Below are 57,671 nucleotides of genomic sequence, written 5' to 3'. Positions count from 1 at the left end.
ATGGTCCAACCAACATAATAGAGCCTCTTAAGCCCCTACCATCTTGCTTAAACTGATCAGATTGTAAATATTCTAAGTTAATATCATCGGCTTTAAAACTATAAGAGCCTTTGCCTTTCTTTTGAATTTTTACACCTAAGTCTTCTAAGAGTGCTATAAGTTTATTGACATCAACAATATCTGGAATGTTGTTAATTGTTACTTTTTCGTCTGTAAGTAGTACTGCGCAAAGTATTTGAAGTGCTTCGTTCTTTGCTCCTTGAGGTGTTATTTCACCAGATAACTGATGCCCTCCTTCGATTTTGAATGTCCCCATCTAGAGAAGTGGAAATTTAATAGCGTTTTTTACCGCGGTTATTATTATTTCTTTGATTTTTCTTTCCTGAATTATTCGAGCGCGGTGTTTTCGCAACTCGATTTTTAAGGAACTGTCCGCTATCTGTCAAACTTACGCCTTCAGCAGCTAAATCTATGCGACCATCACTTAAATCGAATAAATGTTTAAAAATAGCTGAATCGTCAACTACATCTTTATTCCAATTTAAGTAGCATTTTTTCATGTGATTGGCAATCGCATATTCCAAACCAGAACGCTTATCACCTTTCTCCCACTCTACGGCAACATCAACCATACGTTTAATGTTATTACCGTAAAAACGATATTTAGGAAAGTTTTGAGGATACTCTAAAGCCTCTGGTCTTTTTCTCAATATCTCTTTTGAGGTAATTGGAAAAGGAGAATCTACATCCAACTTAAAATCAGCCATTATAAATAACTGATCCCAAAGTTTATGTTGAAAATCAGGCACATCGCGTAAATGGGGTTGTATATTTCCCATTACACTAATGATTGCTTGCGCTACTTTATTTCTTTCTTCACGGTCTTCAATTGATATTGCATGGTTCACCATTTTTTGAAAATGACGACCATACTCTGGTATAATCAAATGTTCACGCTCGGTATTATATTCTAGGTTTTCTACTAATTGCAAATTGAAAATTTTAGCTTAATATGTTTGAGAAGTATTCTTATAACGATGCCAAATTAATAAAATTATAGATGAAATGCTATTTTACAAGGATATTACGCCCTCTATCTCACCTACTTTTTTATATTTTTCTATAACAGCATCAGGGCTATTCAAGTTTACTGTGATAGAAACACTGGTATATTTACCATTTTTAGATTCTTTTAAATTGATAACCGCACCCGTATTATCAAAAATGGTATTTATTTTATCAATTTTATCTGTATGCGTCTCTACAATAAATTTATACAAATAGTCAGAAGGCCATTTTGAGGTTTCTGTTAATTGCTCCTTTAATTTCTTATAGAATTCAACTGGGTTATTTTCGTCCATCACTAGTATTTTATGCAAAGATAAGTGTAATGAGCCAGTTTTTTAATACTGTTGGTTTATGTACTTTTGCCGAACTAAATTATGAGTTTGAAAAGCAAGAGAATTGTTGTAACAGGAGGTCCGGGAACAGGAAAAACGGTATTGATATCATCACTTGAAGAAAATGGATACCATTGTTTTCATGAGGTTATTAGAACGATGACTTTAGATGCCTTGGGCGATGTATCTTTAGATGACAAACTAGTAAATCCAATTGATTTTGTTAAAGATTCAAAAAGTTTTAATGACGAATTAATTAGTGCCCGTTTACAACATTTCATCAATGGACAAAACATACATAAAGATCATTTATTCTATGATCGCGGGTTACCAGATGTTATAGCTTATATGGATTATTTTGGGCAACCTTCAGAAGAACGTTATGCAAGCTTATGTTTAAAACACAGGTATGACGAGGTATTGATCTTACCACCTTGGAAAGAAATTTATGTGCAGGATAATGAACGAATGGAAAATTTTGAACAAGCTTGTGGCATTCACGATAAGCTTGAAAAAACGTATATTGACCTTGGGTATACGCCAATAGAAGTTCCATTTGGCACTATAGAAAATCGTATGCAATTTGTAGTAGATTTTATAAATAAAACGGGTGAATAATACACCAAAAGAAATTTTATCAAAATATTGGGGTTTTGACAGCTTTAGAGGCTCTCAAGAAGAAATCATCAATGCCATTTCTAATGGTCAAGATGTTTTAGGTTTATTACCCACAGGAGGTGGTAAATCTCTATGCTTTCAATTACCAGCATTAATGAAAGAGGGGATTTGTATTGTTATATCTCCGCTAGTAGCCCTAATAGAAAATCAAGTCGACAATCTTCAAAAACTAGGCATTAAAGCGATAGGTCTAAAAGGCGGACTCAAATTTGCTGAAGTAGATAAGCTCTTAGATAATTGTATTTACGGCAGTTATAAGTTTTTGTATTTGTCGCCAGAGCGCTTACAACAAGAACTGGTACAAGAACGTATTAAGGCAATGAACGTTTCTATGTTCGTTATAGATGAGGCACATTGTATTTCTCAATGGGGTCACGATTTTAGACCTGCTTATTTAAGCTGTTCTATTTTACGTGAACTACACCCTACCCCGCCAATGGTTGCTTTAACGGCAACTGCAACAAAAAGAGTTAGCGATGACATTATTTCGTCATTAGACCTCAATTATCCTTTTGTAGTAAAAGATTCATTTTTTAGAAAAAACATAGGATTCGGTGTCCTACTGACCGAGGATAAAAATGGTCGTTTAAAACAATACTGTCAGCAAATAAAACACAGCGCTATAGTTTATGTTAGAAGTAGAAGAAAGGCAGAAGAACTATCTAAGTTTTTAGTGAAGAATAATGTCAAGGCAACATTCTATCATGGCGGTGTTGATCAAAAAATGAAAACAGAACGGCTTAATCTTTGGTTAGAAGATAAAGTTCAAGTTATGGTCGCCACCAATGCTTTTGGTATGGGTATAGACAAACCAGATGTTGAATTAGTAGTACATTATCAAATACCAGATAGTTTAGAAAACTACTTTCAAGAAGCAGGTAGAACAGGTAGAAACGGAGACTTTGCAAAAGCAATTTTACTTACCAATACAACCGACAAGGTGTTAGTAAAAAAACAATTTATCGACATTTTACCAGATGTAGCCTACGTGAAAATGATTTATAAAAAATTAAATACATTTTTTCAAATTGGCTACGGAGAGTTTACCGAAACAAAGTTTCATCTAAATTTCAACGAATTCTGTAGCATTTATAAACTGAATACATTTTTAACCTATAATGCATTACAGCTACTAGACAGAAACTCGGTATTATCACTATCTGAAAATTTCTCGAAAAAAATTACTATCAAGTTCATAACAGATAAGGATACACTATATAGGTACATTGACAAAAACTCAAAACTTGCCGATTTCATAAAAGTAGTTCTACGCACCTACGGCGGTCTTTTTGAATTCGACACACAAATTAACATGTACTTATTATCCAAAAAAACAGCTATATCAGAATCGTTATTACACCAGAATTTTGAGCAACTGGCAAAAGATGAAATTATTGAATACACCAGTGTTTCAAGTGATTTAGAGATGTTGTTCTTGGTACCACGAGATGATGACCGTACTATTAATATGTTCGCAAGGAATATTGAAGAGCAAAATCAGCTCAAAATTGAGAAGGTAACAAAGATGCTGAACTACATTGAAAATGACACTGTTTGTAGAAGTATTCAGTTATTAGAATATTTCGGGGAGGTTCAAGAAAAAGAATGCGGGATATGCGATGTATGCATCAGTCAGAAATTAGGCAATACAGATGTTGTACACGCGAAAATAAAAATCATTCAACTCTTAAAGCAGAAAACTGCAAGTTCGCGAGAATTAGAAAAACGTTTAAATATTAATCAAGACATTGTTATTGCAGCCTTAAAAGAACTATTAGAAGACAATTACGTAACATTAAACACTATAAACGAATACCAACTATTATAATATGGAAGCATTGAGAATTGTATTTATGGGTACTCCTGATTTTGCTGTAGGCATTTTAGATATGCTTGTAAAAAAGGAATATAATATAGTGGGTGTAATTACGGCACCAGACAGACCAGCTGGTAGAGGCAGAAAACTAAATGAATCAGCAGTTAAAAAATACGCTGTTGAAAATGAGCTTACTGTATTACAACCGACCAACTTAAAAGATATCGGTTTTTTAAGCACCCTAAAATCATTAAATGCCAATTTACAAATAGTAGTAGCCTTTAGAATGCTACCAAAGCTTGTTTGGGATATGCCAGAATATGGGACGTTTAATCTACATGCTTCTCTTCTACCTCAGTACCGTGGAGCAGCACCTATTAATTGGGCTATTATAAATGGTGAGACAAAAACCGGAGTTACTACATTCTTTATTGACGAAAAGATAGATACAGGTGCTATTATAATGCAAACCGAAACTAGCATTAAAAAAACTGATGATGCCGAAGACCTACATGACAGACTAATGCACTTAGGAGCCGAAACTGTGGTAAAAACCGTTGCACGAATTCAAAAAGGAAATTTTGAAACTACAAAACAGACAAATTCAGACGATTTAAAAGATGCGCACAAACTATTTAAAGAAACATGTGAAATAGATTGGAGCAAGTCTAAAGAAGATATATACAACTTTATAAGAGGATTGAGTCCGTACCCAGCAGCATGGACAACTTTGACAAACGGAGACCAAACTATAATTACAAAGATATACAAGACACATATAGAAGTCAAAGAACATGAACTAACAACCGGAACTCTGATTTTTACTAAAAAAGAGATGAAAGTTGCCATACACGGTGGTTACTTAAATCTCGATGAAATACAACTTCAAGGCAAGAAAAGAATGCTCGTAAGAGATCTCTTAAACGGCCTTAATTTAGAAAAAAATGCAAAAATGGGGTGAACCCCCGTCGTTATTGGGCTGCGAGAAACGTAAAAAAAAACCTACTTTATCAACAAACTCGCTGAGTTATCAACAAAATAGGGGATTTCCCCTTGTTTTACTTGTGTTGCTCAGAAATCCATATAAATTTGTTAATAGGTATAAATTATTTAATCACAATTAATTATCACATTATGAACAAAACAGAATTGATCGATGCAATGGCAGCAGACGCTGGCATCACAAAAGCTGCGGCTAAAAAGTCATTGGAATCTTTCTTGGGAAATGTTGAAAATTCTCTTAAAAAAGGAGATAGAATTTCTTTAGTAGGTTTCGGTTCTTGGTCCGTATCTAAAAGAAATGCAAGAGAAGGTAGAAATCCATCAACTGGAAAAACTATCCAAATCGCTGCTAAAAATGTAGTTAAGTTTAAAGCAGGTGCTGATTTAGGCAAAGCTGTAAACTAGTTTTACACTGATAAATTTATTAAAAGCGCCTTTATTGGCGCTTTTTTTATTTCTATGTTTTTGCATTTAGACGGATTTGTCTTACATTAGGTATATAATCATCGCAAATTAATGATCGTATTAAAGCCAACCAAAGGAAAATTACTAATTGCAGAACCTTCTTTAACAGGAGATGTTTCTTTCAATAGATCTGTTGTGCTTTTGGCAGAACATAGCAATGAAGGCTCTGTTGGTTTTATTTTGAATAAGCCATTAGAGTATCTAATAAATGATTTGGTTACCGAAATTGAAATACCTTTTCAAGTATATAACGGTGGCCCTGTAGAACAAGACAATCTTTACTTTATTCATAAAGTACCACACTTAATAGATAACAGTGTAGAGATTTCTGATGGTATTTACTGGGGTGGTGATTTTGAAACTACCGTGGAACTCATCAATAAAGAAATTATTTCTGAAGATGATATTCGATTTTTTCTTGGCTATTCTGGCTGGTCTTCTTTGCAACTAGATGAAGAACTGACTTCAAAATCATGGATTGTTGTTGAAAACGAACATGAAAGTAGAATTATTCAAAAAGCCGCAAAAGCAATTTGGAAAGAAAATATGATTCAATTAGGTGGTGACTATCTACTTTGGTCAAATGCTCCAGAAAACCCGAGTCTCAACTAAACACTAGCGGTTAAAGACATTCTAGCCGCAGCATTCAATTTACCTATTAAGTTTTTTGCAGTCGTATTTACAAAATCTTTCTTTCTATACTTCGTTATAGAGATAATACCTTCAATATTATTAACAATGAATAATTCATCTGCTTTTTGAAGCTCAAAAGGCGATATACTATCCTCAGAAAATTCGAAATCATTTACTTTTGAAACAATATCAATAAGTTTCTTTCTTAGAATACTATTAATGCAACCATCTGTTACAGGTGCTGTTTTAATCTGATTACCTTTTACTACAAACAAATTGCCATTTAGAGCCTCTATAACTTGCTTTCTTTCGTTGAGCAACAAACAATCTTGATAATCATTTTCTTGTGCGTAAATCGCTCCTACGACATTTAAAACTTTATTGTTAGTATCTAAGTTAGACAACATACTAGAATTTTTGTAGAAATCTTTAAAAAGCTCTACTTCGTATGCACCCTCGTTAAGAATAAAAAATGGGTTTGTTAACGTGTTACTTGTAATGAAATATGAAATACTATTATCAGATTTAGAAAAATCGGTCTGACTATTTCTGAAAACCGTAAATTTTATTTGTTTTGCTTCTTTTAAATCGTTCTCAGATAGACTTTTTAGAATTTCTTCTTCCATAAACTCCATAGTAAAGTTCATAGGTATCTCCATTCTTAAAATTCTCATAGAAGACATTAAGCGTAAATAATGATCTTCTAAAAATATAATATCACCATTTAAAACACGTAACTCTTCAAAAACGGCATCACCAAGCTGCACTCCCCTATTCTTTTCGTTTAAAAAAGAAGTATTATCCTCAAGAAGTTCACCATTAAAATTGAACATAAAAAAAGCCTTAAAAAATTAAGGCTCAAAGATACTGTAAATAAGGGTATTTTTAGGATGATCCCAATACCTGTTTTAAATCTGACACTTGGTTCGTCCAAAGCATTTTAGACTCCTCAATTTCATCATCTTCTGCAAAATCAGTTATAAACAATGAAACATCTTTAGTTATTTCATCTACAATTATTTTCATTTCAAAAAAGCTATCATCTTCTGCTTCATCCCAAGCAAAACGTACAAACTCGTCTGATTTTCTTTTTAACAGCTTAGCTTCTTCTTCAGCTCCGTCCCAAATAAATGTAAATTTCTCTCCTCTAGAATTCACATTATCTGCAAACCATTCTGACAGTCCAGAAGGTGTTGCCAGGTATTGGTATAACATCTGTGGTGAAGACTGTATTACAAACTCTATTTCAAATTTTATTTTATCGCTCATGTTCATGCTACTTTATTGCGAGCAATATATATATTTCTAAATGATAAAAAAATAAATGTGAGGTATTATTTTTTATATAATTTTTTGTTGAAGAACAAATAAATTACCACTATATTTGCAGCCGTTAAAAAATAATATGGCGAGGTAGCTCAGTTGGTTAGAGCGTCGGATTCATAACCCGGAGGTCGGGGGATCGTGCCCCCCTCTCGCTACAGATTAAAAGGCACATTATAAACGGTTTAGCGAAAGCTAGACCGTTTTTTTATACTTAAATTTTACATAAAAGAACAATTGAACACGAAAGTGAACACGATTTGTCTACTTAACTAACTTTAATTTCTAAGCTGCTAACCCAAATTAGTAATTTGAAACTTATAAGTTTTGGTAACAACCTTTACTAAAATTACAGTTACTTCATTTTTTTAGGTCTTTTAACCGGATATATGAACTTAAAAAAATAACGGACAGGAACTATCTAGAAAAGTATTAAAATTATTAACCTTTACAGAAATAATTAATTGATTTTAATATTTGAATTCATATTTCTCAGAATACTAACTACACTCTTAACAGCTAAAAAACTTGTCTTTGGATTAGCCGTACTCGGTTTATTCTCCGTTCGCGTATAGATTTTTCCAAAATCGCCCTCACAAGTTATCTCATGCATATTACTAGTTGTGTTTGGATCTGCAACTATTTCAATTTTTAATTCTTCACATTTAGATGCAAAATAGATACTAGCAGCAACATTAATATTTTTAGGAAATTGTTTTACGGCTTCACTTACTTCACCTTCCCAAATAGTCTGAGGCGTTTTTATCGATGATAATTCGATTTTTGAGGTTTCAAAAAACGGAGCTCCCTCTAAACTTTTAGGATGCTTTGTTGTCTTTATCTTAATTGAAGTAATTTCATCATTTACAGCTTTTATAGCATCTAGCCCTGCAATTGCTCCTACCGGTAAAATAAAATTACATTTTTTGAACTTATCTAATCTTGCTTTGTTTTGATAAAGTCCACCCGTACTGATAATAATAATTTTTTTACCGATACGGTTTATTTCGTCAAACTTCAACAGTTGCGTTACAACTTCTTTAGTAGCACATTCAATAATAATATCTACATCATTGATTAGATCAGAAGTAATTTCTTCTTTAAATACTACAGGTTGATTTGCAAAATCGGTATTCTCTTTATCAATTTGTGTTCTAGTTATAATATATTTCAATTCAAAACTAGGCTCATTAACAACCCATTTCGCAAGATACTTACCAATATTTCCAAAACCTATTATAGCTATTTTCATTCTGTAGACGTTATTATTTTAAGTAAAAGTTTAATTAAGAATACGATAATGATTTCATAGTTCACATTTAAACTACATTTTAAGTCACCATTCGCAAACCGACTAAAATATTCAATATTAAACAGTTGTGCTTAAATCCCAAACCAACGGAAGTACAATATAAACTACTACTGTAAGTATTAAAATAGAGATAATATTTAGCCAGAAACCTTTTTTGACCATATCCTGCATTTCAAGATAACCTGAGCCAAAAACCACTGCATTTGGCGGCGTAGCCACAGGTAACATAAAAGCACAGGATGCAGCTAATGTTGCAGCGATCATTAAATAGTAAGGATGAACTCCTAGTACTGGTGCCAATGACACTAGAACAGGCAGTAGAATTGCTGTTGTAGCTATATTAGAAGTTATCTCTGTTAAGAAATTCACTATCGTAATCAATATCAACAATAATAAAAAGAAAGGTAACACCTGTAAGGCAGATAGTTTATTTCCAATCCATAGTGCCAATCCGCTACTGTCAAATCCTAGTGCCAATGTTAAGCCTCCTCCGAATAATAATAAAATACCCCAAGGTAATTTAACCGCATCTTCCCATTCCATCAATTTTTTGCCTTTTTGACGCGTAGGTATTAAGAATAGAACAATTACCGTACAGATGGCGATTATGGTATCGTCCATAGCAGGAATAAAACGTTGTATTAGAAACGAACGTGCTATCCATGCAAAACCCGTAGCTGCAAAAACAACCAACACCAGTTTTTCTTCATAGCCTAATTTACCAAGTTCTTTAAGTCTTAAAGCTATTTCTTTACGACCACCCGGAAATTCTTTTTGTTTAAATGTAAAAGCGAATCTAGTTAAGTAGTACCAACATAAAAACAACAGCAGTATGGCAATAGGAAAACCTAAAACAAACCATTCTGAAAATGTAATCTCTTTACCAAAGGTTGATTGCACTACTCCTGCTAAAACCAAATTTGTTGGTGTGCCAATTAATGTAGCTATACCGCCAATAGATGCGCTATATGCAATTGCCAACATTAATGCTTTTCCAAAAATTTTATTTTCATTTTTCTCTGTTTCAGGGTTATCGTTGAGTTGATAAACTATAGCCATTGCAATGGGTAAAATAATTACGGCAGCTGCTGTATTGGAAATCCACATGCTTAAAAAGGCAGTTGCAAGCATAAATCCAAGAATAATATTGATCACATTGGTACCTATAAGATTAATAATTGTCAATGCTATTCTTCTATGCAAGTTCCATTTTTCAATAGCAATGGCAAGAATAAACCCTCCCATATATAAAAAGATATATTTATGACCGTAGGACATAGCGGTTTCAGACAAACTCAATCCTCCTGTTAGTGGAAACAAAATTAAAGGTAGCAATGCGGTAACATAAATAGGAATAGCCTCTGTTATCCACCAAATAGCCACCCAAGCTACAGATGCTAAAACGGCATTAGCAGTCTCAGAAAGGTCATCTGGCTTGAAAAAGAAAAGAATGTAAAAGAAAACCAATGGTCCTAAAACCCTACCTATATTTTGTTTTGAAAAATGCATAGTTATTTTTTTAAGATAAAGTCAACCCCTGCCATAGAATGGATTTTAGTAGTGTCAAATATTGGAGTTTCTAAATCATCTTGAAATATCATTAAAGGAAACTCCGTACAACCCAAAACCACTCCCTCTGCTCCTTCTTTAACTGAGTTCTGTATTACTTTCAACACATATGCTTTTGAAGATTCAACGATGTTACCATAGGTAAGTTCTTCAATAATAATTCTATGAAGTTCGTCTATCACTTCTTGCTCTTGTGGAACTAAAACATCGATGCCATTATCCTCAATCCTTTTGGTTATAAAGTTTTCTTTCATACTATATTTAGTTCCCAAAAAGAGTACTTTTTTCAACTCTTGTTTATGAATGGCACTAGCAGTGGCATCTGCAATATGTATAACAGGAATGTCTAATTTTTCTTGAACGGCATCATACACTTTATGTGGTGTATTGGCACAAAAAAGAACAGATTCTGCTCCTGCCTTGTTAAGATTTAAACCGGCATTGACCAACATATGTGCTATAGAGTCCCATTTATTCTCCACTTGAAATCGATGCACTTCAGCTTGGTTCAAGGTATACACCAATAAAGGCGGATTTGTATTATTTCCATAATGCGTATTTACAGTTTCATTTATAGCCCTGTAATACTCTATCGTTGAATGCCAAGAAGTTCCTCCTATTAGTCCTAAAACATTCATTCCCAAGTTGTTTTTAATTGGTATTTCAGATTGAGAATTTTTATTATTTTCAACCTTAGCATCATTACAGCAAACCAACACCAAGGCAATTGAGAAGTAGAAATATCTTTTCATAGAGAATTTTTTATTTACCGATTAACTATTAATTACCATCACCCAGCAATGTTATCCATTGTTCTTTGTACCCTAGATTTCGCACTCCATTAGAGTGTGCTCTTTTTCCTTGTGGCACCTCTAAGTCAAAGGCATGAACATGACTATCGGGAATTTCCATTGCTTTATACGTTTCGATAATTACATTAGCTGTAGGTTCTTTAACATGATAGGTTCCGTAATATCTTTCAAGTGGTGTTTTACTATTTTTGAAATACCAGTTGGCTATTTTATTTTTTGCTGAATAATCCCATCCGCCAGAAAAATCAATTACCCTATGTACCAAATGAGTTTTTGCTATAAATGCAGACATTCCACCACCTTGAGATTGACCTGCAAGGGCAATTTCATTCCAATTAGGCTCTCCATTCTCTAGATAGCGTTCCCAATTACCAGGTTTATCATTCTCGATGAGGTATACTAACAGTTTAGTAAGTCTATTAACAATGGCATCATACGGCATGTCTTCAATTAAGGTAAATTTAGTATCGCCATATACTCTTCTATTTCTAAAATCTTCAGCACAATCAGCGTTTTTTATTAGATTGTCACCTTTACAAATTCGTGCAATTGCAGGTGTATTGATATAGGATAAATTAATAACCGAATAGCCTTGTTCTACAGCGGTACTGAACAAATGCATAGGTCCTTTTAAAGCAATACCATTGGTACCGGGAATAAAGAGCAGTAATTTTCCTTTTGTGTTATTGGTATTGTAAGCAATAAAATGCGGAGTATTGGCAGTTGTTATTCTTGAATCGGTTTTTGAAGGTTCTATTTTTAAAACCTTGGTTGACTCAGGAAACATAGTTACGTCTTGTGCCTTTATACATACAACATATAAAAAACTTAAAACTGAAACAACGACTCTTATATTTATCATGTGATACTATTTTTAATCTTCAATTAGTTCATTCCATCTATCTATAAATTTTACACTTGCAGCAATTTGCCGTTCAATGTTTCTAGCTCCTCTTTCTAACGTAGCATCTTTTGGATCCAACTCGCCCCAAACACCGGTACTAGTCATTTCTTTAGTAGAGGTTTTCTTTCCGGTTTCCACTGCTTTTAAGCCCTCAGAAAGAAATAATAATTTAGCAATTGGTTCCTCTTTTATAACATCCGGTAGCATTTTAGCCAAATGATTAGGAAGCGTTAATTTGGTTGCAGTAGCCTTTTCTTGTTGTACCAAACTAGGCATTAAGAATAATGAGTCTGATGTTTCACCAGTACCTGCATGACGATCTAGTTTCGTTATATTGATAGGTGCAGCTTCTTTTAAAAACGGCTTAGTAACCACGGCATAATCAACCGCAACTGCAGCTGTTTTTTGATTTATCTGATCAACCAAAAATGTAGTTATAGCCGTATTACCGCCATGAGAATTCATAAATACGAAGCGTTTAAAACCATGCTTTATCAAACTCTCTACGGTCTCCATATGTACCTTTACAATTACTTCAGCACTTAACGTTATTGAGCCAGCAAATGCCATGTGATATGGAGATTGACCTGCCATTAAAACTGGCGCTACCAGAATATCTCGTTCTTGTGCAATTAGTTTGCAAAGCTCTACGCCGTTTATAAAATCTGTACCTATGGGTAAATGACTGGAATGTTGCTCTAAAGCCCCTATGGGTATGATAACCATATCTGACTTTTTCAGAAAAGCTTCCACTTCTGGTACCGTCATATGAGGTAAATAATTTTTAATCTTAGCCTCTTTCCAAAGAGGATTAGTTTTGGTGGTACTTGTCATATAAATAGCATTGAATGCAAGCGGTAATTCTTTTATAATTACAGTCGCTTTATTTAATTAATATGGTTTCTAAATGAACGGGAATGATAACGTTGGCATCTGGTATTAAGGCTTTCACTTCTTCTATAAAAGGCAGTACCTTTTTCTTGATCGGATCTTCTTGAGAAAAACCATAGGGTATTCTAAAATTATCCCAATGTGCAGGAATTATAGTCTTTGGGTATCCGGTTAGTTCTAAGAGCCTTTCTGTGTATTTATATACTTCCAATCGAGAAAGATTTATTCCCGGTATCAGAACGTCAGGTTTGAGTCCGGCTACTTCTCTTTCTATAAAATTCATTGACCCTGAAGTAAGTATTTTATGCGAATCGACACGCAATAGAAACATTAAAGAGCCACCCTCTACAAATTCTCCTACTTTTAAAGGAATAGTTAACTTGTCCGGATGAGAATATGTTCTTGAATCAAAATAACACTTATCCCCTAATGCCGAATGAATAGAGGGAATCACCCTAACAGAAAAATCATCGAATTGATAATCTTCTCCACCCTTTACGGTAATCAATTGCTTTTGCGGTATACCATAAGCCTTTAGAATTGTAGCTGTAGTTTCCGTTCCAATAACAACAGCACCCGTCTTTTTAGCAATGTATGGCACATCTGCCAGGTGATCAGTGTGTGAATGATGCACCAAAATATAATCTGCTTTAGTAATTACTTTATTAATTGCAACGGTATCCGATTCGTAGATGTCGTCACTATTGAAAACTTTACGTTCATCTCCTTCGCCATAAAATCGTGGATTTCCTTTTAATTTAAGTCTAGATATATAAGGGTCTACCAGTACAGTAAGACTATCATTTGAAATTTCCCAGCCTGCCACACCTAGATATTTCATTTTCAGTTCTTGACTCAATAAATTTTGAGCGCTTATTAGAATGCAACAAAAACAGATATACTTTATAAAAGTTGTTTTTAACTTGACCATATAATTATCTCAATTTTATATTTCTACTATACACTATATCTCTACAGCATTTGTCCTAGATGTTATGATAATACCAAAAATTAATTTTGGTGAAATTTTAGCCTAGTCTCTAGTAGTTTTAAAATCGGCAGCTTCCCATAAAGGTTCACTTTCATAGTAATTACCATTAGTCATCACTGCGGAAACTGACCTTAAATTGGAAATATCCGTTAAAGGATTTTTGTCTAAAATTGCAATATCAGCCTCTTTACCAATTTCTAATGTTCCTGTTTCATCTCCCTTACCCATTACAGTTGCTGGGATTATGGTTGCTGTTTGAATTGCTTCGAAAGGAGTTAACCCACCATATTTCTGGTATGTTTCCAATTCTAAAAAATGTCCGAATCCTGGCGCAAAATTATCTGTACCAGCAACTACAGGAATTCCGGCTTTAAAAAACTTTCCAATAACTTCAGCTGATTTAATAATATTTTGTTTGGACAATTCAGCACGCTTTTCATTTGCTCCAGTTCTAAACCTTTTGCTTTCAAAAAGCTCATATGCCATTCTACCAGCATCTGGCTCTAATGTCTCCATTGGCTCTCCTTTCGGCAACGTTCGAATAACACCTAAGCCAAGCGTAGGATCTAACACCGTACCATGTTTTAAATAAAAGGCAATCGCTTCATTTATTTGTGCATCTGTAATATCATTTTTTGCCATATAAAAAGCTCCCAAGTCAGATACTTTTTGATCAGGAAACAATACTGCCAATATTCTATTAGAATGGCTCAACATATCCATACCGCTTTCAACTGCCTTATTAGTACTATTTACCAAAGCTGGTACATGACCTGTTACCGTCATACCTACTTTATGAGCCTCATCTGATAATACTTTCAAAATTTCAGGTTCAATAGAGGTATAAATCTTAATTTGCTCGTATCCGTTTTTGTGATATAGTGATACAACTTCTTTAGCTTCTTCTACCGATCGCGCTCTAATAATTCCGTTTCCTTTTGGACCAGGTCCGTCGGTCATACCTGCCAATAATATATCTGGACCCGTAGCACCATTCTTAGTTATAGCATCTCTAAAAGCCGTAGCAAACTCTAGCTCATTGCCATTATCCCTAATAGTGGTTACACCACCTGCCAAATAAGCTGGACCCCATTGTACTTGATTAGAATGCGCATGCATATCCCACATACCGGGCATTAAGGTTTTACCTGATACATCTATAATTTTAGCATTATCAGGAATTGTAATTTCGGAAAAACTACCTATTGATGTTATACGACCATTTTCTATTATAACAGTCATATTTTTTTGTGTAGCATCTTTTAAACCATCAACAACATCGCCACCTACCAAAGCAGTAATTTGTGATTGTTCTCCTTTTAAGCTTTTAGTGTAACCAGAAAGTTGCGCCATTTGTTCCTCCACATTTCCTTTAATAAAATATGGCTTAGCTTCTTCATATCCTTTTTTGATCAACTCTCTAATTTGAGTATTGGCCTTAACAACAGCAACCAAGTTCTTAGACTTGTCTAGCCATATCGTTCTACCGCCCCAATTGATTCCTTCAACAACATAACGATCAAGTGCAACATCTTTACCGGCAATCTGAACAATATCTTCTCCTTTATGCTTCAAAGAAACTTCTCCTCTAGGTAAGGTCGGTAACGCAGTAGTACCGTTTTGCTTAAAGTAATAATGATATAGCATCATTTCAATACCAGCAGGAATGTTACTGTTCACTGTAAAAAATGCTTCTTTTTTATTTGAGGTAACCATATCAAAATGCTTTTCCCAAATGGAGATTTTATCTCCGTTTACTTCCATCTTAATGATATTGGTAGTATCATTATTAGAAATACGTCTACTGAAATAAGAAATTGGTTCTAGGTCTGTTGTCAAGTATAATTTTGACTCTACTCCACTAATTCTTCCTCGTTCATTTTCTCCTTGAATAGAGGTTACTATAATAGTGTCATTCTTTGTAGAAACGTTATAGGTCTCTTCTCCTATTTGAGACTGCCTACGATAAACAAAGAATTTACCCTCATCTTCGAAATTTTCCCATTTAGAGGTTTTAGAAGTTTCAGAAGAGCATGCTGTAAGCAATGCTAAAAAACCACAGATGATTAAATATTTTACTTTCATATTATTGTGTTAGTTGTGTTCTTGTATTATTATCAAATCTTAATTTTTTATGGAAATTCAGGAGTAAATCTATTGAAGTAATATCGGTTTATCTCGTCTGAGTTACTTTCAATAATATCTAACTTGTCATCTCCATTTAAATCAAAAACAGTAATATCATAAGTATTAAAATCTTCATTTGCCAAGGTTATTTTCTCCCAAATTTTTCCGTCATTAGAATTAATAAAAACTGAATTAGAACCTCTGACATTAGCTATGATAATATCCATATCTCCATCCTTGTCCAAATCACCTAAAGCTATAGAATAAGATTTATCATCACTAGGATCAAATGCTATCTTACGTTGGTAGGTCTGCTTTTTATCCCCAAAATAAATAACATTAGACTCTCCGATATTCGCAGTTACAATATCTAAGAATCCGTCTTTATCTATATCAGCAATAGCTACAGAACGGGTAATATCATTACCTGTGCCATATGGCACTTTCTTGGTAAACTGTAAATTACCTTCATTCAAATACACAAAATTTGGTTGATCATCTCTATTCGCAAGGATAAGATCAAGGTTACCATCACCGTTCATATCAGCAACTTCCACATCGATTGTCGAATCTTCCTTATTTCCAAAACCTATTGACTTAGAAAAAGTTCCATCACCGTTATTCAGGCAAATCTCATTCTCTTTACCTCTATTGGTTATTAGAATATCTTTATCGCCGTCTTGGTCAATATCTGCAACTACTATATTTCTTGTTGGTGCATACGCCACCCCAAAACTTGAAGCTCTTGTAAAGTCACCTTTGCCATCGTTTAGAAATATGTAATTTGGTGCCATGTCGTTACCTACGGCTATATCTAAATCTCCATCGCCATCAAAATCGGCAAGTTCTGTAGAATAGGTTGTTTCACTCTCTAATCCTAAGCTTTTTGAAACTGTAAATACCCCTCTACCATTATTAACGAATATTCTGTTTTGTCCTGGCCAGTGACGACCGTTGGCTACTAAAATATCTGCATCGCCGTCATTATCGATATCTCCAACACCTACAGATGCTGTTCTCTCTTTATGCGTACCCAATATTAATCTACCACTGGTAAAAAACTCCAACGATTGCCCATTGACGGTGTATAAAAAAAGGGAAAAAAGAAAAATTAATTTTACTTTCATTTTATATTTATTTAAAGTGTTTGATACCCATTTTGTTATAAAGCTCTTCGGCGAAATAAAGATGTCCTCCCTTTATCGTCCACTCTACTCTTCTTATATCACTTATATTTTCTAAAGGATTACCATCAACAAGAATAAGGTCTGCTTTTTTACCTACTTCAATCGACCCTAAAGAATCTGAAACACCCGTTATCTTAGCAGAATTAATTGTAGCCATCTTTATTACTTCTGCAGCAGGTATACCTGCCTTTTCATATAACTCCAACTCTCTATGATATAAAAAACCTGGTAAACCATCTGTACCCGGTACTATAGACACACCTCGTTTGTACATGTCGTTCAACGCATTAAGCATATTCGTATAACTATCTTTATACAAAGCAACCTTTTCACCAGCTTTAGGTAGGCCTCCACTATAGAAAGCGCGCTGTTCTATTAACGGTAGTCTATTCATTATTTTGCTATATGTTGGGCTGGGTTCTCCTTTTTGAGAAACAAACATATTCTCAAAAATGGCCATCGTAGGATCTACTAGAATATCTTTAGATTTTAATAATGACACAAAATCTAGATATTCCTTTGATTTTAAATCTATATCAACCCCATGATTCGCAACCATGGTAAATCTCAATGGTGTTCTGGTATCTATAGTATCTGACATGAAATTCAAAAACAACATATTCATATGCTGAATTTCATTATAACCTTGGTTGATAGCTTGTGAGGCTGTCATATAAGCAGGTATATGACCACTTACACGCATACCTAACTCATGCGCTTTAGCGGCTAAAGGTTTTACCCACTCTGGCCTTATTGAACTGTATAATTTAATTTGATCATAATCTAAATCTTTATAAGATTGAATTTCAGCCAAACCTTCTTCTAAATTATCAACTACATTTCTTTGGTTCGCAAAAGGTCCAGATCCATCTATAATACCACAAAAAGTGACAATATTAGGACCTATAATCTCATTCTTATCGAACTGTTCACTTAATTGATTCAATTGCTTATTATTCGCTAGATCCCTAACTGAGGTTACACCACCCGCTAAATGTAAAAGCCCCCTAAATTTTGTGTTGTGCGTATGCATATCGAACATACCAGGCAAAAGCGTTTTTCCTGTACCATCAATAACCTGAGCAGTTCCATTTAAAATTTTCCCCTTAGATGGTTTTATAGACTGGATAACCGTTCCGTCTATAAAAACATCTTGATTGTATACAATAGTCCCTTCAGGAGAAAAGACATTCACATTTTTAATAATGGTCTTATCAATTTGATGGGAAAGCTCTTTTGATATTTTAATCAGATAATTATCCTCATATGTATCCTGCAAAGATTTTAGTTCTTTTCTAAACTCTTTGAAATCTTCTCTAATGATATGAAGGTTACCAGAAATACTGGCTATCATTACATTCTTTTGAATCCATAAATACGTCGGGTTCATATCTAAACCTTTGACCATTAAAAGGTTTATTGGTGTACTATCAGAAAGAGTTATTGAAAAATCATCAACCAACTCTACTTTACCCTCAGGATATAGATTAATTTTTTTATCCTCAGACTTTAGTAAAAGTTGCGCAAGAATTTCATAGACAGCAGGTGAACCGTCATGTCTAAAATATAGTTGGTTACCATTAAAATCACCTTTATCTTCACTCATGGGGTTTTTCCATGAAGCAGTACTACCTGTAACTATAAAGCTTTCGCTAATAGAATCTTTTAGATAATTCACACCTATAATAGAATCTGACACTATGAAATTTTGATTATTCAGAGTAATTTTCTCTGTAACCTCTGGTCCACGACCTCTATCTGTATAGGTGTAATAAAAATTAAAACTATTATCGCCAGTACTCCATTTTTCATATGTACCTGCAAGGTTTTCACGAAATACCACATCGTAAATCGTTTTAATTTCGGTTTTTGCTGTGTGATTATCTTTGCACGAAAAGAGTATTCCAAAAATAAGGATGATATAAATACTACTATTATTCATAAATGTGTATTTTGATTCCTAGGTTAGGATAAATATTTTCAAATCTCTGTTTTATGGTTTTAGAACTTCCTTGTTGAAGCGAATCCAGTTTTGACCTAATATTTTTTCTATATCTCCGGTACTATAACCTCTTTTGTCAAGGATCTTTGCGACCTGCAAATATCTATCAGGTTTATCTAGTTCAGGAATCCATGGTGGCCATTGTACTTTGTATGAAGGTTTAAATCTAGTTAGTCTTGGCACATACCAATTTTCTCTTGTTGCACCCGTAGCTTCTAGACCTTGTATAGCAAAATCTGCAGCTACACCTACATGGTCAATTCCACCTATTTTAACTGCGTGATCTATATGGTCTACATACGTTTCTAATGTTGTATCCGTCCCTAAGTTAGGTCCGATCATATACCCCAGACATATGATACCTATAATACCCCCTTTATCTGCCATAGCCTTTATCTGCTCATCGGTTTTGGAACGTGGGTGATTCTTGTGCAATGCCTCGCACATAGAGTGATTTATGGAAACCGGAGATTTACTAAATTCTATACCATCGTTGGTTGTTTGCTTACCACAATGAGAAAGGTCTATAATAATACCCAATTCATTCATTCGTTCTACAACTTCAACGCCATAGTCAGATAACCCTACATTGGTTCTTTCGGTACTCCCATCTCCAATTAAGTTACGAGAGTTGTATGTAAGTTGCATCCATCTCATACCAGCCTCATAAAGGGTATCTAAATTTTTTATAGTGCCTTCTAACATTCTAGAACTTTGAAAACCTAACATTACGGCCACTTTATCTTCTTTTTTGGCAGTAACAATATCATTGGCACTTTTGGTCAACAATAATCTATCTGGATTATTACTGATAATTTGTTTCCATTCTTCTATACTCTTTAGAGATTTTTCAAGTTTCCCAGAATCTAAAGAAGCATTAAAACCGGTATAACCAGATTCAGCCAAAGCTTTAAAAGAATCTTCATTCCAATTACGAGAAATGACCAGACCATCATAGACGACAGCTTTTTTAAACAGTTTCTCTATTCCTTTTTCCCCAAGAGTCTGTAATAATTGCTTACTTGAATCTGCAGGTATAGATTCTAAAATATTATTTAACGAATAAGCTGCTTGAGCAGGAAACAATGCTCCTAACGAAAGTAATTTCGCAAGATTTCTACGTTGTGTATCCATATATTTCTTGATTTTTAAAGTGAAAAAAATCCAATATTTTTATGCTGTAAAAAAGTACACATTGAGAGAAACGAAGTCTCTCAATGTGTTCAAAAACTAACAAACAAATTAGTTTACTAATTAATACCCAGGATTTTGTTCAATGTTAGGATTAACATCTGTCTCATCTTGAGGTATTGGCATTATTACCGTATCTGCACCATAAGGAATTAAACAGATTTGTGCCGTACAGTTTGTTCTTACAATATCCATTTTATTACGCATTAAATCCCATAGTCGTTGACCTTCAAAAGCCAACTCTAATCTGCGTTCCAAGAAAATAGCATCGCTAAGAGCATCGCCAGAATCTGAATTATCCGGCTCGTCTGCAATGGCACGTTGGCGTACCATGTCTAAATCATCTTGCGCACCAGCTATATCAGTACCTATTTCCGCTCTAGCTTCTGCACGTATCAAATACATTTCTGCCAGTCTAACAACCTTTACATTATCAAAACCATTGATATCTGGATATTTGATCATCCTATTTGGTGCAAATTCACCAGTTAATAAAGTATCTACTTCAAAAGTGCTTAAACGAGCATCATTCTCAGGGTAAAGATCAGCTACATCATTTGAAGGAAGATAATCACCAAAACCTGCTTGTAGATAAAGACCTGCAATACCATTACCTCCAACATTATCTGTTTCGGTCATCGATATTTCAAAAATAGACTCAGAGCTATTATCCGTAGTCCATAAATCATAATAATTATCATTGGAAATTAAACTATAATCACCTGATTCTATAACACTTGAAGACATTGCTTCTGCATTCGGCCAATCTTCTTGAAAAAGATAAACTTTTGCTAATAATGCCCTAATAGATGTAGGTGACAAAGTATTTGAATTACCACTTCTAGAGTTGTCATTCATAAAAGAAATACCGGTAGTCATATCAGAAATAATTTGTTCATATACTTCTGCTACGGTACTTCTTGATGGTTCATTATCCAAATCGAAATTTAACACAATAGGGACTCCTGGATGACTAGCACCTGTAGTAAATTTATATTGCTGAGCAAACATGCGTACTAAATCAAAATACATCAAACCCCTTAGCGCATAAGCTTCACCGATGATATGGTTTTGATCATCTAAAATGGCATCTGCCAAAATCGTTTCTGAATTGATGATGGCATTAGCAGCGTTAATTCCTTCATAAGCACTACCCCAAAGCGCTTGTGCCTGTCCATCAGATACTCTTTGAATATGTTCGGCATAATCTACAACTCTGTTTGCTTGACCATTTTGTTTTACGTCATCAGCCAAAACATCAGGAATCATAATCATGTAACGCCCATAATATTCTGAACCAGACAATTTATTATATATGCCGGTAATAGAAGATTCATAACCATCAAGGTCCAATAAGGCCTCGGTATCCGAAACAGATTGTTGCGGAGTTAGTTCTAAATAAGATTCTGAACAAGATAATACGAGTCCAGCCAATATCGTTAATATAAATATTTTATATGTTTTCATGTTTTTCATCTTTTAAAGTTGAATATCTAAACCAATGGATACAGTTTTCACCGCCGGCGTCTGTCCTGTGTAACTACCATTAATACCTTGTTCTGGATCGATGTACAGAATATCCTCTTTCACAAAGGTTAGGATATTAGTTCCTCTAGCATACAATCGCATAGAATTCAAACCTAATAGCGAAGTAATCTTTTCTGTAAAATTATAGGCAACCGTTAAATCTCTTAATCGAATATAACTACCATCATATAACCATCTAGTTTGGTTTCCTTCATTACTACCATTACGACCACCCCAAACAAACTGAGGTACTAAAGCATCTGTTGAACCAGGTTGCCATCTGTTATCATAAATAAAGTCAGCTGTACTTCTTGGCGTAAGTCTTCCGTCTCCTAATGTACCTCTTGCTCTAGAATCAAAAATATAATTACCCGAAGAATAGATAAAATTGGCACTAAGGCTTAAATCTTTGTAAGTGAACATGGTATTAAATCCTCCAAAAAAGTCTGGTGTAGCAGACTTATCGTCTAAAAAGCGTTCTGCATCACTGATATCATTCGTTATCGTTGTTTTTGAAGCATCTGTATACCATTGTGGATCACCATTTTCTTGGTTCACTCCAGCCCAGCTATATAAATAGAAAGATTGAAAATCTTCACCTTCTTGTCTTCTATACGCACCGTCTGTAAAATCGTCTGTAAGTTCTGTGATTTCATTCTTTAGAAATGTGGTATTAAACCCAACATTCCAACTAAAGTCTTCTTTGTCGATGATATCTGCATTCATTGAGATTTCCAATCCTGAGTTTTTCATTTCACCAAAGTTTTGGGTCAACGAAGAGAATCCTGAAGTCAAGGTAATAGGCACATTTAAAATTAGGTCTGAAGAAATACGTTCAAAATATTCAACTGTACCGCTAATTTTTGAGAATAGACCAAAATCTACACCTACGTTAAAATTCTGCTGACTCTCCCAAGTAAGATCAGGATTAGCAATTTGGCTTGGACTACCACCTGGATTACCGTCATAATCTTGACCAAAAACGTAAAGCCCTTGTGAAGGGAAATTACCAATGGCAGCATTACCTGTTACACCCCAAGAACTTCTAACTTTAAGTAAATCTAAAAAGGAAACATCCTGTAAAAAAGATTCTCTACTAGCAACCCAACTACCACCAAAAGAATAAAAGGTACCCCATCTATTATCAGCACCAAATCTAGAAGACCCGTCTCTTCTTAAACTACCTGAAAGAAAATATTTTCCATCGTAGTTATAATTTAACCTAGAAAAGGCAGAAACAAAGGTATACTCCGATTTTGACCCACTAATGGCAAACTCTGCCGATGCACTATTTAATGTTCTTAAACTTTGGTTAGGAAATTGCGTTCCTGAAGCACTAAAAGACTCATTAACAGTTTCTTGAGCTTCAAAACCTGCTAAAACATTAAAATTATGGTTATCGCCTAAAGCAAAATTATAATCTGCTGTTTGCGTACCTACAAAGGTTCTAAGTGACGTATTAGCCTCGTAACCAATACCCCCAGAATTTCTTCCGCCACCATATCTTGGATTTTGATATTGCGATTCGGTTAACGTAAGAAGGTCAAAGTTTAATTGTGAACGAAATGTCAAATTTTTCACTGGTTTAATAGAAACCGCAAAATTATCGATAACTCTAAACTGTTTATTTTCCCAAAGGTCATCACCACTTAAAGAACCTACTGGGTTAGCACCTCCCAAAGGAAAATAGTTGGCATGTTCTCCATTAAATCTTCCTTCTTCATCATAAATAGGAATTAATGGCGATAGTTCCAAAGAGTTTTTAAAGGGATTATTGAAAGACCCGCCATCAAAAAAGGTATTAGTAGTACTGTTAGAAACCGATATGTTATTGGAAATTGTTAAATAATCTGTTGCTTTAAACTCTATATTACTTCTAGCACTCAACCTTTTGAAACCAGATCCTATAATATAGTTCTCTTGGTCATAATACCCCCCTGAGAAAAAGTACTTTAAATTGTCGGTACCACCACTAGCACTTAAATCATAACTTTGAGTTATTCCCGTTCTAGTAATTGCATCTAACCAATTGGTATCAGTAGGTTCTCCAGTTGAAGGATCAATCAATTGTTGAAAAGTAGCATCAAATCTAGCTTGCGCTTCCGCTGCTGTATCTCCACCATTAACATAACCTTCAAGAAAAAGTTCTGTATACTCTGCAGCATTCAATGGTTTTAAAATCTTATTGTATGCTTGTGAATTAAAGCCTGTTAATGTTTTTAAGGTAATGTTAGCCTTACCAGACTTTCCTGATTTTGTAGTAATTAGAATAACACCATTTGCTCCTCTAGACCCATAAATTGCAGTTGAAGATGCATCTTTTAATACTGAAATAGATTCAATATCATTTGGGTTAATCGACGCCATAACATTGGTACTACTTCCTCCATTATCTATGGTACCAATACTACCATTTTGTATTGGAATACCATCTATAACATACAATGGCTCACTAGAAGCTGATATAGAACCTATACCCCTTATTCTAACTTGTGTATTTCCACCTGGAGCACCATCTACCGCACTTGCCTGCAAACCTGCAGTACTACCTCTTAATGCTTGCTCGAAACTAGAAACAGGTGCTTGTTCAAAAGTTTCACTTTTTACTACTCCTACAGAACCTGTTAAAGATTCTTTTGTTTGCGTACCATAGGCCACAACAACTACTTCATCTAAAGAAGCTACATCTTCTTGAAGTACAACGTTAACTGTTGTTCTATCGTTAATAGAGACTTCTTTAGTAAGCATACCTATATAAGAAAAGACCAAAACGGTACCGTTAGCCATATCAACAGTATAATTACCATCAAAGTCTGATTGGGTACCTACGGTAGTTCCTTTAATTAAAACATTTACCCCTGGCAACGGTTGTCCACCAGCATCGGTAATTGTTCCGCTAATTGTAGTTTGAAAAACTGTTTTAGAACTTAAAGAATAATCTATTGTTGAGCTTAGAGGTGATTTTTTTACAACTACCTGATTTCCAATTATTTTATAACTCAAATCGGTATTAGAAAAAGCTTTTTCTAAAACGGTATTCATTTTAGCATTTTTCAGCTTTAACGAAATTTTCTTACTTGTATTTAAAACATTGTCCTTGTAAAAAAAAACATATTCACTTGATTTTTGAATTTCTTCGAAAAATTCTTCGACAGAGATATTCTTTACGTCTATCTCTATTTTATTTTGAGCAAATACAGAGTTAGCGTAAACAGATGATAGTCCTATACCGATAAATAGTAGAAATATTCTCATAATCGTTAGAATTGCGACTGGTATGATATTTTTCATATTTTTGTGTTGGTTATTTAATGTTGCTGTAAAACAGCAATATTGATATTAATTGCCGGAAGATGCGGGAACATCTTCTGGCTTTTTTATTTATTGCTACTTCAAAAAAAATTATTCAGTTTTATTTCATTGGCGAAAAGATTATTTGATTATTATTTTATTATCAGTTTTTGAAAATTCCATATTAGTACTTTCTCTTATGCTGTTTATCACAGAAAGTATATCTTCATTCAAATCAAGATAGCCAGAGAAAGTTTCTGTAGCCAATTTTTCATTTTGTATGGCTATTTCTACATTATAGTATCGTGATATTCTTTTCATTATAAATTTCATATCGTTATTCTTGAATATGAGAAAGCCATCTTTCCATGAAAAGTAATTATCAACATCAACTTTCTCAGAAACAATACTTTTGGTGTTTTTGTCATAACTAGCTTTAGTACCAGGAGAAATCTTCATCTTATCTGAATGAGTAGAAGCTGTCTTCATATTTTGATAACTTATTTGAACACTACCACTTTTAAGGATGGTATTCGTTGAGTTTTCATCTGGATAATTTGTGACGCCAAAAACAGTACCTAATACTTCTACCACCTGTGTATCTGAAATAACATAAAAGGGTTTCTTTTTGTTATGGGTTACCTCAAAAATTGCTTCACCCTCTATATATACTTCTCTTTTATCTCCATGAAAGGCAATAGGGTATACTAATTTAGAACCTGAGTTCAACCATACTTTACTTCCATCAGAAAGGGTCAATGTTGATCGTTTACCGTAAGGAACGCTTAATGTATTGAAAACAACCTTTTCTGAATCAGCAATATTCTGATTAAAAGTTTGACCATTACCTATGGTCACATTTTTACCGCTTTTAGAATAATTAATAGCAGCAACGTCTTCTTTAATTTTTAAATCGTTGCCTTTACCCAAAGTAAGAACTACTTCATTTGAAGTTGGGTTATTATTTTCAATGGTTGAAGAATTAACAAAGTCAGTTATTGAATTTGTTTCTGAAGTCATGTTGTTGTAATAAAACCCAAGGCTTATACAACCAATAAAACATGCTGCAGCTAAACTTTTATACCATACATTTCTATTTCTTCTTTTATCCTTTTTAATAGTATTAAAAATTCGTTTTTTCAAATCCGTATTTTCCTCATCGGTAATCGATGAAAAATTTACATTATTCGGATTTATTTTTTCCATAGTTAAATATTAATTATTGGTTAGGCTTTTAAACCTATCAAAGCACTCTAAAATAATAAGCAAGGAATTCTAAATTTATAGACAATTTAATTTAACAAACTACCTTAATGCCTTCAAAGCCCTATATATTATAGTTCTAGCTGTTTGCACTGACACATCCATTATTTCAGAAATTTCTTCATAACTGCGATCTTGATTAAACCTTAAAAACAAACCTTTTCTTTGTTTTTTGGTTAACGAATCTAAGGCTGCTGCCAAAATCATACGTTTTTCGGTTACAAGTTCTTTTTGAATAATTTCTTCTTCATAAGAAGTAGTATAATTTCTTGTCTGTTGGTCTAATGAATATTGGTATTCATCTGTAATAGATACCGTTTTAGTAGTATACTTTCTATTAATCTTTCTCTTTAAGCATTTAAATAAATAGAACTTCACATTATCGGTCATTGATAAATTCTCGCGGTATTTGTATAAATCAACAAAAAGATCGTGAATACAATCCATTACATAAGTTCGATCTTTTATACAATTTATACCATAGCTAAATAAACAGTCTATATATATGTTGTATAAATCGCCAAGAGCAGACTCATCACCATCTATTAACTTTTTCCAAACATGGGTTTCTGTATTCTTAACAACAAAAACCTTTTTCTTATTTGCGCCCGACTCTTTATCTTCTTCATCTTGCACACCAAAATCAGAATTTACGGCTAAACCAAGTTTACTATGTTTTTGCATGAAATAAAGAATTTAGTGGATTCATCAACAATCCCTTTCTATTCTAAGTAATATATTTAAGTTTTATAGACATAATTGAGAATTATTTAATAAATTTTACAATTCTTTCAATTTTAGACTATGAATATTTGATTATTCTTAGTAGAAGCACCTCTAAAAATGCTTTCTCATAATAATAAATTAACATTTAATTTACACGTTTGGTTTTTGCCTAATTAGCATTCTAAAATTTAATGGTGTTTTAGTTTAGTTTAAATGTTTGAAATACAAATAGAGCTAAAATTTATCTAAATAGATAAATTAATTCTTTTAGATTAGTGTTTATCATATATGTAATTGTACACATATCCGTACGTTGGCAAACATTAAAACAGAGAATAATGAAAAAATTTATGGTTGTTGAAAAATTCAAACCTAATTGCCTTGAGAAAAATAATGAATTATGGAATAAGAAAGGACGAATGCTTCCTGAGGGTCTTTACTATTTAAATTCTTGGGTTAATAAAGAACAGAGTATTTGTTTCCAACTTATGGAAACAAATAACCCTGAATTATTTGATGAATGGACGAATAATTGGAAAGAATATACAGATTTTGAAATCTTCCCAATAGATTAAGTGCCTTTACAAAATAATTGAAATGAACAAAGCTAACCATGCGTCTGAATTTAAAATCATTGAAAAATTAGCAAAAGAGATTTTGCACTAAGTTTATGACCCAATAATTCCTGCTGAACATACCGATTATTTTTTGACGGAATTCTAATCGAAAAATGCAATTAAAAATCAAATTAATAATGAGCATTTCAGTTATCTTCTCTTAAATTTAAACGGTAGAAATGTTAGATATTTATGTATTCAAAAACTAAATAAAAAACTGATTTTGAGTAAAATTTATATTTTGGAATCGTTTCGTGGACTAAAAATCGGAATAATAGCATTGGAATATGTTAACGGATTTGCAAGGGATAACGGAATTGAAAAAATTGTTAATCAACAAAACCAAAATACGATTGACATTTATCTAAAAAACGGATTTAAAATTATGGAATCTATTATAAACTCGTTCCCGAATGGACATTCTATTGAGGATTATCAATGTTGTCGAAGTCTGAAGCTTCACCGTATAAAGTAACCTTAATTCTCTCTTTTGTTCTTTCTAGTTATATCAACAATTTACTGAGAATCAAACTTAAGATGTATAAAAGTAATAGCGGTTTGGGTTTTAATCCAAACCGCTATTATTTTTAATTAAGTATATTGTTGTCCGAAAGCAAATGAGTTTTAATCCGCTACTAATCTTATACTAAACGTTGGCATCAATTATGAAAAATAGTGTCCAACACCTGATATTCTTAGTGTTATTTGTGGCTTCGTTTGTCACATACGGACAAAGGAAAAAACCAAAATATACTTTCAAAATAGACGAAGTTGCTGCGGAATTTGAAGCTCAACTTGCTGAAAAAAAGATAGACACTGTAATGCAGGCTTACTATCTTTTTGATAATGGACGAGGTCACGATTCCACCAAACTATTTTTTTGGACGGAGGAAGCAAAAAGCTATGTTAAAGCAATAAAAAATGATAATAAAAACAGTGTTAAAGAATTTGACCGTAAAGAATGTTCAGAATTCTCCAAAATACTGGTTTACTATTTTGAAAAAATAAAAGACATTTCAAGTCCTATTTCAAAACCTACTTTATCAATTTCACACAGCTACGGCTATTTCATTAAATTAGAAATTAACAAAACGGTATTCAAAACATATCTTAGAAATGAGCGACTATTCGATAATGACCACGCCCTAGCAAAATGGATAAGTATGATTGCAGAAGTTGCTAAACCCTACATTACGGAAGAATAGAAACAAAAAAATCGTATCTCTAAAAGCATTTCGTCTATTTCAATTCTATAACAACTAACTGCGCATTACAAATTCAGAGTAAGCCCAAAACTAACATTAGAAGATTGATTATCGTCTAGTTCAAAATTGAAATTGATTATGGCACGTTATCTCATAGCATTTAACTTTTATAATAATATTTCTACAACTTAATTTATAAAATATCACAGTTGAAAAGAGGATTACAAAAATAACAGTACTTATTAAAAATATAAATAGTAAATCATCTTGTTAACACATATTTCTTGACATTTTATTTAAAAAAGACCAAAAAACCTTTCTTTTTGGCAAGTAATGAAATTAATTTATAAACTTAAATACTTGTTGATTTGCGTATTTATGCTATATTGAAAATTAGTTAGACAATATTTATGCAAATAATTTTTATTCTACTAAACCAATAACTACAGTTCCTACTTTATATAATGACGCAAAAAAAAATGACCATTAAAGATATTGCCAAGCTAGCTGGTGTATCTAAAGGTACTGTAGACAGAGTATTACATAAAAGAGGAAAAGTCTCTAAAGAAGCACTAGAGAAAGTAGAGAAAATTTTAAAAGAAATTGAATATCAACCAAACCCAATTGCCAGGAACCTAAAAGAAAATAAGGTTTATAAAATTTCTATTTTAATACCAGATTACGAAATAGATATTTTTTGGAAACCAGCTCATGAAGGTATCAAAGAAGCCGAGAAAGAATTTGGACCATTTGGCGTACTAGTAGAGAAGTTTATATACAACCCGTTTCAAAAAGAAGATTTTCATCAAAAATCTATTGAAGCTATAAGTGTTTTTCCTAATCTACTTTTAATAACTCCCCTATTTGAAAAAGAATCTTTTTTAATAAGTAAAACGTGTAAAAAGAAAAATATAAAAGTTGCTCTCTTCAACAATCATATTAAATCTAAAAATGCTGAAAGTTATGTTGGACAAGATTTAATTCAGAGTGGTAAAATCGCAGCAGATTTAATTTATAAAACCTCAAAATTAAATTGTGATATTGGCATTGTTCATATTAACTTAGAACCACACCTACTCTTAAAAGAACAAGGTTTTAAAAATTACTTTTCAGAGAAAAATAGTAATATTCGCATTTTAGAATCTACAAACTTTAATACGAACAACCAAACCAAATTCGTTAATGACATTACCATATATTTAAAAGCACATCCCAAATTAGGTGCTTTATTTATTACGAACTCTCATGTTCATGAAGTTGCAGAAATTGTTTCAAAAATTAATAAAGACTGTGCTATTATTGGTTATGATTTAATCCCTAAAAATGTCACATACTTAAAAAAGGGTAAAATTAACTTTCTTATTCACCAAAGACCAAAAGAACAGGCATATCTAAGCATTAGCTACTATGCCGAATATTTCTTATTTGGCAAAAAGGTTCCTCTTAGCAATCTGCTTCCAATAGATATTATTACCAGCGAAAATGTAGATTATTATTTATAAATAACTAATTTTTAAGGAATATTCAGCTTTTCAGCATAAAAAAACATAATCTAAAAATTATAGTGTGTTCGAGCACATTTTAACGTTAATCTACTAGGACATTAGATTATTAAGTTTACATTCACATAACTTTAAAAGAATATTTAGAACCAAAATCTTTTTAAATTTAACATTATGATGAAAAAAATTTTTATGTTCTTCGTACTAATTATATGGGCTTATCCCGTTTTAGCACAAGACAAAATGGTGACTGGTGTTGTCACCGATGCTAACGACGGAGTGCCTCTACCAGGAGTAAATGTATTGGTACAAGGAACTACGAATGGTACACAAACCGATTTTGATGGTAACTACACTATCAGCGCTTCTGAAGGTGATGTATTAGTCTTTTCTTATATCGGCACAAAAACACAAAACATTACCGTAGGCACTTCCAGTGCTATAAACGTTACCATGTCAGAAGATGCTAGTCAACTAGACGAAGTTGTTGTAACAGCATTAGGTATTAAGAGACAAAAAAAATCTTTAACTTATGCTACACAAGGTGTTGATACTAAAAGTATTGATGAGGCACGACCACAACAAGATTTGGTAAATAGCTTACAAGGTAAAGTAGCTGGTTTATCCATACAAACTTCTGGTAGTGGTGTCAGTGGATCATCTAAAGTAGTTTTAAGAGGTAACCGTTCTATTGCAGGTAGTAGCCAAGCATTATATATTGTTGATGGTGTTCCATTAGGAGGAGATATTTCCAACTTAAGTCCAGATGATATTGCTTCTATTAACGTTTTAAAAGGTGCCAACGCAGCTGCATTATATGGTGCAAGAGCAAATAACGGTGCTATTTTAATTACTACAAAAACAGGAACTAGCGATGTTACTACTATTGATTTTAGTACTACATTAACAGCAGATACCGGTAATATTATGTTTGACTATCAAAATGATTATGGTCAAGGAAGTGCAGGTATTTTTAACTCAACATCTACAGGTTCTTGGGGACCCAGATTTGATGGTTCTTCTGTGGCAAACTGGTCTCCTAGTCCAGGTATATCACAAAGCTTACCATATACATCACAGTCAAACAATGTTAATGACTTTATGCAAACAGGTGTAAATATTGCCAATAACATTTCTATTAGAACGGGTAACGAGAAAGTTAGAACATTCTTCGGGTATACCAATGAAAATAGAGAAGGTATTGTTGCTGGTAATGAATTGGCAAGACATAATGTTACCTTGAAAATAGATAACAAAATGTACGATGATAAAATTGAACTTAGTGCAAAGGTAAATTACATTAGAACAGAAACAGATAACATATTAGATACTGGCGAAGCTTTCACAAACCCATGGAGACATGCATACAGGTTACCACGAAACATACGTACTTCAGATGCAGAGGTATTTGAATATATTGCAACAGATGGTAATGTTTTACAAAACTACTGGAAACCTGGTGATAATGGTGGTGCAAATCCATATTGGACTTTAAACCGTAACCTAAACGAAAGTGTTAATAATAGAGTTATTGGTTATGCTTCTTTAAAATATAATTTTAATGAAAAGCTTAGCTTAATGGTTCGTACTGCTGTAGATAACAGTACAACTTTTAGAGAGGATAGAGATTATAACGATTCTTATATAGTTGCAGATAATGGAGATTATGAAACAAGGAATAGTATTTCTATTGAATGGAATTCAGATTTCTTATTAAGCTATAATGAAGAGATTAACGACGATTTCAATTTCAACATAAACTTAGGTGGCAATAGCCGAATGGCAGAAAACAAATATGTTTTCACAGATAACCAAGGTTTAAATGCACCGAATATTTTTGCTATAAGTAACGCATTGACTTTAACAGCTGAGCAAGATTTCAATAAAGAAAAAGTTAACTCTCTTTACGCCTTTGGTCAGGTTGGCTTTAAAGATGCTTTATTTTTAGACTTAACATATAGAAGTGACTGGAGTTCTACATTACCTTTTGACAACAATAGGTTCGATTATTACTCTGCTGGTTTAAGTGCTGTTATTTCTGATATGTTTACAATGCCAGAGCCTATTTCATTCTTAAAACTAAGAGGTTCTTATGCAGAAGTTGGTAACGATACTAACCCTTATGCTATTTTCCGTACTGCAAATACAGTAGCCGGTGGTTTTGTACAACTAGAGGCTTCTCAACCAAATACAGGTTTAAAACCAGAACGTACACAATCATTAGAATTTGGTGTTGATGCGCGTTTTTTCAACAACCGTTTAGGTTTAGACTTCACATATTACAAGAGTAATAGTATAGACCAACTATTCCCGGTAAGTGTAGATCCAGCGTTTGGATTTAGTACTAGCTTCGTAAATGGTGGTGATATACAAAACAAAGGTATTGAAGCCATATTAACAGGTACACCAGTTCAAACCAATGATTTTAGCTGGAATGTTTCTGTAAACTTCAGTAAAAATGATAGTGAAGTATTACGTTTAGCTAATAATCTAGAATCTTTGGTTCTAGAAGCAGGCAACCCTTTCTTTAGACAGTTCGAATTAAATGTTGGCGACCCATGGGGTAACATGTATTCTAGAGGTTTTGTACGAGATGACGAAGGTAGAGTTCTAGTAAATGATGATGGAACGCCACAAGTAACAGATGGTAAAGATATATTAATTGGTAACTATAACCCAGATTGGCTAGGTGGTATTAGTAACTCTTTCCGTTACAAAAATCTTAGTTTAAGTTTCTTAATTGATATTCGCCAAGGTGGAGTTGTTGGATCACTTACTAATGCAATTTTAGCTTCAGACGGTGCTTTACAAGCAACTACAATAGGTCGTGACGGTACTTTGGTATTTGGTGATAATGTTTTTGGAAATTTAGAAGTAGTTAAATCAGATGGTTCAACTAACGATATCCAGACAGATGCAGAAACATTCTGGACTGCAATTGGTGGTAGAAACGCACCAGTAGGTGAAGCATTTGTTGAAGATGCATCAAACATTAGAATGAGAGAAATTACTTTAGGGTATTCCTTACCTTCTACACTAATAGATAAAACTCCTTTTAGAAATATAAAACTAACATTGGTTGGCAGAAACCTTTTCTTTATTTCTAATAATGCGAGTGTAGACCCAGAGGTTATTACAGACCCTTCTCTAGCCAGTTCTGATGGTTACGAATCTTTTTCACCACCTACAACGAGAAGTTTAGGTCTTAATCTAAAGTTCGGATTTTAAAAAATTGTACATCTAAAATATGAAAATCATGAAAAATATAAGTTTATTCTTTGGTATAGTCTTGCTCTTAGCTAGCTGTACCGATGATTTTGAAGAAACGAATACGGACCCATTATCATTTGCTATTCCAGCTATTGAAGACAGTGAATTATTACAGGGGCAGGCATTTGCACAAGCACAATATACCAGTATGATGGGACTTCATTGGAGGTTTCAAATATCGCAGAATCTATTTTCTGATATTTGGTGTCAATACTTTGCAACAACCGCATCTGGTTTTGATTCTGATCGTTATGTACAAGTAGGTAACTGGGCAGATTTAGCATGGAGTTCTTTCTACGAAGAGTCTTTACCTCAAATTATTTTGGTAGAAGATGCAACTGAAACAACAGGTAATGCCGTAGGTAATGCCATGATAAAAATATGGAAAGTAAATGCTTTTCATAGGATTACGGATTACTGGGGTCCAATCCCTTACTCAGAAGTTGGTAATACTGATTTGGAAGCTATCCCATATGATTCTCAAGAAGATATTTATAGAAGCTTCTTCGTAACCTTAGATGAAGCAGTAGCGCAGCTAAATGCAAACTTAGACCAAGTAGCTTTTACAAGTGGTGACCGTACATATGGTGGTGATCCTGCAAAATGGTTGACATTCGCTAATAGCCTTCGCCTTCGTTTGGCATTAAGAGTTAAATATGTAGATCCTGTATTAGCGCAAACAGAAGCAGAAAAAGCTGTTAATGCCGGTGTATTTCTTTCTAACGATGACAATGCGTATGTATCTGTTGATGAAATAAACAGAAATCCATTAGAAACCATTACAGATTGGGGAGAATTTAGAATGAGCGCTACCATGGAAAGTATCTTAGAAGGATATGAAGATCCACGTTTACCTCAATATTTTGCTCCAGCCGTGGACGGTGATAGTGATGGTGATGGTAGTGGTTACGAAGGTTTATTAAATGGGCAAACCAAAGTTTCTCTAGAAACTAGTAAAAATGCTAGCCACTCTGACCTTTCTTCTTTATACAAAGATACAGCCCTAGGCGGTGTTAACCCTCCTATTGAAGTTTTAACTGCTGCTGAAGTGTATTTTTTACGTGCAGAAGGTGCTCTAGAAGGATGGGCAATGGGCGGTAGCGCAGAAGAGCTTTATGCTTTAGGAATTACAACTTCTATGGAGCAAAGAGAAGTTGGTGATGCAACATCTATTGCTGAATATGTTGCTAGTACTAATACACCTATAGCTTTTGAAGTAGGAGCAGAACCAGTAGCAGATATTCCTGTTGCTTTCGGTGCAGATGCAGAAATGCAATTAGAACAAATTATCACACAAAAATGGTTAGCTCTTTACCCAAACGGATGGGAAGCTTGGGCAGAACTTAGAAGAACTGGCTACCCAAAACAATATGCTCGTGTACAATCTGAAAATTCAGATGTTGCTGCAGATGAAATTATGAGAAGAATGGTATATGTTTCTTCTCAATTTGATACAAATTTCGAATCAGTATCTACAGCAATTAACGGGACAGAGCTTAATGGAGCTGACAATAACAACACCAAACTTTGGTGGGATAAAAAATAATATTCCTCGATTTATTTTTTTTAAAAGCACCAACTTAGACATTGGTGCTTTTTTTTACCATTTTTTTCAAACTATCTTAGAAGTGCTCATTAAATTATCATATCAATGTATAGGTTATATTCTTTCTTAATTATTCTCATGTTAGTCCTTTCCTGTTCCACACAAGAGGAAAAACTTTTTACGAAATTAGGAGCTAATGAAACAGGAATAAAGTTTAAGAATATACTAAAAGAAACAGAAGCATTTAATGTTTTAGAATATGGTTATTTATATAATGGTGGCGGCGTATCAGTTGGCGATTTAAATAATGATGGTTTACCAGATATTTACTTTACCGGTAATATGGTAGGTAGTAGATTGTATATAAATAAAGGAAATTTTGAATTTGATGAAATAGCAGAAAAAGCAGGTGTATTTGCAGAAGGTCTTTGGAATACTGGCACTACAATGGCCGATGTAAATGGCGACGGATTGCTAGACATATATGTGTGTAGGTCTGCCGCCCCTAGCCCTAAAATGCGTAAAAATTTGTTATTTATAAATAATGGCGATTTAACCTTTACAGAAAGTGCATCCAAATATGGTTTAGCAAATTCAGGCTATTCTACACAGGCTTCATTTTTTGATTATGATAAGGATGGAGACTTAGATGTTTATATACTTAATCATTCCACACAAGAATATGCTGGTTTTGGTCAAATTACCCCTTCATTAAAAAACAAAAAAAACCCTGCTTATTCCGATAAATTGTATCGTAATGATAATGGCAAATTTAAAGACGTGAGCTCAGACGCTGGTTTAGTCTCTAACATCTTAGGTTTCGGTTTAGGTTTAGCCATTTCTGACATTAATAATGACGGCTGGCCAGATATTTATGTATCCAACGATTATAACGAACAAGACTACCTTTATATTAATAATAAAAATGGTTCGTTTACTGAAAGTCTTGAGAAATATATTGGGCATACTTCTTTATTTTCTATGGGCTCGGACATAGCAGATATCAATAATGATGGATATATGGATATCATTACACTGGATATGCTGCCAGAAGGTAATTACCGCCAAAAAATGGTTTCTGGTCCAGATAATTATGACAAATACCAACTGCTAGTCAACTCAGGTTTTTACAACCAAACGATGCGTAATATGCTTCAACTAAATAACAATGGAGAATCGTTTTCAGAAATAGGTCAATTTTCTGGTATATCAAATACAGATTGGAGCTGGGCTTCTCTTTTTGCAGATTTAGATAATGACGGTTATAAAGATGTTTTTATTACCAATGGATACAAAAGAGATTACACCAACATGGACTTCATCAACTTTGCTGTCCAAGAAAAATTAAAAGAGAATAAAACAGGAAAGCAAACGGCTATCATGGAGTTATTGGAAATCTCTCCTGCTACAATAGAAGAAAATTACACTTATCATAACAATGGTGATCTTACTTTTTCGAAAGTAAATTCAGAATGGGGATTAGATAAAAAATCACTCTCTAATGGAGCTGCATATGCAGATTTAGACAATGATGGTGATTTAGATTTAATAGTTAATAACATAGAGGAAGAAGCTTTTATTTATCGAAATAATAGCGAAAAATTAAAAGAGCACAACTATTTAAGAATACGATTAAAAGGTGAAGGTTTAAATACATTTGGTATTGGTTCAAGAATATCTGTAACCACTAAAACTCAAGTTTTAACCCAAGAAGTAATGCCTACAAGAGGTTACCAATCTTCTGTAGATAATACGGTTGTCTTTGGTTTAGGAAAAAATGATACTATACAGGAGCTAACTATTACTTGGCCAGATTTTAAAGAACAAAATCTGCAGAATATACCTAGTAACCAAACCATTATATTACGACAAATTGATGCACAAAAATCCACTACAATTATAGAAACTGATACTACAAGGTATTTTGTTGACATATCCATAGATAGTCTTATTCCTTTCAAACATCAAGAAAACAATTTTGTAGATTTTAAAACAGAACAATTATTACTACATAAACTATCTACTCAAGGCCCTAAAATGGCAAAAGGAGATGTTAATGGTGATGGTCTAGATGACTTGTTTATAGCTGGAGCCAAAGGACAAACAGGACAAGTATTAATACAGCATAAAAATGGTGAATTTAATATTGCTCTAACCGATTTAATAGACGACACTACATCAGAAGATACAAATGCACTCTTTTTCGATGCTGACAATGATAAAGACTTAGATTTATATGTAGTCAGTGGCGGGAATGAATTTGAAAAGAATGCTACAGAATTACAAGATAGACTGTACCAAAATAACGGTAAAGGAAAATTTACCAAATTGAGCAACATGCTACCAGACATGAAAACAAGCGGTTCCGTAGTTCGAGCAAGCGATTTTGATAATGATGGAGATTTAGACTTGTTCGTTGGTGGAAGGTTAGTCCCTGGTGAATATCCAACAGCTCCAAAAAGCTATATATTACAGAATGATGGAAAAGGCCGTTTTACAGATATTACAACGTCTGTAAATGAAAACTTAGAGCATATAGGGATGATTACAGATGCACTATGGAGCGATTTTAGTGGAGATGGCATTGACGATTTAATCGTAGTAGGTGAATTTATGGCAATTCGTTTATTCAAAAATAATGATGGTAAGCTAACCGAAATCAAAAACTCCACATTAAATAATACAAAGGGATGGTGGAATACTATTAAGTCTGGGGATTTTGACAATGATGGCGATACAGATTATATCGTCGGTAATTTTGGTTTAAACTCCCAATTAAAAGCTACTGAAGCAGAGCCTGTGCAATTGTATGTCAAGGATTTTGATAAAAACGGTTCACTAGACCCTATATTAACGTCGTTCATACAAGGGGAAAGTTATCCTGTTTTCTCGAGGGATGATTTAATTGGTCAACTCAGCTATTTAAAAGGAAAATACATTAATTACTCAGACTACGCGGACCAAAAAATTTCAGATATTTTCACAGCAGAGGAATTAAAGAACACAAATATATTAGAAGCCAATTACTTTGCTAGTAGCTATATAGAAAATCTTGGTGAAAATAATTTTAAAATAACACCCCTACCCGCTTCTATCCAATTTGCGCCTATATACGGCATTCTTATAAATGACTTTAATCAAGATGGCAATTTAGATGTACTTATGGCTGGTAACTTTTTCGGTAATCGAGTAAAATATGGCAGGTATGATGCCAATAAAGGCAGCCTTCTATTAGGTGATGGAAAAGGGAATTTTAGAGCTATCGACCAAAAGAAAAGTGGACTTAATATAGATGGAGAAGTAAAGGATATTCAAGCCATCATTAATGCGGACAAAGAACCAATGATCATATTTTCAAGAAACAATCAAATTCCTAAAACGTATAAACTTAATTTTTAATGCGAACACGAATCCAAATTATCGTAGTGCTATTCCTTAGTGGACTTTATTGTTCTGTCACAGCACAATCCATCTCAATTAAAGAAGAAATACTTTCATTAGAAACCTATGGTTTTGGTGAACCTAACCCTGTACCCATTTCGGCAGAAAACCCGAAAATATTTCCCTATTTTAAATTTGAAGAGTATGAGCATACATCTAAAAAGCAAGATTGGAAAGTTGTAACCCTAGAAAATGATTATATAAAAGTACAAGTACTACCAGAAATTGGAGGTAAAATTTGGGGCGCTATTGAAAAAAGTACAGGAGAAGAATTTTTATACAAAAATGAAGTAGTAAAATTTAGAAATATTGCCATGCGAGGCCCATGGACTTCTGGCGGTATAGAGTTTAATTTTGGTATCATTGGTCACCACCCCTCAACAGCAACTCCAGTAGATTACATTACTAAAACCAATGAAGATGGTAGTGTTAGTTGTATTGTAAGCAATCTAGATTTACCTTCAATGACAAAATGGACCGTTGAGATTAAGTTAGAAAAAGACAAAGCGTATTTTGAAACCAATGCATCATGGTACAATGCCTCTCCCCTAACTTCATCTTATTATAATTGGATGACTGCGGCTGCTAAAGCAAGTAATGACTTAGAATTTTTTATCCCTGGCAATAAGCATTTAGAACATAACGGAAATCCACATACATGGCCAATAGATAAGGAAAATCACAACCTAGCCATGTATAATGAAAATAGATTTGGTTCTTCTAAATCTTATCATATCGTAGGTGAGTTTAATGATTTTTTTGGTGGATATTATCATGATACAGAATTTGGTTTTGGACAATGGTCATTATACGAAGAAATGCCAGGACAAAAACTTTGGCTATGGGCATTATCTAGATCTGGCGGAATTTGGGAAGATTTATTAACCGATACAGATGGACAATACATTGAACTTCAAGCTGGTAGACTTTTTAACCAATACCAACCTTCTAATGCTGTAAACCCAATTAGCCAAGTAGGTTTCGACCCCTATGTTATGGATAAATGGAGTGAAATTTGGTTTCCATTCAAGCAAATTGGTGGTATGGTTGATGCTTCACCAGAAGGAGTTCTGAATGTAGAAACCATAGCTGGAGAAACTATTATCAGTGTAAATGCCTTGCAAAGATTAGATACTAAAATTCAGATTTTTAATGGTCATGAAATCATTACAGAATCTTTGAGTTTAAAGCCCATGGAAATCTATTCTAAAAGTATAGCTACAGCAACACCATCCAATGTTGAAGTATCTATAATGGGTACTGAGTTAGAATATAAACCAAAAACCAAATCAACAGATTTGAAAAGACCTTTTTCATCTGATATGGATTTAATAGTTTCTGAACCAGAAAAATTACTTTTAGCTGGTATCGAAGCTATAGAATACCGTGAATATGAAAAGGCAGAAGAACATCTTAAAAACTTAATTAACAATGACCCTTCTAATAGCGTTGCCCTTACCAAATTGGCAGAGCTAGAATACCGAAAAAGTAATTATAAAGATGCATTAACCTATGCAAATACAGTTCTAAGAATGGACACGTATAACCCAAGTGCAAACTATATGGCAGGTATAGCATATAGAGCAATTAAGGATACTGTCAATGCATTAGAATCTTTAGGATGGGCAGCTCGTGATATTAAATTTAGATCGGTATCCTATGCACAAATGGCTGAGTTATATTTAGCTAACAAGCAACTAACACGTGCCGAAACTTATGCTCATAAAGCCATAGACTTTAATACGTATAACTTGAACGCAAGAGAAGTATTATTACTTACCGCAAAAGCAAAAAATGACAACAAAGCTTTGAGTAAGGCAAAAGATAACTTATTAGATATAGACCAGTTAAACCATCTTATTGCTTTTGAAAATAAAACATCAAGTACAAATGCCAGTGCTTTAAATATACAGAACGAATTTAAAGAAGAATCTTTTCTAGCACTTGCACTACGTTACAAAGAACTTGGTTTTAAACAACAAGCCATTACTGTACTGTCTATGTGCAAAGAAACCGTTAAAAATAAATTGTGGCTGGCGTATTTAAAAGAAGGTTCAAATCCTCAAGAAAGTGAGGTTTTGTTAAGAACTGCAATTAAAACTCAAGTTGATTTTGTATTTCCATATCGTAGAGAGGCTATTCCAATTTTAGAATGGGCTATCGCCAAAAATGATAATTGGAAATTAAAATATTACTTAGCTCAAAACTATATTGCAGTTGGCTTAAAGAATAAAGGCATTACTATTTTAGAAGAATTAAAAAATACGCCTGACTCCCCTATTTTCTATCAATTTAGAGCTAAACTACTGCAATCTAATTTAGATAAAAACTCCAAAAAACTAGCTATTACTGATTTACAGACAGCTCTAAATTTACAACCAAATAGTTGGAAAATTTGGGAAAAAAACATTCTATTTTATCAAAATATCGGAGACGCTGAAAGCGCTTATAAACTTTCTAAAAAAGCAACAAAGAAATTTCCTGACAACTATAATATAGCTTTGGCACATGCTAAATCTTTATTAAATTTAGAACGATATAAAGAAGTAGCTATAGTGCTAGAAAACATTAAAATACTTCCTTTTGAGCATGCAAGTGAAAGTAGAAAAGTTTATGAAAAGACATACCAAGCATTAGCCTTAAATGCTATTTTAAAAAATAATTATATCGAAGCAAAAGCCATATTAGAAAAAGCAAAACAATGGCCTGAAAATATTGGTGTAGGTAAACCATATTCACCAGATGAAAGAATTACAGATTATTTGCTTGCAATAACACTTAACAAGCTTAAAGAAGCAGACAAAAGTAAAGTACTGTTAAATTCAGCTTTTGCGTATACTAAAAACCATTATACAAGAAATACTACAAACCATCTTGCAGGTTTATTAGCAGCTAAAAAGCTTCAATTTAACAACAAGGAACTTGAAGACCTATTAAATAAAACTGATAACTTACTTAGTAAAATAGCTATTGCTATTTTCAATAATGATATGGATACTTTAGACACACTTAAGGCTCAAGAATACTTATCAAAATTAGAGCTACATCAACTAAAATTATTAAGTAAACTTTAAATAAGAAAACCTGCTCGTGTCATTCTCCAACATTAACCCAATATATTTAAACTACTGACTTATACTTTTACCGTTTACAACTTGCAACATCTAATTATTCAGATAACAGGCTATTTTTCGTAAAAAAAATCGATGTAATTGATAATAGATGTATATTCTAATAATGCTTCGGTAAATTATTCCGGAGTAAAAGAAGTTTGGATTATATTTTGTAGTACCACTGCCTCAGATAAATGGCGCACGAATATAGTAGCTGTTGAAGATGGTGGTAATTGCTACTTCAACATTAAAATTAATCTAAATACAAAAAAATATTATGACTTAGACATTAATCGTAGTATCTAATAAATGTAACGAACCTTAAGTTTTCCATTTAAAGTCCACAATACTATAAATTCAACGTAAGTCCAAAACTAACATTAGAAGAACGGTTATCTTCTAAAGTCGAATTAAAATTGATTACAGCGTAATTATAAAGCGCAGAAAAACTAATTCTTTTTGTTAGCGGCATTTGCGCCTTAAACTGACTTAAAATTCTATGATTACTAATATTATCGTACAACGGCTGAAAGTAAAAAGTTCCAGTAATATCTAGATTATACTTTTTAAAATTCTGATTTAAAGAAAGGTAACTACTGTTTCTATGATTGTAGAATTTTTGGTCTGATGATGCAACTGACTCTACTTCATAAATATATGAGTTACCCAAATAAGCCAATGTTCCTTTTTTATCTAAAATTTTAAGACGTAAACCAACACCCAATAGGTTTCTATCTGATATGGTCAAATTCTCATTATATTGATTTTGAACAAATGCCTCTAAACGAAACAGGTCTGTCAATTTCTGATTAAACCTAGCATGTAGAAAATATGAATTTTGAAAGTCTTCATCTTTAGATCTTATTAAGCTTACATTTCCTATAAAAAAGTAAATACTCTTAAGATTTTTTGACTTAAACTGCGTTGTAACATTTGAGTTTATCTGAAGAATATACTCGCCATTGTTATCTGTATAATTAAAAAGCAAATCGCTATTTAAAACAAACCTCAACGAGTCTGTATGCATGCGTTTAGATTCAATGTTCACTAACTGAGCCTCCACAGAAAAACTGAGAAAGAATATACAAATACAACAAAATGAAATAATAAAATGTAAGGTCAATTTCATGAAAGAAGATACTTATTACGCTTTAGATATTCGCTTGTAATTTTGTGTTGCAAAACTATTGCTAAATACGTTCTCAGAAAAACATTAAGAGATATCAATAATTCATAGAGCTAAGTGTTACCTATGATATCAATAATATAATTCAGTTATACCCTCAAAATATTTCTAAAAACTAGAAGTTAAAACCTACACTAAATACCAACCTATTACCATCACCACCATGATAGAAACCTAGATTTCCTGTTAAGGCGCTAAAACCAGATATCCAAACCGATCCTCCGAAATCATTATGCCATTTTGTAGAGTTATCATTATCTGACCATACGCGACCATAATCAAAACCAGCGCTTACGCCCAATTGCAGTGGTATAAAATTCGTTTTAAAGCGTGTTACACCAACCCTAAGATCTGTGCTTTGATAAAATACAGACTTACCGTTAAATCGTTCATTTCTATAAGCGCGTAAACTTGTATTACCACCTATTACGGCACCATGATAAAATTCATAGGTATCACCAATAATTGCTTCTCCGGCCAGTTTAGTAGCAATAACCGCAATACCACTTGGGTGCAATGGGTAGGTCAAAGCTATAGATGATTTAATATAGGCAAAACTGTTATCAAATCCGTTAATACTAGACTTATAACCTGCAGCAATATCAGCAGACATTGCACGACTAGGAAAAGCGGGATTATTTTGATTTTTATACCCATACCCTACTTCACCAGATACATATAATTGCTGTTCATACACATCGTTATCAGCAGCAAATGCTTGACCAACTAAACGTTCATCGTCATTAGACACATCAAAAGATTCTAATGTAGATCTTAAATAATAACTACTACTTTCACTCTTGTGAACCAGGTAAGGAGAAATCTTCCATTGTCTTATACGTACTCTATTAAAATCTCTATCCAAGTCTGAATCATATTCTGATTCATTACCCTCACCAAAATAATTTAAAGTATAATTAGGGCTTCCATATTTTGCATCGAACCCTAAATTCCAGTTATAGAATACATGTGCAAATTCTGCATTATAATCTATTGCAAATCCGTTTGTAGCAAAGAAATATTCTGCACCAATAGTATGTTGCGATTTAAATGGATTATTAGCCAAACCATAAGTAGTAAAACGGTCTTTAATTCCAATTCTAAAGCCCGTATCTCCATCAAAACCTATACTTGGAAAAACAATGTTCTCATTGTATTTTCTTTTCTGATAGTCATACGTATTAATGTCATAAGAATCTGTAAGCCATTCTTTTGACTTAGCATTTACAATGGTGTTATTCTTGCTCTTAAAATCATAAAGCTTCACTTTTTTTGTATTCTTAAAATCATAAGTATCGTTTTTCTTCCCTCCTATTATTTTAATATTTATCAAATCTTTTCCATCCCCATCTACGGTAAACGTGTCTTTACCATCTAAACCATATACCCAAATCTCTTTGGTTTGCTTTGCATTGTATGTTTTCTTATAAACTATAGTGTCTTTAGAAATAGATATATCAGTTTCGCCGTTCGGTTTTCTAGTAATTAAAAATTTATCATCGTCTTCAGTTCCAATAATGACTTCGAATTTATTCAAGTATTCGTAGTAAGATTTAGCAATAGTTTGTAAGCCATCTCTACGCGATTTTAAATTCTCTTTAATTTCATCGATACTACTGTCTTGGGCTTCTTTTGGTAAGGTACTGAAAGCCGCATCAATTTCTGAATCAGATAAATTTTCCTGAATAAAATCTACCTGCTTCTTCCAGTCAGTCCAGTTGGCTTTTTTCATAAAGGTTTTATCCATCGGATAACCAGAAAGATTAAACCATTTTACATTCTTTACATCAGCATCATAACTTTCCATTTTACGAAGTAAAGGAAAAGCAAATTTTAGCATGCCAATAATGGTTCCGTCATATTTAGGAAAAGCTTGATCCCAATCTCTTGGAATAGCTTCATATCTCTTTTTACCGTCTTCAGTTTTAAATTGTGCCCAACGCCATTGATCTTGGTGGCGATCCCAGTTACCAACCAGCATATCAAATAAACGAGCACGAATAAAACTTGGCTCATCTACATATGAATCTTTAGATTTCATCAACTCAAAACGTAAGTCTGTAGTACTAATAATATCATCTGGGCTACCAAAGGTTTCAAAGTCTTTGTTCTCACCACCTGCGTGTTCCTCGAACATAAATAGCGCATCGCCATAATCTTCATTGTAAATACCTAATCCTTTTTGTTTAGGTACGTAGTATATTTTTTGGTTTGAATGAAGCACGTCTAATGTCTCAGACAAGTCATTCATAGCAAACTGTGCATATGGATGTGCTGTGGTATAAAAATCCATCAAATAGCGTTCTGCAACCGTATTATCAAGGTAATCTTCAACATAATGATTATTGATCGCATTGGTCTGTAGAAAACGTAATGCGCTTTTACGCAATGCACGTAAGATATACTCATTCTCATTGTCATCGATAAACCGTAATGATCTTGATTGCGTACCACCACCTTCAGAAATTGGTCTTACATTATTGGGCAGCGCATCTATTTGTAATACCGGCGCTTCAATTTCTTTACTGTAAAGATTTCTATAGTGGTCGCCCCACATCCATTTATAGAATCCTTTTTTCTCAGTCTCTTCTTTCGTATAAATAGAAGCCTTTGCTGTAGTTGCATTTATTTTATTAGGGTAAGATACATCTTCTAAAGAAAGGCGCTCTCTTTTAATTTTTTGGGTAAAAGCAACTTCAGATGCTCCATTTTTAATTTCAACTAAATCAACCTCGGTACTACCATCTTTATAAACGGTTAACTTGGCATACCCATTCGCACTAGACTCAAAATGGTCTTCTTTTAGTGCTCTTGCCTTGTCTGTTTTGCCTACTGCACCACTAATAATCTGAGGAATACCATCATCTTCTAAATACTGTAAATTTCGGTCTTTACCGGAAACAAAAATGACATCGTTAAACTGACTTGCTATGGTTTCCAATCTACCTCGTAAATTTCTATTCTCTTTATTTTGATAGGACTGTGGAGTGAAGCCGCCCATTTTGTTTACCATAGAAATTCTGGTATTACTCATTACAGGCTGGTAAACTGCAACAATTACAGTTTTACCTTGGCTGTCTTTTAGGTCATCTTTAAACTCTGCAAAAAATTGATCTCTCGTCTTAATTTCACATTTTTGATTGATATAAGGATGATTATCCCAATCTTCTAAAAACCACTGAGAATCGACCATTTCTAAAACGACATCATCATTAATAGTTTCGCGCTCTAACGGGCAACCATCGTTGGGCCAAAACTTAGCTTTACTATTATCCTGTAAAAAAGATTCCAGATCATCAATACTTTGTGGCGCACCTTTTAACCATTCATTTTCTCCTGGCGTTAAAATAACATCACCATTAAAATCATCCCATAATTGCATTAAAGGCTTCAAATATGCTTTGGTTGCATCTTGATGTTTCTCTTTTGCAGAAAAGCCATCTTTGTTAACCACATTACCAATAAGTAACAAAGTTGAATTATTATCATTTTTAGAAGCAGTATTAATTTCGCTCAACACTTTCTTAGCTTCTTCTAATGAAACATTACCCATGTTTGAAGTAATGTAAAAAGAATGAGAAGCCTCTTTTTGCGAATTAGATTTTAGCTCATCTGCATTTTGCGAAAAAATAGTGTAGTGACCTACAAGAAACATTAAGAGTATGATTTTTGAACGCATGAAATTATATTTGTTTTTCTGATGGATGAAATTGTCGACTGCCTTTAATACCATATCAACTAAGTACTAATTATCGATTATGGTAAACCGTACACAGTTAAATAGAATTTGTACTAATTAAAACAATACCACATACGATAGAATATAAAATTACGTAAAAAGACAGCCCTAATTCAATACAAATACTTCACAAAAATAGGACCCTCATAAATAGCAAATTAACTCTATTGGGAATTTAAGTAACCATAAAAATAACCTATACTCATCCCCTATTATTTTGAGAAAAGGTTTGTGTATTTTTGATGCTTCAAATTGGTCAAAAATAAATTATAAAATACCTTTTAAGATTACGCTTCACTTATGCAAAATTTAAAAATTCATTATCACCCAGACATTTCGTCTTTAAATAATAAATCAATTTTTACAAGGCTTGCTACAAGGAGTATTGCCATACAAGGAAATTCTATTTTATTGCTTTATACAGAACGATATGAAGACTATAGCTTACCAGGTGGTGGTTTAGATGACGGCGAAGATAAAATAGAAGGTATGATTCGTGAACTGAGTGAAGAAACCGGAGCGATAGAGGTGAGAAATATTAAACCCTTTGGCATATATGAAGAATATAGACCATGGCACAAACCAGATTTTGATATTCAACACATGATTTCTTACTGTTACACCTGCGAAATTAATACAGAGCTTGGCGCATCTAAAATGGAACATTACGAAATTAAAAATGGCATGACCGCAAAATGGGTCAACATTTATGAAGCCATTGCTCACAACAAAAAAACAATGCTTGAAAGTGCCAAAAAAGGAATGTCTATAGAAAGAGAAACCTTTTTATTAGAACTGTTGGCTGAGCGTATGCTCTAAATAGGCAACCATATTCTTTATGCACAACATAAACTTGTAATTTCACTTTTAAAATGCGACTATAAATTAACGAATGAAAAATACCAAATTCTATACTGAGTTAAAAAAGTTGAATAAACCATTAGTAGATATTCTAGAAAAGGAATCTGACTTTTTAGATGTGCCCCAAACCTGGCATGTTGTCGTTGTAGATATTCAAAACTCTACACAAGCTGTCGTAGATGGTAATCATCATCAAGTAAACTTGACCGCTACGGGCAGCATTATTTCAGTATTGAACACCGTTCGTAAATTCAAACAAAATATAGAGATTCCGTATTTTTTTGGTGGTGACGGCGCTACCTTCTTACTGCCATCTACCCTACTTGACAAAGTAATTGCAGTATTAGACAATTATAGCATACATATTAAAAGAAAGACTAATTTGGTATTAAGAGTAGGTCATGTTTCGGTGAAAGACCTCATATCAAAACAATGTCGTCTTAAAATAGCAAAGCATCAACTTACAGAACGATTGACTATACCCATAATTCTTGGTAACGGATTACATAAGGCTGAAGAAATCATAAAATCAGACTTTAAAGAACTACGCATCTCAAGCTTCAATGAAAGCCTTTTGAACCTAGAGGGAATGGAATGTAGGTGGGAAGAAGTAAATCCTGATCAAAATCAAGCCAAAGTGGTTTGCTTGTTGTTAGATGCCGTCCAAGAAAAAGCACAACGAGAAGTATATAAAAAGATACTATCGAAAATGGATGAAATTTTCGGAACCTTTAACGATCGGCAACCCATAAAAAGCGAACGCCTAAAACTAGATGCCAGCTTGTACAAAATATGGGAAGAAATGAAGGTAAGCCTCGCGGATAAAAGTTGGTCGTACTTTTTAAAAAATTGGATCAAAACCAATATTGGTCGTGCATACTTTAGTCTTTCTAAAAGCGGCAAGCAGTATTTAAAGCAAATTGGTCAATTATCTCACTCATTTATGTTAGACGGTATGATCAATACCATTTTTACTGCAGATCAAAATAAAATAGATCGCTTTACTAGCTTTCTAGATGAATTAGAGGCAGAACATAAAATAATATATGGTATCCATGTAACGCACGCCTCAGTAATGTCATGCTATGTATTGGATATGAAAACCAGTCACTCCCATTTTGTGGACGGTACCGAAGGTGGGTACACTTCTGCCGCAAAAATGCTTAAAGTCAAGAAAAAAGCACTTACCAAGTAACTAATATCCCTACAACTACTTCAGCTTAATAGGCGTAAATTTTATACGGTCAATTTATGTAATATTAGAGCAAATCTAAATCTGTTCGTGTTATTACCTTGGTATCATTAGTATTAATTAAAAATATACAGATGATTACAGAAGATAAAAGTATAGATAAATCGAAGACTACAGGAGGTTTGCAAAACGATGTTCCTCAAAATAAAGGAATATCTCAAAACGAAAATTTAAATGAAACCTTAGATGAACCTGTAAATAATGGCGGAGTAGCAACGTCTAGCTACGATTTACATTAAGAAAAGCAATGGTTGTCGGTAAAAGATGAATATTTAGCGAATTTTCCAGAAACACAAGATGTAGACGATAACGGAGAGCTCGACGGTGTTGAAGCCTTAATAAGCACTATTGCAAAAAGAAGAAAGAAATCTGAACAAGAGATTCACGATGAAATAATGAATTGGACCGTAAATAAGTAAGCATGAAAAATATAATATACATTTTAGTAGCCGCATTGGTTATAAGTTGGGTATTAGGCTTTGTGGTATTTAAAGTTATGGGAGCCTTAGTTCACCTACTTCTATTATTGGCAGTAGTACTTTTAATTTACAATTGGTTAAGCAACAAGACAAGTACCTAAATAAAGACTTGCCGATTAAAACACTATAACTTTTTAATGCAGTTAGTAACAAGCACCACAACTTATTACTAGTTTTGCATTTTTAAATATATAGCATGATTTCAGTAGATAATTTAGCCGTAGAATTTAGTGGCACTACCCTATTCAGTGACGTTTCCTTTGTCATAAACCCAACCGATAAAATTGCCTTGATGGGTAAAAACGGAGCAGGTAAATCTACCATGATGAAGATTATTGCAGGTGAGCAAAAAGGTACACGTGGTAATGTTCGCGTACCAAAAGATGCTGTCATTGCTTATTTACCACAACACTTGTTAACCGAAGATAATTGTACTGTTTTTGAAGAAGCAGCCAAGGCATTTAAGCATGTATTTTCTATGCGTAATGAAATGGATAAGCTGAACAAAGAACTAGAAACCAGAACAGACTATGAAAGTGATGCTTACATGAGCATTATTGAAAAAGTATCTGATCTTGGTGAAAAATACTATGCACTAGACGAAGTTAATTATGATGCAGAAGTAGAAAAAGCGCTAAAGGGTTTAGGTTTTAGACAAGAAGATTTTACTAGACAAACCAATGAGTTTAGTGGTGGTTGGCGTATGCGTATAGAATTGGCTAAAATTCTATTACAAAAGCCGGATCTTATTCTCTTAGATGAGCCTACGAATCACATTGATATAGAATCGGTAATTTGGCTAGAAGATTTCTTGTTGAATAAAGCCAATGCTGTTATGGTGATTTCTCACGATAGGGCCTTTATCGACAACATTACCAACCGTACTATTGAAGTAACAATGGGGCGCATTTATGATTATAAAGCGAACTATTCTCACTATTTACAATTACGCGAAGACCGAAGATCCCATCAAATAAAAGCTTACCAAGAGCAGCAAAAGTTTATTGCCGATAACATGGCTTTCATAGAGCGATTCAAAGGCACTTATTCTAAAACGAATCAAGTGACATCGCGAGAGCGCATGTTAGAAAAGTTAGAGATTATTGAGATAGATGAGATAGATACATCATCTTTAAAATTACGCTTCCCTCCCGCTCCAAGATCAGGTGATTATCCTGTCACCGTAAAAGATGTTTCTAAATCTTATGATGAACATGTGGTTTTTAAAGATGCCAACATGTCTATTGCAAGAGGAGAAAAAGTCTCTTTCGTTGGTAGAAATGGAGAAGGAAAATCAACCATGATTAAAGCTATTCTTGAGGAAATTCCCGTAGCAGGTACTTGCCAACTAGGGCATAATGTTAAGGTAGGTTACTTTGCCCAAAACCAAGCTTCATTATTAGACCCAGATCTTACCATATTTCAAACGGTAGATGAAGTTGCTTTTGGCGATATACGTAACCAGATAAAAAATATTTTAGGTCGCTTTATGTTTAGCGGCGATGATATTGATAAAAAAGTAAGTATGCTATCTGGTGGAGAAAAAACCCGCTTGGCAATGGTAAAATTATTGTTAGAACCAGTAAATCTTTTAATATTAGATGAACCAACCAACCACTTAGATTTAAAGTCTAAAGATGTATTAAAAGAAGCCTTATCAACGTATGATGGTACATTGATATTAGTTTCTCACGACAGAGATTTTTTACAAGGTTTATCGCAAAAAGTATTTGAATTTAAAGAGCAACGTGTATTAGAACATTTTGAGACTATTGACGCTTTCTTAGAGCGAAACAGAATTAAGAGTATTGCCGAAATCAATTTAATGAAATAAAAAATTTCTTTTCTATTAATCTAAATAAAGAAGATAGTCGAATAATCATAAAAGAATGGCAAATATTTTCATATGTAAAATATTACTATTTCTATGTTCATCAATAGTATTAAACTATTAGTTCTAATACTACTATAATATTGGTTAATTATATATTTATATCTTTCACTTATTCCGACAAAAAAATAGCATATTCTTTCTACAAATTTTAAATAACGAATATTTAAAAAATTACAACTCATTATTTATTTAAAAATTAAAAGCGCTTAATAAAACCAAATCTGCAAATAAATTTAACATTTGCAGATGATTGTTGGTATCCTACAACTAAATACAGCGCTTTCACAACATTTTATTTTCACACACTTATAAATAATTATTTTTACTTTAATATTATTTTTCTTACAAATAATAAGGAATAATATTATGCATATAAACGTAAGTATTCTAAATAGATATAAGAGATGAAAATATTAAGGGAAACTAGACGAACTATAAAAGCTACAAAAAAGATAAATTTTCTCTGCACGACGCAAAATAATAATAACACAAGAATTCTTATAAAAAAGTTTCTTTTCAATCCTTTTATATGTCATTCCCAACATTAGATAATTATCTATATAAAAATCACTTAATCATTTCAAATTTAATTACCCCATATCGACACTTATTCCTATTTGGCATACACATATCCGTAATCTACACACATGAAATTATAATAGAGAATTTTTAGATTATTATTATTGATATGTAAATTTTTATGATTGAATTTTAAACTACTCATAACACACACCTATAAACCAATCCCCCTATTATGAAATATTACAAGAATCCTTTCCACATTTTTACTGTGAAAAAAATAGTATTTGGGGTATTATTTTTTAGTATATTATTTATACAAACTGCTCAGACCCAAGATACGGATGGTGATTCTGTAAATAATGATATTGATTTAGATGATGACAATGATGGCATACCAGACGAAATAGAGAACAAAGAATGTGCTCTTTTTTCAGAAGATTTTAATACGGGCTCATACCCAGGTGATGAATTACCTATAGGTTATACTACGTATAATTATAGAAGTGATATCGTTACTAATGCAAATTATCCAGATGCTTTAAATGATGGAGATTATACCATAGCAAATTTTGTAAATCAACCAGAAGGAAGCTGGCAACCAAATTTAGGAGATCATACTACTGGCTCCGGATATATGATGGTAGTAAATGCAAGTTATGGTGTGGGAGATTTTTACAATAGAACCGTAACTGTAACTCAAAATACCACATACAAATTTTCTGCTTGGCTAGTAAATGCCAATAGCGATGGCAATCAAACATATTGCGAAACACAACCGGATGGTTACATTTTACCAAACGTAAGGTATGAAATTAGAGATTTAGATAATGCTAATCTACTTATTGCTTCTTTTGATACAGGAGACATTGCGAGAACAGGTGAATGGATTAATTATAATTTCGAATTCAATACTGGTACTTCCACGAACCTAGAAGTTGCTTTAATAAATAATAATACAGGTGGTTGTGGTAACGACTTAGCTTTAGATGATATTTCATTAATACCTACCTCATTATCAGGTGGTGGTATTCCTTGTGATTTTGATGGTGATGGCATACCAAATTCAGAAGATTTAGATTCTGATAACGATGGTATTTATGATATTGTTGAAGCCGGTGGAGTTGATGTAAATAATGACGGACTTGTAGATAATACAGACGATTTAGATAATGATGGTTTAGTTGATATCTATGATAATAATTGTGAAAATACCTCTGGTGGCATCGTAAATGCTTCAGCTGCCAGTGTTTTATCGGGTTCAATTTCAAATGAAAACTATGCTACTGGCTTAACGGGTTTAACTGATGCTACGGCAGCCGTATCTAATAACGGTACACAATTACTATTGAATATGGGCACAGTAATTCCTTCTGGTAGCATCATAACCGTTTATATGGCTCACGCAACAGGCGGTAGTCAACAAGGTCAAATACATCAATCTAATGCTTCTGGAAATCCTATAGGGGGCGAAATATTAAACTATAGCGTAGATGGAAGTACGGTAACTGCTTATAACGTCACAACTAATGTTGACACACAATATTTTAGAATTACAACGTATTGGGCTGATGTTCAGATTTTTGGAATTGAAGTTAATGCTACCACAACAATCAACTGCTCTGGCAATAGCCTAACCCCACCAGAAACAACATCAGGAACACCCAACTTTTTAAATCAAGACTCTGATGGTGATGCCTGTTCAGATGTAAAAGAAGCAGGTTTTACAGATGCTGATGAAGATGGTGAAGTCGATGGCACCGGATATTCTACCTTAGGTGTAGTTGAAGGTAGTAACGGGTATACTGGTACAACCACTGCGGTTATAGATACTTCTAACTCTAGTGCTTGCGGAGGTCCTGCTGGTCCTGATTATGATGATGATGGCATTTTAAATGATGTTGATTTGGATAATGACAACGATGGTATTTTAGATGCCGATGAATTAGCATTATGTACACAAACAAGAGTTGAATGGGAACACAATGATTCTGAAATTCCAAATGCTTCAACTGTAGGAAGCACGAACCCAGGAGACTCTGATTATGCAACTTATGATAGACGTACCTTAATAAGTAGTTCAAATTTTACTTCGGCGGCGAATATTTCATTTGGCTCGCTAAATGAAACAGGCAGTCAGTATACTTATGTTTTTGACAATGCCAACCAGAGTAGTTTTGCTACTGCAAAATCAGCAAATCATTACGTAGAAATATCCTATACACCGGCTGTAGATTTATGGACACAAAATATTGCTATAGGTTTTTATTCTAGTAGCAGTGGTCCAGATACTACGTATGGTAATTTTGATATGGCGCTTGAAATGGATACCAATGCTAGTTTTAGCAGTCCAACAATTAAAGTCCAAGATTTACATGTAGATAGTATGATTCCAAATGATTATCTATCTTATAGTATTGCCTCTAATGATTATTTGTCTGCAGGTACCACGTACTATTTTAGATTTTACCTATACAATAACCAGAACGGAACAGGTAGTGTAAGATTTGATGATGTTGGTTTTGAACACGCATTGGCTTGTGATACCGATGGAGATGGAATTCCTAACATTTTTGATTTAGATTCTGATAATGACGGAATTTATGATGCTGTAGAAGCAGGTCATAATGTAACACAAACAGAAGGAGAAATTACAGGTAACGTAGGTCTTGACGGCGTACCAAATGCTGTGCAAGGTGGAGGAAACGAAGACGCAGGTACAGTTAATTATACCATTTCAGATTCAGAAATAGTACCAGATGATATTCCAGATTATTTAGACTTGGATAGTGATGGTGACGGGCTTCCAGATAATATAGAAGCACAAACAACAACTGGTTATGCAGCACCAATTGCTGATGATGCAATAACATATGAAACAAATAAAGGGGTAAACTCTGCATATTTAGGTGGAATAGTCCCTGAAAATACAGACGGCACAGACACTCCCGATTATTTAGATTTAGATTCTGATAACGAAGGTAATGATGATACTACTGAAGCTGGTTTAACATTAGCTAATGCCGATGTTGATAATGACGGAATTGATGATAACACTGATACAACAGCAGATTATTCAGACCCTAATGGTACTATAGATGACCCAACAGCATTACCAAATACGCAAAATTCGGGAACTACGGAAGTTGATTATCGAGAAGATCCTGCAGTCAACCCTTGCGGTACAGTAGATTCTGATAACGATGGTATTTTCGATGGTTGCGATTTAGATGATGACAATGATGGTATACTAGATACCGATGAATGCCCTTCAGTGATAGGCTCTGTTAATTCAGGTAATAATTCAACTCACATTACAGGTTTTTATGAAGCAAATGGGAACAATATATTAGGGTTTACTTTAAATCCGGAGTATGCCTCAATTGTACTTCCATCGACTTCAGGTATACAAATACGATGGGATCAAGGAACAACAGATGCAGTTACACTAATAGATCTTATTTTAGATGCACCAACTTCAGGAAAATTAGAGTCTGTTATTTTAGGAAATGGAGCAGAAGGTGTAACGCAAACAACTAAAAATGCTTATAAAGAAATTACGCTTACATGGAGTGGAGGTGGTTCAGCTATCTTAAATGACCCTTTAGATGAAGTTACGGGTCGAGTTACCGGAGATGTTCTATTTTCAGGTGATATTATTGAAATTAATAATGGGGTTGATTATTCTTTGGCAGATACAGAGTGGAGTATTGAAGTTGATATGTCTGGTGTTACAACTTTTCCAACTACAGTTTCGTTTTTTGCAGATTCAAGTATTGGTTCAAATTATAATAGAGAAGGTTTTGCATTTACACCCGTTATTAATTGTCCAGATACAGATGGGGATGGAATTCCAAATTCGTTAGACCTAGACTCGGATAATGACAGTTGTCCAGATGCTCTAGAAGGTGACCCAAATTTTAATTATTCAGATTTAGATACAGATACTTCATTAGGAGACACCGTTGATACCGAGAATATTAGTCCAACTTACGGTGTACCAACATCTGCGGGTGCAAGTACAGTTGGTAGTTCTGAAGATGTTGCAATACAAGCAGCGGAGTGTGACTCTTGCGATAGTGCAAGTACACTTTTTGTTGATAGCGATGGAGATACAATTGGAGATGGATGTGATGACGACGATGATAATGATGGTATATTAGATACCGAAGAAGATACCTGTACTGGTTACACTGTAGTTAGACCAAATGATTTAGGCTATACAGGTAATGAGGTAATTGCAAATGCTGTACATGATGTAAGTAATCTATTTGGATTAAGCACTGGGGCTGTAATACTAACGCTTACAGATGCCTACGTGAATGCCACAGGTAGTTCTTGGAACACTTCAGGATCAAACCCTGCATCATCGATTGAGATATCTGGTACAATACCATCAAGAGTAAGAATAGACCATGGTTCTGGACTCACTTCTGTGGGTAGTAAAGAAGGTATTCGTTCCAATGGAGAAAAGTTTAATTTTACAGGAGCTCTTAATACAGGTTTTAATTCTATAAATCAGGGTAATGAATATTATGTAGAAAGAGATGCCTCGTCAGTTGATAATAATGCAGGTACCGAAACATGGGAGTCCGACAGTTATACTTCATTTGTAGAATTTTTCACTTCAGATACAGCTAGTGTTGTTATTTTTAGAATGTGTCCAGCAACAGATACTGATGATGACGGTATTGCTGACCATTTAGATACAGATTCTGATAACGATGGTTGTCCAGATGCTTCTGAAGCAGGTCATGTTTATGATAGTGTTGAAGATGAGGTTGATGGTATAGGGTACGGTACAGATGGTCGTGTTACTGGTGCAACTACTTCGTATACAGGTACTAATACCGGGGTTACAACTGCTGCAGACACTAGTATTGATACTGCTCCAACAGATCAAGAAGAGCGGGTTGGAGATGATGCTACTTTTACTGTAGCAGCTTCTGCACTAGAAGCCTCTTCGTATACTTCTGGAACACCAACTTATGATGTTAATGCTGATTCTGGATTACAATACCAATGGCAAGTAAGTACAAATTCTGGAGCAACTTTTTCAGATATTCCAAGTGCTACTAATGCTAGTTTAACGGTCTCAAATGTTACCCTGATAATGGATGGTAATATTTATAAAGTAGTAGTTAATCATGATAATAATGCGTGTCCTGAAGAAGCTCAAGCTGTTCTTACTGTAATTAACAATATAGATGCAATAAATGACAATACCACACTTACTGCTGTAGAAGGTTTTACCGGGGTAACGGGTGTTTTAAACGTACTTGATAATGATGAATTAAATGGTGCAGTTTTAAACCCAGCAAGTGTTACTATTACTCCAGTTACCAACGGACCTTTAACCGTTAATGGTGATGGATCTGTAGATGTTGTGAGTAATACAGGTACTGGGTCTTATACTGTAAATTATCAAATTTGTGATGCTGCAAACTCAGCAAATTGTGATATTGCTATAGTAACTGTAAATGTTGGCGTTAATAGTTTACCGATTGCGCAAGATGATGAGGTTTCAGTTTCTCAAGATTCAAGCAATAACAGTATTGACGTATTAGCTAATAATGGTAATAGTCCTGATTCCTTTGATGGTGACGGTCCTAATTCCGGAGCAATTACACTCCCTAGTACTACAACTACCAATGGAGGTACGGTTTCAATAGATAATAATAGTACGCCATTAGACCCAACTGATGATACGGTATTATATACACCTGCGGCAAGTTATAGCGGATCTGATTCTTTTACATATACGATTACAGATGCAAATAATGATACAGATACCGCTACTGTAAATGTTACGGTTGTTCCAACACCAACTATCGCAATAAATGTAGTAGCCTTAGATGATATTATCAATGCTACAGAAGATGATAGTCCAGTGACTATCTCTGGTACCACAACCAATGTAGAAGACGGACAAATTGC

42 protein-coding genes and 1 tRNA gene (1 of these 43 running past the window's edge) are annotated in these 57,671 nt (G+C 33.7%); 22 read left to right on the top strand and 21 right to left on the bottom strand.

All coding sequences use genetic code 11. The features are described from left to right. From murA to Q0871_RS00200, 3 genes are all read right to left on the bottom strand, one after another. Positions 1 to 316: the 5' portion of a UDP-N-acetylglucosamine 1-carboxyvinyltransferase gene (gene murA, locus Q0871_RS00210; protein ID WP_299316831.1), read on the bottom strand. The gene continues 992 nt to the left of window position 1, outside the view; the window shows 316 of its 1,308 coding nt (coding positions 1-316); it begins with the start codon at positions 314 to 316; its stop codon lies off the left edge, out of view. A gap of 16 nt (positions 317 to 332) precedes the next feature. Continuing rightward, a complete protein-coding gene (locus Q0871_RS00205) occupies positions 333 to 992 on the bottom strand; it encodes a DUF4290 domain-containing protein (protein ID WP_299316828.1) in 660 nt (219 codons plus the stop codon). An 81-nt stretch (positions 993 to 1,073) separates the two neighbouring features. Next, positions 1,074 to 1,361: a DUF493 family protein gene (locus Q0871_RS00200; protein ID WP_299316826.1), complete on the bottom strand. Its 288-nt coding sequence runs from the start codon at positions 1,359 to 1,361 to the stop codon at positions 1,074 to 1,076. A gap of 87 nt (positions 1,362 to 1,448) precedes the next feature. Here Q0871_RS00200 and Q0871_RS00195 point away from each other — a divergent pair, with 87 nt between their 5' ends. The 5 genes from Q0871_RS00195 (at position 1,449) to Q0871_RS00175 (ending at position 5,973) form a co-directional block, all read left to right on the top strand. Further along, entirely contained in the window at positions 1,449 to 2,018 is a 570-nt protein-coding gene (locus Q0871_RS00195; protein ID WP_299316824.1) for an ATP-binding protein, read from the top strand. Beyond that, positions 2,011 to 3,906 (top strand): ATP-dependent DNA helicase RecQ, encoded by a 1,896-nt coding sequence (locus Q0871_RS00190; protein ID WP_299316821.1) that lies wholly within the window; start codon positions 2,011 to 2,013, stop codon positions 3,904 to 3,906. Before Q0871_RS00195 ends, Q0871_RS00190 begins: the two co-directional genes overlap by 8 nt. Position 3,907: 1 nt before the next feature. Further along, complete coding sequence (fmt, locus tag Q0871_RS00185; RefSeq protein ID WP_299316819.1) at positions 3,908 to 4,855, top strand: methionyl-tRNA formyltransferase; 948 nt, start codon at positions 3,908 to 3,910, stop codon at positions 4,853 to 4,855. A gap of 173 nt (positions 4,856 to 5,028) precedes the next feature. Then, complete coding sequence (locus tag Q0871_RS00180; RefSeq protein ID WP_027066835.1) at positions 5,029 to 5,301, top strand: HU family DNA-binding protein; 273 nt, start codon at positions 5,029 to 5,031, stop codon at positions 5,299 to 5,301. A 111-nt stretch (positions 5,302 to 5,412) separates the two neighbouring features. Next, positions 5,413 to 5,973, top strand: a complete 561-nt coding sequence (locus Q0871_RS00175; protein ID WP_299316813.1) for a YqgE/AlgH family protein — start codon at positions 5,413 to 5,415, stop codon at positions 5,971 to 5,973. Here the strand turns inward: Q0871_RS00175 and Q0871_RS00170 are convergent. Together Q0871_RS00170 and Q0871_RS00165 are read right to left on the bottom strand one after the other, a co-directional pair. Beyond that, complete coding sequence (locus Q0871_RS00170; protein WP_299316810.1) at positions 5,970 to 6,827, bottom strand: aminotransferase class IV; 858 nt, start codon at positions 6,825 to 6,827, stop codon at positions 5,970 to 5,972. The two genes, Q0871_RS00175 and Q0871_RS00170, sit on opposite strands and share 4 nt — an antisense overlap. 52 nt (positions 6,828 to 6,879) lie before the next feature. Further along, complete coding sequence (locus Q0871_RS00165; protein WP_073243911.1) at positions 6,880 to 7,263, bottom strand: START-like domain-containing protein; 384 nt, start codon at positions 7,261 to 7,263, stop codon at positions 6,880 to 6,882. A gap of 138 nt (positions 7,264 to 7,401) precedes the next feature. Between Q0871_RS00165 and Q0871_RS00160 the strand changes: the two genes are divergently transcribed. Continuing rightward, positions 7,402 to 7,475 (top strand) — tRNA-Met (locus Q0871_RS00160). A gap of 302 nt (positions 7,476 to 7,777) precedes the next feature. Here the strand turns inward: Q0871_RS00160 and Q0871_RS00155 are convergent. From Q0871_RS00155 to Q0871_RS00090, 14 genes are all read right to left on the bottom strand, one after another. After that, positions 7,778 to 8,569 carry an aspartate dehydrogenase domain-containing protein gene (locus Q0871_RS00155; protein WP_299316804.1) on the bottom strand — a complete coding sequence of 264 codons (792 nt, stop codon included), beginning with the start codon at positions 8,567 to 8,569 and terminating at the stop codon, positions 7,778 to 7,780. A gap of 117 nt (positions 8,570 to 8,686) precedes the next feature. After that, positions 8,687 to 10,138 carry an SLC13 family permease gene (locus Q0871_RS00150; protein WP_299316802.1) on the bottom strand — a complete coding sequence of 484 codons (1,452 nt, stop codon included), beginning with the start codon at positions 10,136 to 10,138 and terminating at the stop codon, positions 8,687 to 8,689. A gap of 2 nt (positions 10,139 to 10,140) precedes the next feature. Further along, a complete protein-coding gene (locus Q0871_RS00145) occupies positions 10,141 to 10,950 on the bottom strand; it encodes an aspartate/glutamate racemase family protein (protein WP_299316800.1) in 810 nt (269 codons plus the stop codon). A 28-nt stretch (positions 10,951 to 10,978) separates the two neighbouring features. Continuing rightward, on the bottom strand, positions 10,979 to 11,872 hold the full coding sequence (locus Q0871_RS00140; RefSeq protein ID WP_299316798.1) for a hypothetical protein: 894 nt from the start codon (positions 11,870 to 11,872) through the stop codon (positions 10,979 to 10,981). Between the two features lie 12 nt (positions 11,873 to 11,884). Further along, positions 11,885 to 12,748, bottom strand: coding sequence for a creatininase family protein (locus Q0871_RS00135; RefSeq protein ID WP_299316796.1), 864 nt, complete (start codon positions 12,746 to 12,748; stop codon positions 11,885 to 11,887). 49 nt (positions 12,749 to 12,797) lie between these two features. Next, complete coding sequence (locus tag Q0871_RS00130) at positions 12,798 to 13,646, bottom strand: MBL fold metallo-hydrolase (RefSeq protein WP_299316794.1); 849 nt, start codon at positions 13,644 to 13,646, stop codon at positions 12,798 to 12,800. 192 nt (positions 13,647 to 13,838) lie between these two features. Next, positions 13,839 to 15,881: an amidohydrolase family protein gene (locus tag Q0871_RS00125; protein WP_299316792.1), complete on the bottom strand. Its 2,043-nt coding sequence runs from the start codon at positions 15,879 to 15,881 to the stop codon at positions 13,839 to 13,841. A gap of 47 nt (positions 15,882 to 15,928) precedes the next feature. Beyond that, positions 15,929 to 17,050: a VCBS repeat-containing protein gene (locus Q0871_RS00120; RefSeq protein ID WP_299316790.1), complete on the bottom strand. Its 1,122-nt coding sequence runs from the start codon at positions 17,048 to 17,050 to the stop codon at positions 15,929 to 15,931. A gap of 7 nt (positions 17,051 to 17,057) precedes the next feature. Beyond that, positions 17,058 to 19,052, bottom strand: coding sequence for an amidohydrolase family protein (locus tag Q0871_RS00115; RefSeq protein WP_299316787.1), 1,995 nt, complete (start codon positions 19,050 to 19,052; stop codon positions 17,058 to 17,060). A 51-nt stretch (positions 19,053 to 19,103) separates the two neighbouring features. Continuing rightward, positions 19,104 to 20,246, bottom strand: a complete 1,143-nt coding sequence (locus Q0871_RS00110; RefSeq protein ID WP_299316784.1) for a membrane dipeptidase — start codon at positions 20,244 to 20,246, stop codon at positions 19,104 to 19,106. 120 nt (positions 20,247 to 20,366) lie between these two features. Further along, a complete protein-coding gene (locus tag Q0871_RS00105; protein ID WP_299316781.1) occupies positions 20,367 to 21,770 on the bottom strand; it encodes a RagB/SusD family nutrient uptake outer membrane protein in 1,404 nt (467 codons plus the stop codon). Positions 21,771 to 21,782: 12 nt separating this feature from the next. Beyond that, on the bottom strand, positions 21,783 to 25,121 hold the full coding sequence (locus tag Q0871_RS00100) for a TonB-dependent receptor (protein WP_299316779.1): 3,339 nt from the start codon (positions 25,119 to 25,121) through the stop codon (positions 21,783 to 21,785). A gap of 141 nt (positions 25,122 to 25,262) precedes the next feature. After that, positions 25,263 to 26,327: a FecR family protein gene (locus tag Q0871_RS00095; RefSeq protein WP_299316777.1), complete on the bottom strand. Its 1,065-nt coding sequence runs from the start codon at positions 26,325 to 26,327 to the stop codon at positions 25,263 to 25,265. Positions 26,328 to 26,426: 99 nt separating this feature from the next. After that, on the bottom strand, positions 26,427 to 27,068 hold the full coding sequence (locus Q0871_RS00090; RefSeq protein WP_299316775.1) for a sigma-70 family RNA polymerase sigma factor: 642 nt from the start codon (positions 27,066 to 27,068) through the stop codon (positions 26,427 to 26,429). 380 nt (positions 27,069 to 27,448) lie between these two features. Here Q0871_RS00090 and Q0871_RS00085 point away from each other — a divergent pair, with 380 nt between their 5' ends. The 9 genes from Q0871_RS00085 (at position 27,449) to Q0871_RS00050 (ending at position 42,110) form a co-directional block, all read left to right on the top strand. Continuing rightward, positions 27,449 to 27,685 carry a DUF3303 family protein gene (locus Q0871_RS00085; RefSeq protein ID WP_299316773.1) on the top strand — a complete coding sequence of 79 codons (237 nt, stop codon included), beginning with the start codon at positions 27,449 to 27,451 and terminating at the stop codon, positions 27,683 to 27,685. 160 nt (positions 27,686 to 27,845) lie between these two features. Next, on the top strand, positions 27,846 to 28,202 hold the full coding sequence (locus tag Q0871_RS18690) for a GNAT family N-acetyltransferase (protein ID WP_367275117.1): 357 nt from the start codon (positions 27,846 to 27,848) through the stop codon (positions 28,200 to 28,202). A 190-nt stretch (positions 28,203 to 28,392) separates the two neighbouring features. Continuing rightward, positions 28,393 to 28,932, top strand: coding sequence for a hypothetical protein (locus tag Q0871_RS00080; protein ID WP_299316771.1), 540 nt, complete (start codon positions 28,393 to 28,395; stop codon positions 28,930 to 28,932). 464 nt (positions 28,933 to 29,396) lie between these two features. Beyond that, a complete protein-coding gene (locus Q0871_RS00075) occupies positions 29,397 to 30,434 on the top strand; it encodes a substrate-binding domain-containing protein (RefSeq protein WP_299316768.1) in 1,038 nt (345 codons plus the stop codon). 174 nt (positions 30,435 to 30,608) lie between these two features. Then, on the top strand, positions 30,609 to 33,662 hold the full coding sequence (locus tag Q0871_RS00070; RefSeq protein WP_299316766.1) for a SusC/RagA family TonB-linked outer membrane protein: 3,054 nt from the start codon (positions 30,609 to 30,611) through the stop codon (positions 33,660 to 33,662). A gap of 28 nt (positions 33,663 to 33,690) precedes the next feature. Then, positions 33,691 to 35,250: a SusD/RagB family nutrient-binding outer membrane lipoprotein gene (locus Q0871_RS00065; protein ID WP_299316764.1), complete on the top strand. Its 1,560-nt coding sequence runs from the start codon at positions 33,691 to 33,693 to the stop codon at positions 35,248 to 35,250. 138 nt (positions 35,251 to 35,388) lie between these two features. Beyond that, positions 35,389 to 38,649, top strand: coding sequence for a VCBS repeat-containing protein (locus tag Q0871_RS00060; protein WP_299316762.1), 3,261 nt, complete (start codon positions 35,389 to 35,391; stop codon positions 38,647 to 38,649). After that, positions 38,649 to 41,765: a DUF5107 domain-containing protein gene (locus Q0871_RS00055; protein WP_299316761.1), complete on the top strand. Its 3,117-nt coding sequence runs from the start codon at positions 38,649 to 38,651 to the stop codon at positions 41,763 to 41,765. Before Q0871_RS00060 ends, Q0871_RS00055 begins: the two co-directional genes overlap by 1 nt. A gap of 138 nt (positions 41,766 to 41,903) precedes the next feature. Continuing rightward, a complete protein-coding gene (locus Q0871_RS00050) occupies positions 41,904 to 42,110 on the top strand; it encodes a hypothetical protein (RefSeq protein ID WP_299316759.1) in 207 nt (68 codons plus the stop codon). Between the two features lie 43 nt (positions 42,111 to 42,153). On the opposite strand, the gene Q0871_RS00045 is transcribed toward Q0871_RS00050, so the two are convergent. Then, on the bottom strand, positions 42,154 to 42,831 hold the full coding sequence (locus tag Q0871_RS00045; RefSeq protein WP_299316758.1) for a DUF481 domain-containing protein: 678 nt from the start codon (positions 42,829 to 42,831) through the stop codon (positions 42,154 to 42,156). Positions 42,832 to 43,105: 274 nt separating this feature from the next. Next, the gene (locus Q0871_RS00040; protein ID WP_299316757.1) at positions 43,106 to 46,669 is read right to left on the bottom strand and encodes a metallophosphatase; all 3,564 of its coding nucleotides are present in this window, start codon (positions 46,667 to 46,669) and stop codon (positions 43,106 to 43,108) included. A 360-nt stretch (positions 46,670 to 47,029) separates the two neighbouring features. Here Q0871_RS00040 and Q0871_RS00035 point away from each other — a divergent pair, with 360 nt between their 5' ends. From Q0871_RS00035 to Q0871_RS00005, 7 genes are all read left to right on the top strand, one after another. After that, the gene (locus tag Q0871_RS00035) at positions 47,030 to 47,548 is read left to right on the top strand and encodes an NUDIX hydrolase (protein WP_299316755.1); all 519 of its coding nucleotides are present in this window, start codon (positions 47,030 to 47,032) and stop codon (positions 47,546 to 47,548) included. Between the two features lie 73 nt (positions 47,549 to 47,621). Beyond that, positions 47,622 to 48,785 (top strand): DUF3095 family protein, encoded by a 1,164-nt coding sequence (locus Q0871_RS00030; protein WP_299316753.1) that lies wholly within the window; start codon positions 47,622 to 47,624, stop codon positions 48,783 to 48,785. A gap of 131 nt (positions 48,786 to 48,916) precedes the next feature. Beyond that, positions 48,917 to 49,081 carry a hypothetical protein gene (locus tag Q0871_RS00025; RefSeq protein ID WP_299316750.1) on the top strand — a complete coding sequence of 55 codons (165 nt, stop codon included), beginning with the start codon at positions 48,917 to 48,919 and terminating at the stop codon, positions 49,079 to 49,081. A 12-nt stretch (positions 49,082 to 49,093) separates the two neighbouring features. Further along, on the top strand, positions 49,094 to 49,261 hold the full coding sequence (locus Q0871_RS00020; RefSeq protein WP_299316748.1) for a hypothetical protein: 168 nt from the start codon (positions 49,094 to 49,096) through the stop codon (positions 49,259 to 49,261). A gap of 2 nt (positions 49,262 to 49,263) precedes the next feature. Further along, entirely contained in the window at positions 49,264 to 49,422 is a 159-nt protein-coding gene (locus Q0871_RS00015) for a lmo0937 family membrane protein (protein WP_276493172.1), read from the top strand. A gap of 95 nt (positions 49,423 to 49,517) precedes the next feature. Then, entirely contained in the window at positions 49,518 to 51,155 is a 1,638-nt protein-coding gene (locus Q0871_RS00010) for an ABC-F family ATP-binding cassette domain-containing protein (RefSeq protein WP_299316744.1), read from the top strand. An 850-nt stretch (positions 51,156 to 52,005) separates the two neighbouring features. Next, the coding region (locus Q0871_RS00005) for an Ig-like domain-containing protein (protein ID WP_299316742.1) at positions 52,006 to 57,671 on the top strand (5,666 nt) is incomplete at its 3' end.

This window comes from uncultured Maribacter sp., assembly GCF_947500985.1.
Taxonomy (GTDB): Bacteria; Bacteroidota; Bacteroidia; order Flavobacteriales; family Flavobacteriaceae; genus Maribacter.
Note: the sequence above shows the minus strand (reverse complement) of the source record. Positions and strands in the feature narration are given on the sequence as shown.

What these genes read in the sequence shown, in the direction of transcription:
- Q0871_RS00065 (WP_299316764.1), top strand. Translation starts at nt 33,691, where the DNA reads ATGAAAAATATAAGTTTATTCTTTGGTATAGTCTTGCTCTTAGCTAGC.
- Q0871_RS00015 (WP_276493172.1), top strand. Translation starts at nt 49,264, where the DNA reads ATGAAAAATATAATATACATTTTAGTAGCCGCATTGGTTATAAGTTGG.
- Q0871_RS00175 (WP_299316813.1), top strand. Translation starts at nt 5,413, where the DNA reads ATGATCGTATTAAAGCCAACCAAAGGAAAATTACTAATTGCAGAACCT.
- Q0871_RS00085 (WP_299316773.1), top strand. Translation starts at nt 27,449, where the DNA reads ATGAAAAAATTTATGGTTGTTGAAAAATTCAAACCTAATTGCCTTGAG.
- Q0871_RS00095 (WP_299316777.1), bottom strand. Translation starts at nt 26,327, where the DNA reads ATGGAAAAAATAAATCCGAATAATGTAAATTTTTCATCGATTACCGAT.
- Q0871_RS00115 (WP_299316787.1), bottom strand. Translation starts at nt 19,052, where the DNA reads ATGAATAATAGTAGTATTTATATCATCCTTATTTTTGGAATACTCTTT.
- Q0871_RS00055 (WP_299316761.1), top strand. Translation starts at nt 38,649, where the DNA reads ATGCGAACACGAATCCAAATTATCGTAGTGCTATTCCTTAGTGGACTT.
- Q0871_RS00140 (WP_299316798.1), bottom strand. Translation starts at nt 11,872, where the DNA reads ATGATAAATATAAGAGTCGTTGTTTCAGTTTTAAGTTTTTTATATGTT.
- Q0871_RS00145 (WP_299316800.1), bottom strand. Translation starts at nt 10,950, where the DNA reads ATGAAAAGATATTTCTACTTCTCAATTGCCTTGGTGTTGGTTTGCTGT.
- Q0871_RS00135 (WP_299316796.1), bottom strand. Translation starts at nt 12,748, where the DNA reads ATGACAAGTACCACCAAAACTAATCCTCTTTGGAAAGAGGCTAAGATT.
- Q0871_RS00060 (WP_299316762.1), top strand. Translation starts at nt 35,389, where the DNA reads ATGTTAGTCCTTTCCTGTTCCACACAAGAGGAAAAACTTTTTACGAAA.
- Q0871_RS00030 (WP_299316753.1), top strand. Translation starts at nt 47,622, where the DNA reads ATGAAAAATACCAAATTCTATACTGAGTTAAAAAAGTTGAATAAACCA.
- Q0871_RS00180 (WP_027066835.1), top strand. Translation starts at nt 5,029, where the DNA reads ATGAACAAAACAGAATTGATCGATGCAATGGCAGCAGACGCTGGCATC.
- Q0871_RS00150 (WP_299316802.1), bottom strand. Translation starts at nt 10,138, where the DNA reads ATGCATTTTTCAAAACAAAATATAGGTAGGGTTTTAGGACCATTGGTT.
- Q0871_RS00040 (WP_299316757.1), bottom strand. Translation starts at nt 46,669, where the DNA reads ATGCGTTCAAAAATCATACTCTTAATGTTTCTTGTAGGTCACTACACT.
- Q0871_RS00125 (WP_299316792.1), bottom strand. Translation starts at nt 15,881, where the DNA reads ATGAAAGTAAAATATTTAATCATCTGTGGTTTTTTAGCATTGCTTACA.
- Q0871_RS00155 (WP_299316804.1), bottom strand. Translation starts at nt 8,569, where the DNA reads ATGAAAATAGCTATAATAGGTTTTGGAAATATTGGTAAGTATCTTGCG.
- Q0871_RS00110 (WP_299316784.1), bottom strand. Translation starts at nt 20,246, where the DNA reads ATGGATACACAACGTAGAAATCTTGCGAAATTACTTTCGTTAGGAGCA.
- Q0871_RS00170 (WP_299316810.1), bottom strand. Translation starts at nt 6,827, where the DNA reads ATGTTCAATTTTAATGGTGAACTTCTTGAGGATAATACTTCTTTTTTA.
- Q0871_RS00120 (WP_299316790.1), bottom strand. Translation starts at nt 17,050, where the DNA reads ATGAAAGTAAAATTAATTTTTCTTTTTTCCCTTTTTTTATACACCGTC.
- Q0871_RS00070 (WP_299316766.1), top strand. Translation starts at nt 30,609, where the DNA reads ATGATGAAAAAAATTTTTATGTTCTTCGTACTAATTATATGGGCTTAT.
- Q0871_RS00105 (WP_299316781.1), bottom strand. Translation starts at nt 21,770, where the DNA reads ATGAAAACATATAAAATATTTATATTAACGATATTGGCTGGACTCGTA.
- Q0871_RS00025 (WP_299316750.1), top strand. Translation starts at nt 48,917, where the DNA reads ATGATTACAGAAGATAAAAGTATAGATAAATCGAAGACTACAGGAGGT.
- Q0871_RS00130 (WP_299316794.1), bottom strand. Translation starts at nt 13,646, where the DNA reads ATGAAATATCTAGGTGTGGCAGGCTGGGAAATTTCAAATGATAGTCTT.
- fmt (WP_299316819.1), top strand. Translation starts at nt 3,908, where the DNA reads ATGGAAGCATTGAGAATTGTATTTATGGGTACTCCTGATTTTGCTGTA.
- Q0871_RS00080 (WP_299316771.1), top strand. Translation starts at nt 28,393, where the DNA reads ATGAAAAATAGTGTCCAACACCTGATATTCTTAGTGTTATTTGTGGCT.
- Q0871_RS00100 (WP_299316779.1), bottom strand. Translation starts at nt 25,121, where the DNA reads ATGAAAAATATCATACCAGTCGCAATTCTAACGATTATGAGAATATTT.
- Q0871_RS00035 (WP_299316755.1), top strand. Translation starts at nt 47,030, where the DNA reads ATGCAAAATTTAAAAATTCATTATCACCCAGACATTTCGTCTTTAAAT.
- Q0871_RS00165 (WP_073243911.1), bottom strand. Translation starts at nt 7,263, where the DNA reads ATGAGCGATAAAATAAAATTTGAAATAGAGTTTGTAATACAGTCTTCA.
- Q0871_RS00045 (WP_299316758.1), bottom strand. Translation starts at nt 42,831, where the DNA reads ATGCATACAGACTCGTTGAGGTTTGTTTTAAATAGCGATTTGCTTTTT.
- Q0871_RS00090 (WP_299316775.1), bottom strand. Translation starts at nt 27,068, where the DNA reads ATGCAAAAACATAGTAAACTTGGTTTAGCCGTAAATTCTGATTTTGGT.
- Q0871_RS00010 (WP_299316744.1), top strand. Translation starts at nt 49,518, where the DNA reads ATGATTTCAGTAGATAATTTAGCCGTAGAATTTAGTGGCACTACCCTA.
- Q0871_RS00075 (WP_299316768.1), top strand. Translation starts at nt 29,397, where the DNA reads ATGACGCAAAAAAAAATGACCATTAAAGATATTGCCAAGCTAGCTGGT.
- Q0871_RS00200 (WP_299316826.1), bottom strand. Translation starts at nt 1,361, where the DNA reads ATGGACGAAAATAACCCAGTTGAATTCTATAAGAAATTAAAGGAGCAA.